This window comes from [Actinomadura] parvosata subsp. kistnae, from assembly GCF_900323885.1.
GTDB lineage: Bacteria > Actinomycetota > Actinomycetes > Streptosporangiales > Streptosporangiaceae > Nonomuraea > Nonomuraea composti.
This window is the reverse complement of record NZ_OOHJ01000018.1, coordinates 4,027,664-4,085,063: the sequence shown is the minus strand read 5'-3', so window position 1 is coordinate 4,085,063 and position 57,400 is coordinate 4,027,664. Positions and strand designations below refer to the sequence as shown.

Annotated in this window: 49 protein-coding genes (2 of these 49 cut by a window edge); 19 read left to right on the top strand and 30 right to left on the bottom strand. The window is 72.1% G+C overall.

Features of this window, described 5'->3' with window-relative positions:
• Positions 1–1,552, top strand: the 3' portion of a protein-coding gene (locus tag KIS93_RS39435) for a phosphatidylglycerol lysyltransferase domain-containing protein (RefSeq protein ID WP_222107725.1). The gene continues 167 nt to the left of window position 1, outside the view; 1,552 of the gene's 1,719 nt are visible here — the last part of the coding sequence; its start codon lies off the left edge, out of view; its stop codon occupies positions 1,550–1,552.
• A 571-nt stretch (positions 1,553–2,123) separates the two neighbouring features.
• On the opposite strand, the gene KIS93_RS39430 is transcribed toward KIS93_RS39435, so the two are convergent.
• Genes KIS93_RS39430 through KIS93_RS39410 form a run of 5 tightly spaced genes read right to left on the bottom strand, consistent with a single transcriptional unit; the run spans position 2,124 to position 6,134 of the window.
• Entirely contained in the window at positions 2,124–3,053 is a 930-nt protein-coding gene (locus KIS93_RS39430; protein WP_080042873.1) for a cation diffusion facilitator family transporter, read from the bottom strand.
• Between the two features lie 51 nt (positions 3,054–3,104).
• Positions 3,105–4,148: an SIS domain-containing protein gene (locus KIS93_RS39425; RefSeq protein WP_335673912.1), complete on the bottom strand. Its 1,044-nt coding sequence runs from the start codon at positions 4,146–4,148 to the stop codon at positions 3,105–3,107.
• 59 nt (positions 4,149–4,207) lie between these two features.
• The gene (locus KIS93_RS39420; protein ID WP_080042874.1) at positions 4,208–4,375 is read right to left on the bottom strand and encodes a Trm112 family protein; all 168 of its coding nucleotides are present in this window, start codon (positions 4,373–4,375) and stop codon (positions 4,208–4,210) included.
• Positions 4,372–5,721, bottom strand: coding sequence for a phosphomannomutase/phosphoglucomutase (locus KIS93_RS39415; RefSeq protein WP_080042875.1), 1,350 nt, complete (start codon positions 5,719–5,721; stop codon positions 4,372–4,374). The genes KIS93_RS39420 and KIS93_RS39415 overlap by 4 nt, the downstream gene beginning before the upstream one ends.
• Before the next feature lie 44 nt (positions 5,722–5,765).
• Entirely contained in the window at positions 5,766–6,134 is a 369-nt protein-coding gene (locus KIS93_RS39410) for a DUF3499 domain-containing protein (RefSeq protein WP_080042876.1), read from the bottom strand.
• A 387-nt stretch (positions 6,135–6,521) separates the two neighbouring features.
• Here KIS93_RS39410 and KIS93_RS39405 point away from each other — a divergent pair, with 387 nt between their 5' ends.
• The 4 genes from KIS93_RS39405 to KIS93_RS39390 all read left to right on the top strand — a co-directional run bounded on the left by KIS93_RS39405 (position 6,522) and on the right by KIS93_RS39390 (position 9,289).
• A complete protein-coding gene (locus KIS93_RS39405) occupies positions 6,522–6,881 on the top strand; it encodes a metallopeptidase family protein (RefSeq protein ID WP_080042877.1) in 360 nt (119 codons plus the stop codon).
• An 80-nt stretch (positions 6,882–6,961) separates the two neighbouring features.
• Entirely contained in the window at positions 6,962–7,345 is a 384-nt protein-coding gene (locus KIS93_RS39400) for a VOC family protein (protein ID WP_080042878.1), read from the top strand.
• Between the two features lie 352 nt (positions 7,346–7,697).
• Complete coding sequence (locus KIS93_RS39395) at positions 7,698–8,603, top strand: class I SAM-dependent methyltransferase (RefSeq protein WP_080042879.1); 906 nt, start codon at positions 7,698–7,700, stop codon at positions 8,601–8,603.
• A gap of 62 nt (positions 8,604–8,665) precedes the next feature.
• The gene (locus KIS93_RS39390; RefSeq protein ID WP_080042880.1) at positions 8,666–9,289 is read left to right on the top strand and encodes a TetR/AcrR family transcriptional regulator; all 624 of its coding nucleotides are present in this window, start codon (positions 8,666–8,668) and stop codon (positions 9,287–9,289) included.
• A gap of 219 nt (positions 9,290–9,508) precedes the next feature.
• Here KIS93_RS39390 and KIS93_RS39385 read toward each other — a convergent pair whose 3' ends face one another.
• From KIS93_RS39385 to KIS93_RS39365, 5 genes are all read right to left on the bottom strand, one after another.
• On the bottom strand, positions 9,509–10,732 hold the full coding sequence (locus KIS93_RS39385; protein ID WP_080047250.1) for a helix-turn-helix domain-containing protein: 1,224 nt from the start codon (positions 10,730–10,732) through the stop codon (positions 9,509–9,511).
• Between the two features lie 272 nt (positions 10,733–11,004).
• Positions 11,005–12,312, bottom strand: coding sequence for a DUF5719 family protein (locus tag KIS93_RS39380; RefSeq protein ID WP_080042881.1), 1,308 nt, complete (start codon positions 12,310–12,312; stop codon positions 11,005–11,007).
• A 34-nt stretch (positions 12,313–12,346) separates the two neighbouring features.
• Positions 12,347–15,760, bottom strand: a complete 3,414-nt coding sequence (locus KIS93_RS67755; RefSeq protein ID WP_268966896.1) for a glycosyltransferase family 2 protein — start codon at positions 15,758–15,760, stop codon at positions 12,347–12,349.
• A gap of 114 nt (positions 15,761–15,874) precedes the next feature.
• Positions 15,875–16,135 (bottom strand): WhiB family transcriptional regulator, encoded by a 261-nt coding sequence (locus KIS93_RS39370; RefSeq protein ID WP_020546325.1) that lies wholly within the window; start codon positions 16,133–16,135, stop codon positions 15,875–15,877.
• Between the two features lie 332 nt (positions 16,136–16,467).
• Positions 16,468–18,495 carry a hypothetical protein gene (locus KIS93_RS39365; protein WP_186404656.1) on the bottom strand — a complete coding sequence of 676 codons (2,028 nt, stop codon included), beginning with the start codon at positions 18,493–18,495 and terminating at the stop codon, positions 16,468–16,470.
• Between the two features lie 181 nt (positions 18,496–18,676).
• Here KIS93_RS39365 and cofD point away from each other — a divergent pair, with 181 nt between their 5' ends.
• The 3 genes from cofD to KIS93_RS39350 all read left to right on the top strand — a co-directional run bounded on the left by cofD (position 18,677) and on the right by KIS93_RS39350 (position 21,737).
• On the top strand, positions 18,677–19,615 hold the full coding sequence (gene cofD / locus KIS93_RS39360; protein ID WP_080042883.1) for a 2-phospho-L-lactate transferase: 939 nt from the start codon (positions 18,677–18,679) through the stop codon (positions 19,613–19,615).
• On the top strand, positions 19,612–20,919 hold the full coding sequence (locus tag KIS93_RS39355) for a coenzyme F420-0:L-glutamate ligase (RefSeq protein WP_080042884.1): 1,308 nt from the start codon (positions 19,612–19,614) through the stop codon (positions 20,917–20,919). Before cofD ends, KIS93_RS39355 begins: the two co-directional genes overlap by 4 nt.
• Positions 20,920–20,999: 80 nt before the next feature.
• A complete protein-coding gene (locus KIS93_RS39350; RefSeq protein WP_080042885.1) occupies positions 21,000–21,737 on the top strand; it encodes a lytic polysaccharide monooxygenase in 738 nt (245 codons plus the stop codon).
• A gap of 91 nt (positions 21,738–21,828) precedes the next feature.
• Here the strand turns inward: KIS93_RS39350 and KIS93_RS39345 are convergent, their stop codons facing one another.
• The 7 genes from KIS93_RS39345 to KIS93_RS39315 form a co-directional block, all read right to left on the bottom strand.
• Positions 21,829–23,577, bottom strand: coding sequence for a substrate-binding and VWA domain-containing protein (locus KIS93_RS39345; RefSeq protein WP_230465583.1), 1,749 nt, complete (start codon positions 23,575–23,577; stop codon positions 21,829–21,831).
• Between the two features lie 84 nt (positions 23,578–23,661).
• A complete protein-coding gene (locus KIS93_RS39340; protein ID WP_080042886.1) occupies positions 23,662–26,208 on the bottom strand; it encodes a bifunctional FO biosynthesis protein CofGH in 2,547 nt (848 codons plus the stop codon).
• Positions 26,209–26,259: 51 nt separating this feature from the next.
• Positions 26,260–26,967, bottom strand: a complete 708-nt coding sequence (locus tag KIS93_RS39335) for a DNA-3-methyladenine glycosylase family protein (protein ID WP_246005409.1) — start codon at positions 26,965–26,967, stop codon at positions 26,260–26,262.
• Positions 26,968–27,204: 237 nt separating this feature from the next.
• Positions 27,205–28,284, bottom strand: a complete 1,080-nt coding sequence (gene manB, locus KIS93_RS39330; RefSeq protein WP_230465584.1) for a mannose-1-phosphate guanylyltransferase — start codon at positions 28,282–28,284, stop codon at positions 27,205–27,207.
• Positions 28,285–28,316: 32 nt separating this feature from the next.
• Positions 28,317–29,432: a glycosyltransferase family 4 protein gene (locus tag KIS93_RS39325; RefSeq protein WP_080042888.1), complete on the bottom strand. Its 1,116-nt coding sequence runs from the start codon at positions 29,430–29,432 to the stop codon at positions 28,317–28,319.
• 94 nt (positions 29,433–29,526) lie between these two features.
• Entirely contained in the window at positions 29,527–30,372 is an 846-nt protein-coding gene (locus KIS93_RS39320) for a lysylphosphatidylglycerol synthase domain-containing protein (protein WP_246005408.1), read from the bottom strand.
• A 47-nt stretch (positions 30,373–30,419) separates the two neighbouring features.
• Positions 30,420–31,247 carry a class I SAM-dependent methyltransferase gene (locus KIS93_RS39315; protein WP_155128544.1) on the bottom strand — a complete coding sequence of 276 codons (828 nt, stop codon included), beginning with the start codon at positions 31,245–31,247 and terminating at the stop codon, positions 30,420–30,422.
• Positions 31,248–31,325: 78 nt separating this feature from the next.
• On the opposite strand from KIS93_RS39315, the gene KIS93_RS39310 reads away from it, so the two are divergent.
• A complete protein-coding gene (locus KIS93_RS39310; RefSeq protein ID WP_080042890.1) occupies positions 31,326–32,285 on the top strand; it encodes a lysylphosphatidylglycerol synthase transmembrane domain-containing protein in 960 nt (319 codons plus the stop codon).
• Here the strand turns inward: KIS93_RS39310 and KIS93_RS39305 are convergent.
• The 4 genes from KIS93_RS39305 to KIS93_RS39290 form a co-directional block, all read right to left on the bottom strand.
• The gene (locus tag KIS93_RS39305) at positions 32,186–33,250 is read right to left on the bottom strand and encodes a glycosyltransferase family 4 protein (RefSeq protein ID WP_080042891.1); all 1,065 of its coding nucleotides are present in this window, start codon (positions 33,248–33,250) and stop codon (positions 32,186–32,188) included. The two genes, KIS93_RS39310 and KIS93_RS39305, sit on opposite strands and share 100 nt — an antisense overlap.
• A gap of 2 nt (positions 33,251–33,252) precedes the next feature.
• Entirely contained in the window at positions 33,253–34,182 is a 930-nt protein-coding gene (locus KIS93_RS39300) for a glycosyltransferase family 2 protein (RefSeq protein ID WP_080042892.1), read from the bottom strand.
• A 72-nt stretch (positions 34,183–34,254) separates the two neighbouring features.
• Positions 34,255–35,085: a hypothetical protein gene (locus tag KIS93_RS39295; RefSeq protein WP_080042893.1), complete on the bottom strand. Its 831-nt coding sequence runs from the start codon at positions 35,083–35,085 to the stop codon at positions 34,255–34,257.
• Positions 35,086–35,106: 21 nt separating this feature from the next.
• Positions 35,107–37,179: a hypothetical protein gene (locus KIS93_RS39290; RefSeq protein WP_080042894.1), complete on the bottom strand. Its 2,073-nt coding sequence runs from the start codon at positions 37,177–37,179 to the stop codon at positions 35,107–35,109.
• 251 nt (positions 37,180–37,430) lie between these two features.
• Between KIS93_RS39290 and KIS93_RS39285 the strand changes: the two genes are divergently transcribed.
• From KIS93_RS39285 to KIS93_RS39265, 5 genes are all read left to right on the top strand, one after another.
• Entirely contained in the window at positions 37,431–38,306 is an 876-nt protein-coding gene (locus tag KIS93_RS39285) for a hypothetical protein (protein ID WP_186404655.1), read from the top strand.
• Entirely contained in the window at positions 38,261–39,013 is a 753-nt protein-coding gene (locus tag KIS93_RS39280) for a hypothetical protein (RefSeq protein ID WP_186404654.1), read from the top strand. The genes KIS93_RS39285 and KIS93_RS39280 overlap by 46 nt, the downstream gene beginning before the upstream one ends.
• 138 nt (positions 39,014–39,151) lie before the next feature.
• On the top strand, positions 39,152–40,795 hold the full coding sequence (locus KIS93_RS39275; RefSeq protein WP_080042895.1) for an LCP family protein: 1,644 nt from the start codon (positions 39,152–39,154) through the stop codon (positions 40,793–40,795).
• 177 nt (positions 40,796–40,972) lie between these two features.
• Positions 40,973–42,205 (top strand): acyltransferase family protein, encoded by a 1,233-nt coding sequence (locus tag KIS93_RS39270; protein WP_080042896.1) that lies wholly within the window; start codon positions 40,973–40,975, stop codon positions 42,203–42,205.
• 56 nt (positions 42,206–42,261) lie between these two features.
• The gene (locus KIS93_RS39265; RefSeq protein WP_080042897.1) at positions 42,262–43,224 is read left to right on the top strand and encodes a glycosyltransferase; all 963 of its coding nucleotides are present in this window, start codon (positions 42,262–42,264) and stop codon (positions 43,222–43,224) included.
• Here the strand turns inward: KIS93_RS39265 and KIS93_RS39260 are convergent.
• Positions 43,221–44,129, bottom strand: coding sequence for a hypothetical protein (locus tag KIS93_RS39260; protein ID WP_155128546.1), 909 nt, complete (start codon positions 44,127–44,129; stop codon positions 43,221–43,223). The two genes, KIS93_RS39265 and KIS93_RS39260, sit on opposite strands and share 4 nt — an antisense overlap.
• On the bottom strand, positions 44,122–44,568 hold the full coding sequence (locus KIS93_RS39255; RefSeq protein ID WP_186404653.1) for an RNA polymerase sigma factor: 447 nt from the start codon (positions 44,566–44,568) through the stop codon (positions 44,122–44,124). The genes KIS93_RS39260 and KIS93_RS39255 overlap by 8 nt, the downstream gene beginning before the upstream one ends.
• Before the next feature lie 106 nt (positions 44,569–44,674).
• On the opposite strand from KIS93_RS39255, the gene KIS93_RS39250 reads away from it, so the two are divergent.
• The gene (locus KIS93_RS39250) at positions 44,675–45,388 is read left to right on the top strand and encodes an acetoacetate decarboxylase family protein (RefSeq protein ID WP_080042900.1); all 714 of its coding nucleotides are present in this window, start codon (positions 44,675–44,677) and stop codon (positions 45,386–45,388) included.
• Positions 45,389–45,394: 6 nt separating this feature from the next.
• Here the strand turns inward: KIS93_RS39250 and KIS93_RS39245 are convergent, their stop codons facing one another.
• The 6 genes from KIS93_RS39245 to KIS93_RS67745 all read right to left on the bottom strand — a co-directional run bounded on the left by KIS93_RS39245 (position 45,395) and on the right by KIS93_RS67745 (position 51,130).
• Positions 45,395–46,279, bottom strand: coding sequence for a glycosyltransferase family 2 protein (locus KIS93_RS39245; protein ID WP_080042901.1), 885 nt, complete (start codon positions 46,277–46,279; stop codon positions 45,395–45,397).
• Positions 46,280–46,465: 186 nt separating this feature from the next.
• Positions 46,466–47,233, bottom strand: coding sequence for a CDP-alcohol phosphatidyltransferase family protein (locus KIS93_RS39240; RefSeq protein ID WP_080042902.1), 768 nt, complete (start codon positions 47,231–47,233; stop codon positions 46,466–46,468).
• Positions 47,211–48,251 (bottom strand): iron-containing alcohol dehydrogenase family protein, encoded by a 1,041-nt coding sequence (locus KIS93_RS39235; RefSeq protein ID WP_168013294.1) that lies wholly within the window; start codon positions 48,249–48,251, stop codon positions 47,211–47,213. The genes KIS93_RS39240 and KIS93_RS39235 overlap by 23 nt, the downstream gene beginning before the upstream one ends.
• Positions 48,252–48,279: 28 nt before the next feature.
• Positions 48,280–49,014, bottom strand: a complete 735-nt coding sequence (locus KIS93_RS39230; RefSeq protein ID WP_080042904.1) for a phosphocholine cytidylyltransferase family protein — start codon at positions 49,012–49,014, stop codon at positions 48,280–48,282.
• A 77-nt stretch (positions 49,015–49,091) separates the two neighbouring features.
• A complete protein-coding gene (locus tag KIS93_RS67750) occupies positions 49,092–49,700 on the bottom strand; it encodes a DUF5941 domain-containing protein (RefSeq protein ID WP_206067962.1) in 609 nt (202 codons plus the stop codon).
• An 11-nt stretch (positions 49,701–49,711) separates the two neighbouring features.
• Positions 49,712–51,130: a CDP-alcohol phosphatidyltransferase family protein gene (locus tag KIS93_RS67745; RefSeq protein WP_155128548.1), complete on the bottom strand. Its 1,419-nt coding sequence runs from the start codon at positions 51,128–51,130 to the stop codon at positions 49,712–49,714.
• 112 nt (positions 51,131–51,242) lie between these two features.
• Between KIS93_RS67745 and KIS93_RS39215 the strand changes: the two genes are divergently transcribed.
• Both KIS93_RS39215 and KIS93_RS39210 read left to right on the top strand, forming a co-directional pair.
• On the top strand, positions 51,243–52,826 hold the full coding sequence (locus KIS93_RS39215; RefSeq protein ID WP_155128550.1) for a bifunctional cytidylyltransferase/SDR family oxidoreductase: 1,584 nt from the start codon (positions 51,243–51,245) through the stop codon (positions 52,824–52,826).
• Positions 52,827–52,852: 26 nt separating this feature from the next.
• Positions 52,853–54,589, top strand: coding sequence for a CDP-glycerol glycerophosphotransferase family protein (locus KIS93_RS39210; protein ID WP_230465586.1), 1,737 nt, complete (start codon positions 52,853–52,855; stop codon positions 54,587–54,589).
• 184 nt (positions 54,590–54,773) lie between these two features.
• Here KIS93_RS39210 and KIS93_RS39205 read toward each other — a convergent pair whose 3' ends face one another.
• Positions 54,774–55,790, bottom strand: coding sequence for a glycosyltransferase family 2 protein (locus tag KIS93_RS39205; RefSeq protein ID WP_080042908.1), 1,017 nt, complete (start codon positions 55,788–55,790; stop codon positions 54,774–54,776).
• An 81-nt stretch (positions 55,791–55,871) separates the two neighbouring features.
• Here KIS93_RS39205 and KIS93_RS39200 point away from each other — a divergent pair, with 81 nt between their 5' ends.
• Together KIS93_RS39200 and KIS93_RS39195 are read left to right on the top strand one after the other, a co-directional pair.
• Complete coding sequence (locus KIS93_RS39200) at positions 55,872–57,323, top strand: LCP family protein (protein ID WP_080042909.1); 1,452 nt, start codon at positions 55,872–55,874, stop codon at positions 57,321–57,323.
• Between the two features lie 34 nt (positions 57,324–57,357).
• Positions 57,358–57,400, top strand: the start of a protein-coding gene (locus KIS93_RS39195; RefSeq protein WP_080042910.1) for an STAS domain-containing protein. The gene runs 305 nt beyond the window's last position; only the first 43 of its 348 coding nucleotides appear in the window; its start codon is at positions 57,358–57,360; the stop codon falls past the right edge of the window.

Genomic DNA, 57,400 nt, shown 5'->3' with positions numbered 1-57,400 from the left:
CGTCGGCATCATGCTGGTGATGATCGCGCACGCGCTGCGCCGCGGGAAGGTCAGGGCCTGGCGGGCCGTCGTGGTGCTGCTGCCGGTCAGCGCCGCCGTCGGGGCGGTGCACCACCACCCCGCCTCCGCCCTGACCGGCCTGCTCCTGCTGGCCGGGCTCGTCGCGGGCCGGCGCGAGTTCACGGCGCTGCCCGACCCGCGCTCGCGCTGGCGCGCCCTGACCAACCTCGCCGTGCTCGGCGCCCTCGACGTGGGGCTCGGCTACCTCATCCTCAGCCTGCGCCCCCGGGCCGTGGCCGGCCATCCCGGCGTGGCCGACCGGCTGGAGCACGTGCTGCTCGGCCTGGCCGGGGTGGAGGGGCCGGTCACGTTCACCAGCGAACGCGTGTCGGACCTCGTCTACTTCTCGCTGCTCGCCCTCGGCACGCTGACCGCCGTCACCACCCTCTACCTCGCGCTGCGCCCCGAACGCCCCAACGCCGTGCTCAGCGCGGACGACGAGCTCCGGTTGCGCGGCCTGCTCGACCGGCACGGCGAACGCGACTCGCTCGGCTACTTCGCGCTGCGCCGCGACAAGAGCGTGCTGTTCTCCCCGTCCGGGAAGGCGGCCATCGCCTACCGGGTCGTGTCCGGCGTCATGCTCGCCAGCGGCGACCCCCTCGGCGACCGCGAGGCGTGGCCGGCCGTGATCAGGGCGTTCATCGCCGAGGCGCGCCGGCACGCCTGGGTGCCGGCCGTCATCGGCTGCGGCGAGACCGCCGGCGAGGTGTGGACCCGCGAGACCGGCATGTCCGCCCTGGAGCTCGGCGACGAGGCCGTGGTCGAGGTCGCCGGCTTCACCCTGGAGGGCCGGGCCATGCGCAACGTCCGCCAGATGGTCAACCGCGTCGAACGGGCCGGCCACACCTGCCGCGTCCGCCGCGTCGCCGACCTCGGCGACGACGAGCGGGTACGCCTCCAGCAGGCCGCCGACGCCTGGCGCGGCACCCAGACCGAACGCGGCTACTCCATGGCGCTCGGCCGCTTCTGCGACCCCGAGGACCCCGCCTGCCTGGTCGTCACGGCCCACCGTTCCGGCGAGCTCGTCGCCCTCCAGCACTACGTGCCGTGGGGCCCCCACGGGATCTCCCTCGACCTCATGCGCCGCGACCGCGCCGCCGACCCCGGCCTGAACGAGCTCCTGATCGTCAAGACCCTCCAGGCCGCGCCCTCCCTGGGCATCACCCAGGTGTCACTCAACTTCGCCATGTTCCGCGCCGCCCTGGCCCGCGGCGAACGCCTCGGCGCCGGGCCGGTGCTGCGGGCCTGGCGCGGGGTGCTGCTGTTCCTGTCCCACTGGTTCCAGATCGAGTCGCTGTACCGCTTCAACGCCAAGTTCCGCCCCATCTGGGAGCCACGCTTCGTCGTCTACCCGAACGCCCGGGACCTTCCCCGCATCGGAGTATCGGCCCTGCAAGCGGAGGCCTTCCTCACCCTGACCCGCCCCCTCCGCCCCCGCCCGGCCTCTCTCCCGCTCCTCCTGCCCCACCGCCGCACCCGCGCTTCCACATGAGGTACGCCCAGCGCCCCAACCGGCTGACCCATCCCCCACGCCCGCCCCCAGGCGCAGCGGCGGCCTCCTCAGCCCACAGGCGACACCGCGCCGAACCCGCAGGCGACGGGTGGGAGCTCCCACGCGACAGCGCGCCGAGCAGGCAGGCGACGGCGCGAGCTCCCAGGCGGCTTCGGGAGCCGGCAGGCGACGCCGCCGAGCCCATCAGCTTTGCCTACCCGGCCGTAGGCGATTCTGCCGAGCCCGCAGCCGGCTGCACGAGCCCTGGGCAGCATCGCGAGCGCACAGGCGGCAGCGCCGAGCACGCAGGCAGCAGCGCCAAGCACGCGAGCAGCTTCGCTCTGCGAGCCTGCGAGCGACCCCGTCGCCCCCACGCGGTCCCGCGAGCGCTCCTGCCCCAGCCTGTGGGCGGCCCCGCGAGCATGTGAGCGGCCCTTGCCCAGCCCGCGGGCGGCCCCGCGAGCGAACGCGCCAGGCCCGCGGGCGGCGGGCACCGCCGCCCACTCTCCCCCAAAAGGACCCCGGCCACCGCGCCCGGGTCACCTTGGCGACGGGGCGGCGGCCCGTACGGTCAGGAAGCGGAGGTGCTCTTGAGCCGGTCCAGGTCCGGCTCCAGGTAGATGACGCGCGCGATCGGCACCGCCTCGCGGATGCGCCGCTCGGCCTCGTCGATGCCGTGGGCCACCTCGGCCGCCGTGTCGTTGTGCTCGACGGCGATCTTGGCGGCCACCAGCAGCTCCTCGGGCCCCAGGTGCAGCGTGCGCATGTGGATGATGCGGGCCACCTCGGGCGCCCCTTCGAGGGCGGCGCGGATCTGGGTCTCGACCTCGGGCGAGGCGCCTTCGCCGACGAGCAGGGACTTCATCTCGACAGCCAGCACGATGGCGATCACGGCCAGCAGCACGCCGATCATCAGGGTGCCGATGCCGTCCCAGACGCCGTCGCCGGTGATCACGGCCATCGTGACGCCGAACAGCGCGAAGATCAGGCCGAGCAGGGCGCCGAGGTCTTCCAGGAGGATGACGGGCAGCTCGGGCGACTTGGAGCGGCGCACGAACGACACCCACGACTGCTTGCCGCGGACGTGGTTCGATTCCTTGATCGCCGTACGGAAAGAGAACGCCTCGGCGATGATCGCGAAGATCAGCACCGCGAAGGCCCAGATGGGCTCTTCGACGGGGTGCCCTTCCTGGATCTTGTGCACGCCCTCGTAGATCGAGAACGCGGCGCCGATCGTGAACAGCACCACGGCCACCACGAAGGCGTAGAAGTAACGCTCGCGCCCGTAGCCGAAGGGGTGTTCCTTGGTGCTGGCCCTGGCGGCCCGCTTGCCGCCGATCAGCAGCAACACCTGGTTGCCCGAGTCGGCGACGGAGTGGATGCCTTCGGCCAGCATCGAGGAGGAGCCGGTGAAGAACGCTGCCACGAATTTGGCCACGGCAATGGACAGGTTCGCAGCCAAGGCCGCAATGATCGCTTTGGTTCCGCCGCTCGCGCTCACCGGTCTGCTCCAGTCATAAAGATCACGTACTTAAAGGCCTGAAAGTGGATCCTATTGGGAAATTCTTGCCTTTACCTCAGTGATCGCTGACACAGGGGTCGGGTCGATGTCATAACCGAGCGCGAGATACGTACTCGCATAGTCGCCGAGCCCGATGAGGCCGGCCATCCGCTCCAGCGGATGCTCCCCCTCGGCCGTCAGCTCGGTGACGGGCACGTCGCGCTCCCGCGCCGCGCGCAGCGACGCCTCGCGCCGCCGCGTCACCTGAGGGTGCTCCTCGACGTCGCGCAGCACGACGAGCTTGAGCGTGCGCCCGGAGGTGTCGGCGAAGATGTCGCGCTCGGCCAGGGGGCCGTCGAGGGCGGCCACCTGGTGGTGGCCGACGTCGGGCAGCTCGCCGTGGAGGGCGGGATACTTGGCGTTCGCACTGAGCTGGCAGGCCAGCCGGTACGCGGCCACGGCCGCCGCGGGCGACGACCCCCAGATCATCGGCACGCTCTCGGCGAGGTCCATCGCCAGCGACTTGCCGGGGTTGATGAACGACTCGCTCGTCGGCCGGCACCGGTGCGCCATGTCCTCCAGCGCGGCGGCCACCCGCTCGAACAGGTCGGCGTCGGCCTGCACCAGCCGCAGCGCCGCCGCCGCCACGATCGGGGGGATGCTCAGCAGCCACAGGTTGGCCCTGGACGGGCCGGTGACCGGCACCGGCACGTAGACGGCCGACGCCTGGGTGGCGATGGCCTCCAGCGGGGAACCGGGGGCGCCGACGCCGAGCAGCGCGCAGCCGCGCCGCACCGCCTGGGTGGCGACGGCCAGCGTCTCCTCGGTGTCGCCCGAGCCGGACACGGCGATGACCAGGTCGGTGGCCCCCACCCAGCCGGGAAGCTGGTAGGAGCGCACGGTCACGATCGGCAGCGGCGCGCCGTTGCCGACGACCGCCGCCAGGATGTCGCCGGCGACGCCGGAGCCGCCCATGCCCGCGACCACGATGGCACGCGGGCGCCCGTGGTCGGCCAGGCGGTCGACGCGGGCCTCGACGGCGTTGCGGTAGCCGGTGCGTACGTGGGCCGCGGAGGCCGCGACGGCCGGGAGCATGCCGCCAGGATCGCCCTCACTGAGGTGACGCTGGTCGTCAAGCCGCTCCGGCTCCCAGGTCACGGCTTCCTGGCCTCATCGACGAGCAGGACGGGAATGTCATCCCGGACGGGGTAGATCAGCCCGCAGCCGGTGCAGACGAGCTCCTCGGCCTCGTTCTCGGCCCGCAGCGGGGCCTTGCACGCCGGGCAGGCGAGGATCTCCAGCAGCCAGTCGTCGATCTTCACTCTGACACCTTTCCCACAATGGCGAGGACTTCGTCCCTGATCGCCGTCATCTTGCTCTCGTCGGCCGCCTCGGCGTTCAGCCTGAGCAGCGGCTCGGTGTTGGAGGGCCGCAGGTTGAACCACCAGCCGTCGCCGCGCACGGTCAGCCCGTCGAGCTCGTCGGGCTCGCCGCGCCCCTCGAACGCCTCCCGCACCCGCCGCAGCGCCTCCGCCTGGTCGGACACCTGGCTGTTGATCTCGCCGGAGGCGTGGTAACGCGAGTAGGCGCCCACGACCTGCGACAGCGGGCGCTCCTGCTCGCCCAGCGCGGCCAGCACGTGCATGGCGGCCAGCAGCCCGGAGTCGGCGAACCAGAAGTCCCTGAAGTAGTAGTGGGCCGAGTGCTCGCCCCCGAACACCGCGCCCGACCTGGCCATCTCGGCCTTGATGAACGAGTGCCCCACCCTCGTGCGCACCGGCACGCCGCCGTGCTCGCGCACGATCTCCGGCACGCCGAGCGACGTGATGAGGTTGTGGATGATCGTGGAGCCGGGGTATTTGGCCAGCTCGCGCGTTGCCACCAGCGCCGTGATCGCCGACGGCGAGACCGACTCGCCCCGCTCGTCGATCACCCAGCAGCGGTCGGCGTCGCCGTCGAAGGCGAGCCCGATGTCGGCGCCGTTGTCGACGACGGCACGCTGGAGGTCGACGAGGTTTTGCGGCTCCAGCGGGTTGGCCTCGTGGTTGGGGAAGGTGCCGTCGAGCTCGAAGTAGAGCGGGGTCAGCTCGATCGGCAGGCCCTCGAACACGGCGGGCACCGTGTGACCGCCCATGCCGTTGCCGGCGTCGACGACCACCTTCAGCGGCCGGATGCCGCGCAGGTCGACCAGGCTACGCAGGTGGTCGGCATAGCCCTTGAGCAGGTCTTTCTCGATCAGCGAGCCGGACGGCGTGGCCGTCACCCCGACGAGCTGCGCCGCCCGGTCGCGGATCTCCGTCAGGCCCGTGTCGCCGCCGATCGGCACCGCGCCCGACCGGCACATCTTCATGCCGTTGTAGCGGGCGGGGTTGTGGCTCGCGGTGAACATCACCCCGGGCAGCCCCAGGCTGCCGCTGGCGTAGTAGAGCAGGTCGGTCGAGCCCAGCCCGGCGTGCACCACGTCGGCGCGGCGCGAGCGGGCGCCCCTGATGAACGCGTCGGCGAGCAGCGGGGACGACTCGCGCATGTCGTGCGCGACCACCACCGACCCGGCCCCGGTCACCTCGACGAACGCCGCCCCCACGGCCTCGGCGGTCGGCTCGTCCAGCTCGTCGGGCACCACCCCGCGAACGTCGTACGCTTTGAAGATCTTGGCGAGGTCGCCCACTCTCCAGCTCCGCCCCTAGGTCGTTTCCGCCGTACGAGACGAGCCTACCGGTCGCGGTGCTGCTGGGCCGATCTCAGAACACGCAGGTGCCCGCGCCGGCTCACCTCCACGCCCTGACCGACCGGCTCACCTCCGCCGGACGACGTGGGACGCGCGGCCTCCCTGACGGCGTTGGCCAGCGCTTCGAGATCGTCGGAGCTGGGCGAGGCGCCGTCCGTCGGCAGCCGCACCACCTCCCAGCCGCGGGGGGCGGTCAGCCGCTCGGCGTGTTCGGCGCACAGGTCATAACAGTGTGGCTCGGCGTACGTCGCCAGAGGGCCGAGAACAGCGGTCGAGTCGGCGTATACGTACGTGAGCGTGAAGACGGCAGGCTGGCTGCAGGCGGTGCGGGAACAGCGGCGGACGGGGCTCACGGAGGGACCGTATCTGGTAAGAGTGCGAGGCGCCACTACCTGAGCGCTCTTAACGAGCGTGTCGCCACAATTCGGACACCTGTCGCAGCGTTTCCACCCACATGCCCCGAACCCTCCTCCGCTCGCCCCGCAACCGCCCTCCCCGGCTTCCCCACCTCGTGACCTGCCCAATCCTCTCCACCGCCGCCATCTTCCCCGCACCGCCCCGGAGATCCCGCCGGGCGAGTTTCGGACACGTACGAGATCTGAAGGCGCAGGCCCGGGCGGTCCCGGGGATCCGGGACGCGGCCCCGTACACTTGCACACGTGACTCACAAGCGCGGTCCCCGACGGCGCGATCGCCACGGCCGCGGTCTTCGCGGCCCGCTCGCCCCCTCCCACGTCCCCATGGCCAAGTCCCGCAGCGAGCGCTTCGACGACCTGGTGCTCGACGCCGTCGACCGCCTCAGGCCGCGCTGGGAGAGGCAGCTCTCGGCGGTGGAGTTCGCGGTGGAGGACGTCCCGCCGCTGAGCGAGCTGGGCGACGGCCCGCGCCTCAACTCCGACCCCATCCCGTTCGGCCGCGCCGACGCCGCCACCGGCCAGAGCCCGGCCTCGATCGTGGTGTACCGCCGGCCGCTGGAGGCCAGGGCGCGCGACAGGGACATGCTGGGGGCGATGGTCCACGACACGGTGGTGGAGCAGGTGGCCACCCTCCTGGGCCTGGCCCCCGAGACGGTCGACCCCGGCTACGACGACCGCCGCTGACCGTCCTCCGTCCGTTCGCGATGAGTTCCTGAACCCGCACGGGTCCACCTCATCGAACGAACGACGACAGGAGGCCCGACATGGGCGAGCGAGTAACCACAGCCATCACCGCCATCAGGACCATCGGCGTCCCGGTCACCGACCAGGATCGCGCGGTCGCGTTCTACGTGGACGTCCTGGGCCTGGACAAGCGCGTGGACGCGCCGGTCGAGCAGCTCGGCGGGCGGTGGATCGAGGTGGCGCCGGCCGGGGCCGCGACCACGATCGCCCTCGTCCCGGCCGGCGCGGACGCGAAGGCCGGCGTCGAGACGGGCATCCGGCTCACGGTGGCGGACGCGGCGGCGCTGCACAAGGAGCTGGCAGAGCGCGGGGTGGCGGTGGGCGAGCTGCTGAACTGGCCGGGCGTGCCGCCGATGTTCAGCCTGCGCGACCCGGACGGCAACGGGCTGGAGATCGTCGAATAGCCATCGGGCGAGCGGCCGGGATCCCGGCCGCTCGCTCTTGTCCGGCCAGAACGTGAGACACCCCACAAGCGGCACTTCCGGCGGGACGACCACGGCGGCGGCGGGGTCGGCGGCCGTACTGGCGGCACAGTTGGTGACCAGAACCGGATCGAACCTCTGCACCGTCTCCAGGACCGCCGCCTTCGACGGATCGACCACGGACTCCCACCCTCCGCCACCACCCTCCTCCTCTCACACAAGGTGACGATCGGCTACTTTCTGTCACCATCACCCTTCCTGGTTGACGCGGGCCCGACTGCGCCCTCACTATGAACGTACGTTCATGAACACACGTTCACGGAGGGACAGCCTCATGGCGACGATCGTCAACACCGCGCAGGCGCAGGCGTGGAACGGCTACGAGGGCGAGCACTGGGCGGCCCACCACGACCGCTACGACGCCGTGAACAGCGGGTTCAACCGGCCCGTGCTCGACGCGGCGCAGCTCGGCGACCACGACCGCGTCCTCGACATCGGCTGCGGCAACGGCCAGCTCACCAGGCTCGCCGGCCGCGCCGCCCGGCACGCCGTAGGGGTGGACCTGTCGGAGCCGATGCTGGCCAGGGCCCGCTCGACCGCCACCGCCGAGGGCCTGCGCAACGTCACCTTCGAACGCGGCGACGTCCAGGTGCACCCGTTCCCGCCGGGCTCGTTCGACGCGGCGGTCAGCAGGTTCGCGGTGATGTTCTTCAGCGACCCGGTCGCCGCCTTCACCAACGTCGCGCGGGCACTGCGGCCCGGCGGGCGGCTCGCGTTCGTGACGATGAAGGACCTGCGCGGGACGGACCTGGGCACGGTCATGGCGGCCCTAGCGCCGCACCTGCCGGGCTGGCAGCCGTCCACCACCCCGAACCCCGCCCCCGACCGACCGTCACCCACCCTGAGCCAGCCGTCACCTGCCCCTGGCCAGCCGTCACCCACCCCCGATCGCTCCGGCCCCCTCTCCCTCTCCGACCCCGACCACATCCGCGACGTGCTCACCCGGGCAGGCTTCAGGAACATCACGGTCACCCACGTCGAAGCCATCGCGAACTGGGGCGAGAATGCCTCCGCCGCGGCCGCGTTCTTCAGCGACTGGGGCCCCGTCCGCCACAACCTCGCCGACGCCGACCCTGCCCCGGCCCGCGCGGCCCTGGAGGCCGCCTTCCGCCCCTTCGAGACCGGCTCCGCCGTCCGCCTGCGCAGCACCGCCTGGCTGGTACGCGCCGACCGCCTTTGAGACGGAGGCGGCCATCGCCTCGGGCCCCACGCCCGCCCCCAGCCGCTAGGTACGGTGTCCTGGTGTCACCCAGAAAAGCCCCGGCACTCCGCGGGACCGACCTCAGCCTGCGGGAACACCTGGTCACCACGGCCGCCCGCCTGATCGCCGAGCGCGGCACCGCCGGCCTGACCGTCCGCGCCATCGCCCGCGAGGCGGACGTCGCCGACGGGGTGCTCTACAACCACTTCGCCGACAAGGAAGAACTCCTGGCCCTCGCCCTGCGCACCCACCTCCGCACGGTGGTCCGCGACATGGGCGACCTCCCGGTCCCCGGCCACGGCACCGTCCGCGACAACCTGCGCACCCACATCGCGTACGGCCTGGCGTTCCACCGCGCGGTCCTGCCCGCGTTCGCCGGCCTGATCGCCCAACCCCGGGTCCTCACCGCGTTCACGGAGCTGAGCGAGCCCGGCGAGGACTGGCGCGACCGGCTCCACGCCTACTTGCGGGCGGAGGCCGAGCTGGGCCGCCTCGCCCCGGACGCCCGGATCGAGGCGGCCACGGCGATGATCGTCGGCGTCTGCCACGAGACGATCCTCACGGGCCTCCTGCACAACACCTCCGCCCACCAGGACTTCACGGACGAGTTCGTCGACGACCTGGCCGACACCGTTCTGGAAGGGATCGGCTTGTCGCGGACCTGACCCCGAGGTCGGTCGCACTCGCATGAAGAGGCGCGGGCCGGAACGGCAGGAATCCGGCCCGCGCCCGAGCGGACGGCGGGGAGACGGCACCGGGCCGCCCGCATGCGGCGTGGCATCGTGGCGCAGGTGGATGCGCCACGCTGTTTCGCCACGCTCGCCACCGGAGAACCTAGGGCGCCGTGAGTGATGAGACGGACACAAACTGTGTCCCTTGTTCGGTCAGACGGTCAGCCCGATCTCATCCGCCAGATCCCGCGCCTGCGTACGCAGATGGGACGGCCCCGATTCCGCTAGTTCCAGAGCCATCCGCCTGGCGAAGCCGTTGTACATGACCGTTTCCGGCGCGGCTTGTTGCGCCAGTTGCAGCGCGCCCAGCACAGCCGGCTGATCACGACGCAGGTGATGAGCACGGGCCACCTCGATGAGGTGACGGCCTCGCCTGGGCCGCGACGGGATGGGCACGCTTTCGGCGTTGCCCGCCTGCCGGGCCGACTCCCCGCCCTGGCGCAGCTCGACCGCCACGGTCACCGCATGCGCTTTCATGATCACCCGGGAGAACGACGTCCACGGCTGGTAGTAGTCACCTGGGAGCCGGTCGGCGACGCGGCCGGCCTCGTCCCAGTGCATCCAAGCCTCACCCGCGTCACCCGCCCGGGCAGCCGTGAACCCCAGCTCGAACGTGAGCGCACCCCACATCGCCAGCAGATCCACGCCTCCCTCGCTCAGGTGCGGCTCCAGGGCGGCCATCGCCTGCTCGTTGATGCTGCGAGCAGCGGTGTAGTCGCCGCTCTCCCGGTGTGCCTGGACGAGGAACCACACCGCGCACGACAACGCCAGCGGATCGCCCGACTCCTGGGCGGCCGTCAACGCGCGGTCTGCCACCCTCCACACCAGCTCCTGCGCGGGCTGGTAGGCGACGTACATCTGAGTGAGGCCGTAGGTCTGCGCCAGCAACGCGTTGGCGCGCCGCCTCTCGTCGCCCTGACGCAGGTGCACCGCGAGCTGAGCGTCCCGCAGCAGGTCGGGCAGGAGCCGCGCGAGGGCGGTGCGGTGGTCCGGGGACGTGTGACGGGTACGCCATGCCGCGTCGAGCCGCCCCCGCAGGACGCTCAACGGCTGAACGGTTCCCTGCGGGATGCCGACGGCGAGCGGGGTGGCGTTGATCGCGTCGCGGACGGAGGCGAGCGCGGCATGACCGGGGCCGCCGAACATGCGCACAGGGACGGAGCGGGAACCCGTGAGCTCCGAAAGATCCCTGACCTGAAGGGCTTCGGCCAGCAGCAGGAGGATCGACAGCCGGGGCTGCGACTGGAGCCGGCCCGATTCGACGCCCTTCATCCAGGACACCGACTTGCCGACGAGCCCGGCCAGGACCTCCTGGCTCATGCCTCGCCGGAGACGGAGCATTCGTATCCGCTGGCCGACCGTGGGGGGCGGCGGCATCGGGTCGTCAGTCACAGGGCAAGCACCTCCCGGGCGCCTCGGTAAGCATCAGCTTACGTCGGCTGGTTCCTTCTTGATGGGGCTGTTCCGGTGACGGGGTTGCGTCCGGGGAGCGCGAGGGGCTGGCAAGCCTCTCGCCGGGGGTGTGGGGGCTTGCCCCCACAGGGCGCTGCCCGAGCCCCTTCGCGCGTAGCGCGGCTTAGTGGGAGGACCTTGCAGTTCCCCCGGGAGCCCCGCCGGAGCCCCCGGGTGCCCCTGGGAGTCGCCGGGGTTCAGGGGACGACCACGTTGTAGGTGTCGGTCATGGGTGGGAGGAGGGTGAACAGGCGGGCTGGGGCCAGAGGTTGCATCGTCAGGAGGACGCCTGTTCTCCTGCGTTCCTCCACCAACCTGCCGCCGTAGACCTCGCCCGATACCGGGGTGACCACCACCGCGAAGTCGCCCCGCGCCTTCAGTGGCACCGCCTTCGTGCGGCCGGCCGGGATGTCCACGTCGTACGGGGTGCTGGCGGCGCCCTTGCCCGGTACCACCTGGACGCGGACCTTGCCGGGCTGGGTGCCGAGGGCGGTGAGGAGGAGGTGGGAGCCGGTCGTGTTGCGGGCCACGGCGCTGCCCAGCGCCAGGGACGGGGTGCCGGGGGTGAAGGCGACGTCCGGGCGGTCGCCGGTGCCGGTGGCGATCAGGCCGGCGACGATCGGGGTCTGTGAGGTGAGGACGAGGGCGGCGGCGGAGCCGGCCACGCCGGTGGTGACGTCGAGGGCGGTCACGCTGCCCGCCGGCACGTCCAGGGTCTCCCTGCCCTTCATCGCGTACTCGGCGTCCTTGCTGACGGCCTTGATCTGGACGACGGTGTCGGCCTCGCCGGGGGTCGCGACGAGGAGCCGGCGCAGGCCGCCGCCTCCGGGGATGCCGGGGACGACGACGCGGGTGGCGGGCGGGGCGGCGGCGGGGAGCCAGTCCACGCCGCCCGTCTCCAGGGTGGCCCTGGCGGCGACGGCGACGCGGCCGAACGTGGTGGTGACGCTGACGGCCATGATGTCGGCCGACGGGGCGAGGGTCTTGAGGTCGATCTCCCGGTGCTCGCCCGGTGCGAGCTCCAGGCCGAGGCCGGCGTCGCTGGAGATCCTGCCCTCCGCCGCGTACACCTGCACGTCCGCCAGCGCGGGCGCCTTGTCGGCGTTGGTGAGGTGGAGGCGGACGTCGGCGTTGGCGGGGCCGGGGCCGACCAGCCACGTCTCGGGGGCAGGCTCGGTGCAGCGGACCCCGGCCAGGCCGCGCCCGGCGCCGGCGGTGGCGCGCGTGAGGTAGCCGGCCTCCAGGCCGCCGGGGCCCTTGGTCACGTACGGCTTGCCGTTCTCCATGGTCTCGCCGTTGAGGGTGCCCGGCAGGTACACGTTGACCTGCTCCCCCTTCGTCCCCGGGCAGACGGCGGTGACCGATTCGACGGGGACCTTGCGCGGGCCCGGCGGCTGGGCCGGGGTGACGGCCGGTCTGGTGGCGTACGCGATGCCGTACATGGCCGCCAGGGACACGACGACCAGCACCAGCAGGCCGAACCGGTTGTCGATGGACCTCTTCATTCCGAACCCGCCCCTCCCCTGCTCGGCGCCCGCATCACGCACCCGCCGGCGCGACGGCGGGCGACTCGGCGGGCTCGGGAGGCTGGCGGCGGCCCGGCGAGGCGAGCAGGGCGACCACGAGCAGCAGCGCGCCCTGCGCCCACAACCACACGGCGTGCAGGACGCTCACTGGCTGGGCCGGGACGCGGGTGACCTGCTCGGCCAGGCGCCACAGGCCGCCGCCCGTGTCCGACAGGCTCATGCGTTCGAGTGACGGCTGGGAGTCGAGGGTCTTGGCCAGCTCGGGCGAGACGGGGGGCGCGACGGCGACCATCGCGATGCCCTGCGCGGCCAGCGTGGCCGCGTCCCCGCCGCGCCCGCCGACCAGGCCCTGCACGGCCGCGGTGACGCGCTCGCGGGCCTCGGACGCGACCGGCAGCTCCGCCTCGCCGATCAGCGGGGTGCGCCCGTGCAGGACGGTGAAGCCCGATCCCTTGATCACCAGCGTGCGTTCCCCCTGCGTCGTACGGGCGGCGGCGAGCGCCGGCATGACGTCCCGCGCATCGCCCACGAGCGGCCCGCGCACACCGCTGACCACCCAGTAGCCGGCCGCCAGCAGCGGCGTGCTGAACGCCACCGCCACCATCACCGTCGCGCCCAGCCGCCGCAGCCCACCCCCGGCACGCAGCTCGGCGAGCCGGTGCGCGGTCAGGCCGACCAGCACCACCAGCCCCGTCCCCGCGAACGCCAGCGGCACCCCCGGCCACACCTTCGCCCCCTCGACCGTGACCCGGCTGACCAGGACGGCCGCCAGCATCCCGTACAGGGCCACGCCCCAGCCGATCGCGACGATCACGCGTTGCCGGCGCATGAGCAGCGCGGCCAGCGCCGCCGCCACCAGGCCCGCCGTCACCCAGAACGGGGGCAGCCCCGGGCCGCCCGGGCTGAGGGCCAGCAGGCTTTCCGGGGGGAGGGACGGGTTCACGAGGGACGGGTCGTGCAGGCCGGCCTCCAGGAGGAACCGTCCGGGGTCCGTGACGAGGGTGGCCGTCCAGGGGAGCAGAAGGACGGGGGGTACGGCGAGGGCGATCAGGATGGAGACCAGGGCCTCGCGGTTGCTCGCCCGGACGCCTGGATGGTCGGCACGGCCCCGGCCGCGCCTGCCGCCCGCCCGTTCGTGACCATCGCCGGCGCCGGTCCGTCCCCGCCTGCCGCCCGCCCGCTCGCGGCCCTCGCCGGTCCGGCCGCGTCTGCCTGCCGCACGTTCAGGACGATCACCGGCCCGGCCGTGCCTGCCCGTGCCGGCACTCACGCCACCGGCGGCCTCAAAGGCGGTGGCTGGGGCGGCGCCGGCGGTAAAGGCGGTGGCCGCGCCCTGGGCGGTGGTGGGGGCGGCGTCTGGGTCGAAGGCGGCACTTGGGGCGAAGGCCGTACCTGCGAGGAAGGCGGCGCCTGGGGCAGCGGCGGTGGCGGGGCCCATGGCGGCGCCTGGAGTGAAGGCGGCGCTCGGGGTGAAGGCCGTGGCCGAGGCGGTGGCGGTGCCTGGGGCAGCGGCGATCCCCGGCGCGGTGGCAGCCGTGAAGGCGGTGGCGGTGCCCGGGGCGAAGGCGGTGGCGGGGCCGGGGGTGAAGGCGGGGGCTGGGGTGGCGGTGTCGGCCAGGTGGTCGTGGGTGTCGGGGTCGTTGTGGGTGTCGGGGTCGCGTCCGTTCGCGAGGAGCCGGCCGAGCCCCACCGCCCCCAGCACCCCCACCCCCGCCACCAGCGGATACACCAGCGGCACGAACGCCATCCCGACAGCCAGCCACAACCCCAGAGCCCAGGCGGCGCGCCGGGCCCGGCGCCGGTCGGGCGTGAGCAGGACGATGCCGAGCAGCCAGGCGTAGACGGGCAGGAGCGCGAACACCACGGCGGTTCCGAGCCGCCCGCCGGAGATGGCGCCGGTGGCGACGGGCAGCAGCGCGTACGTGCCGGCGGCCCAGGCGCGGGCGGGCACGGACGGGATGAGGTGCCGGGTGGCGAGGTAGGCGGTGGCGCCGGCCAGGGGCACGGAGCCGAGCAGCAGCACGGACACGGCCAGCCACGTCTTGCCGAGGGCGAGGGTGGAGAGCGCGGCGAGCACGGCGACGTAGGGCGGCGTGGGGGCGGTGGAGCCGAGGCCGACGTCGTGGAAGCCTTCGAGGTAGAACGCCCACAGGTCGGCGGCGCCGCCGGTCACGGGCACGAGTGCGCCGCCGCCGAGCCGTTCGCCGCCGAGCAGTGACCGCTCGGCGACCATCGAGACGGCGGTCAGCGCGAGCATGAGGATGACGCCGGGCCGGCCGATGAAGCGCTGGAACGCGCCGGTGTCGGTGGGCGGGGCGGCGTCCTGGTCGTCGGCGTGGGAGGCGTGGGCGACGTGGTGGTGGTGCTGGCCGGCGGCGTCCACGGGGGCTTCGCCGGCGAGGAAGCTCTGCACCATGTCGGTGAGCCGCCGGTAGGCCGCACCCCGAGGGGTCATAAGCCGCTTTATGCGGATATATCCCTTCTTGCGGCCGTAGCTGCGGGCCCGCCGCGCCCGCAGCAGCCTGAACGGGTGCGCCAGCACCGACGCCATGGCCACGACCTCGTCCAGCGCGTTCGCGGGCTGCTTGCTGACGATGAACAGCAACGTACGGAAGAACGAGCCGAGCACGTTCCGCAGCAGCGCCCAGACCATCGCCCCGAACGGCAGGTTCGCCATCACCACGAAGATCGCGTTGCGCCGGTCGAGGCGGCGCGGATGATCGCCGCTGACCGTGATGCGCCGCCGCCTGCGGGCCGCCGCCTCGGCGTGCCAGGCCACGGCGGAGGTCACGTTCAGGACCTTGTGGCCGGCGTTGCGCACCCGCCAGCACAGGTCGAGGTCGTCGCGGAACAGCGGCAGGAACGGGTCGAGCCCGCCCACCTGCTCCCACACGTCCCGCCTGATCAGCATCCCGGCCGTGGACACCGACAGGACGTCCCGCGTCCCGTCGTGCTGCCCCTGGTCGAACTCGCGCGGCTCCAGCCCCGTGTCCCTGCGCCCCGTGCGTCCGACGGTGACGCCGATCTCCAGCAGCCGCCTGCGGTCGATCCAGTCGAGCAGCTTGGGCCCGAGCACGGCGGCCTTGGGGTCCTGCTCGGCCGCGTCCAGCAGCATCTCCAGCGCGCGCCGGTCGGGGGCGCAGTCGTCGTGGAGCAGCCAGATCCATTCGCCGGCCCCGGAGGGCGGCATCCGGTCGAGCGCCTTGGCGACCGACTCGCCGAAGCTGTGGGAGCGCGGCAGGGAGATCAGGTTGCCGGGGCCGAGCGTCTGTCCGAGCAGTTCGGCCGAGCCGTCCCTGCTGCCGTTGTCGACGCCCGCCACACGGTCCGGCCTGCGGCTCTGGTGGATCAGGGCACGCAGGGTCTCCCCGAGCCAGCGCGCGCCGTCGTGGGCGACGACGATCGCGGTGACGTAGGGACGGGACATGGCTGGGTGACTCCTGGGGGGAAGATCAGGCGGCCCCACCATACATGCGCAAGCCGTTCAGGAGATGCGAAAAGGGTCACACGGCGCTCCGCGTGACCCCTTCCCCCCTTATCACTAAACCGCCTGGCGCTTGATCCGTCTGCGCTCCCGCTCGGACAGCCCACCCCAGATGCCGAACCGCTCATCGTGCTCAAGTGCGTATTCCAGGCACTCGGCACGGACCTCGCACGATCGGCAGACCTTCTTGGCCTCTCGGGTGGAGCCGCCCTTCTCCGGGAAGAACGCCTCCGGATCAGTCTGCGCGCACAAGGCACGCTCCTGCCAGCCGAGTTCTTCAGCGTCAAGCTGATCCTGTGCGATGACCGGATCGGTCACTGCACACCTCCCTGCCGCCCGCCCGCAATGGAGCCCCCCATGGACGCCTTCCTTATTACCCACCCACGGGAAGGCGTAACAACATGGTTGTAATTACACGCGTGTGCTGCACGTGGCGTCAAGCGGCATGCAGCTATCCGGGGAAAGACCAGATCTCGCCCCGGTGTGCTCGGCATGTGATGTTCGCACCCGGGCCGACGCCTTACGGGCAGGGCATCGGCCAGGCTCGTTCAACGCTGTCAGCGGTCGGAACCGTACCAGGGCGGGAAAGACGCCCGCCCGTGGCCCACCTTCTCTCTAGCCGTTCATTGCCGGTCCGTTACCTGCGTGGCTCATTGGGGGTGTATATGGCGGTCGGGTCGATCGGGTCGTCCCCGGGGCGGCGCTGGTCGGTGCCGTAGCCGCCGCCGAACGTGGCCGGGTCGATCCGCATCGTCGACTCGCCGTTCTGCGGGTCCGGCCAGCCCTGCTGCTGGGGCTGCTGCTGCGGGGCCTGGTGGGTGGGCTGGTACTGGCCCTGCTGGGGCTCGTACCCGCCGTGCTGCGGGCCCGCGTGCTGGGGTCCCGCGTGCTGCGGGCCGGCATGTGGGGCGCGGCCTGCGGGGGTGCGGCATGCGGGGGTGCGGCGTGCGTGGGCCCTGGTGCGGGGGTGCCGCGTGCTGGGGCTGCTGGGGGTGGCCGAACGGGTCGTCGTACGGCCTGCCCTGCTGGCCGCCATAGTCGGGGACGCGCAGCTCCGGCTGGGTGCCGACGTTCGACTGGTACGTCTCCGCCTGCTGGTAGGCGTCCAGGAGCTGCTGCGAGCGCGGGTCCACCGGCGGGTCGGGCTCCTGGTACGCGGGCGGCGTCGCGAACTCGTGGCCCGAGTAGCCCGTGAACGGCTGGCCACCCTGCGCCGGCGGCTGCTCGAACGGCGCCTGCGGCTGCTCGAACGGGGTCTGCGGCTGGTCGAAGCCGCCCTGCGGCTGGTCGAACGCGCTCTGGCCGAAGTACGGCTGCTGCTGCCCGAACTGCTGGGGCTGGGGCTGGGGCTGCTCGGCCTGGGGCGGGTACTGCACGTTCGGCGTCGTGTCGCCCGACGGGTACGCCTGGTCGGCCGCCGCGTACGGGCTCGGCTGGTGCTCCGCCGGCGTGGGGAAGGGGTCGTTCGCGGGGGGCGCGTACGGGTTCGGGCTGGCCTGGCCGTACAGGTTCGGCTGGCTGTCGGCGGGGACGTACGGGGCCGGGGTGTACTCGCCGGCCGGCGGGGTGCTGTACTCCTGCACGGGCGGCGGCACCGGGGTGGAGGGCGCCGTGTCGGCGGGCACGTACTGGCCGAAGCCGTCGGCGTTGTAGGGCTCGGGCTGCTGCTGGTCGGAGGGGGCGGCCGGCAGCGCGCCCCTGATCTGCGGCTGCGGCGAGTAGGAGGCCGCGGCCTGGGGCTCGGGGGCCTGCTCCGGCTGCCCGCCGAAGCCGGGCTGCTGGCCGTAGCCGGGGGTGGAGGGCGGCTGCTGGCCGTAACCAGGCGTGGAGGGGGGCTGCTGGCCGTAGGCGGGGGCGGAAGGGGGCTGCTGGCCGTAGCCGGGCTGCTGGCCGGACATCGGCTGAGGGCCGTAGCCGGGCTGGGGCTGCTGGCCCGGCTGGGGCTGGGGCTGCTGGCCGGACGGGGGCTGCGGCGCGTAGCCGGGCGCCGCCTGCGAGTCCTGCTGGCCGGAAGGCGACTGCTGGCCGGAGGGCTGCTGGCCGTACGCGGCCGGCTCCTGCTGCCCGCCGAAACCGGGCTGCGGCTGCTGACCATAACCGGCCTGCGGGTCCTGGGCGCCGGCGAAACCGGGCTGGGGCTGGCCGTAGCCGGGCTGGGGCTGCCCCTGGGGGTTCTGGGCGTTGTACTGCTGCTGGTCGAAGAACCCGGGCTGGGGCCCGAACTGGCCGTGGTACACCTGCGCGGCCGGCCGCTCGGGCAACACCTGCGGCAGCAGGTAGACCAGCGCGACGGCGGTCAGCGCGAGCGTGGGCACGCCGAGCAGCACGTACTCGACGGTGGCGCGGGCGCCGCCGCCGGCGAACAGCCCGGCCAGGAGCGCCAGCATGCCGAACACGGCCGCGAGCAGCAGCCCGACCGCGGCCCCGTACGTGATGGGCTTGGCCTTGGGCGACGGCGAGCCGACCTTGGTGACCAGCAACACGGCGCCGAGCAGGAGTGCCGTCACGACGGGGTTGGTCAGGCTGGAGAAGTTCGAGACGGCGCGCTCGGTGAAGGACGAGGTGCCGGACGAGCCGATCAGGATGTGCCCGATCGCCAGCACGACGTTCAGCAACCCGGCGACGAGCATGATCCAGGCGGCCGGCTCCTTGAGCCGGGCGACGTCAAATTTGCTCACAACTACCCCCATCAGACCCTTTAGCCCGAAGGGAGTTTGCCACATCACTGACTCACCCGCCGGGAGTCCCACGAACCTCTTTCTCAGCAAATCGCCCCATACCTGCCAGGACACCGCTGACAAAAGGTGGAAAACCGGTCCCGCGACGGGCTTGTCAGAGCCCGATGGAAGACTGGGCCGCATGCACATCGTGTCTCTCGCCGGCGGCATCGGCGGCGCCCGCTTCCTCCGGGGCCTGCGCGCCGCCGCGCCCGACGCCTCGATCACCGTCATCGGCAACACCGGTGACGACATCACCCTGTACGGCCTGCGGGTCTGCCCCGACCTCGACACCGTGATGTACACGCTGGGCAACGGCATCGACGAGGAGCAGGGCTGGGGCCGGGCCAAGGAGACCCACGTCGTCAAGGAGGAGCTGGCGGCGTACGGCGTCGAGCCGCAGTGGTTCGGGCTCGGCGACCGCGACTTCGCCACCCACATCGTCCGCTCGCAGATGCTGGAGGCCGGCTACCCGCTCTCGCAGATCACGCAGGCGCTCTGCGCGCGCTGGCAGCCGGGCGTGCGGCTGCTGCCGATGAGCGACGACCGCTGCGAGACCCACGTCGTCATCGAGGACGAGCGTGGCAAGCGCGCGATCCACTTCCAGGAGTGGTGGGTACGCCTGCGCGCCTCCGTGCCCGCCCAGTCGTTCGCCCTGGTCGGGGTCGACACCGCCAAGCCGGCCCCGGGCGTGCTGGAGGCCATCGAGCAGGCCGACGTGGTGATCCTGCCGCCGTCCAACCCGGTGGTGAGCATCGGCACGATCCTCCAGGTGCCGGGCATCCGCGCGGCGTTGCTGCCCAAGACCGTGGTGGGCGTCTCCCCGATCATCGGCGGCGCGCCGGTGCGGGGCATGGCCGACGCGTGCCTGACCGCGATCGGGGTGGAGACGACCGCGCAGGCGGTGCTGGAGCTGTACGGGTCCGAGCTGATCGACGGCTGGCTGGTCGCGGAGGAGGACTCCGGGGTGGCGCTCGACGGCGTGCGCGTGCTGGCCCGCCCGATCCTCATGCACGACGCCGAGGCGGCGGCCGACATCGCCCGCACCGCCCTCGACCTGGCCCAGGAGCTGCGCAAATGAGCGAGCGGAACGACACCGGCGATCTTCCCGTGAGCAGGGTGGCCAAGGTGGAAGTGATCCCCGTGACCGGCCTCGGCGAGGTGCGGCAGGGCGACGACATCGCGGCGCTGCTGTCCGGCGCCGACCTGCGTGACGGCGACATCGTGGTCGTCACGTCCAAGATCGTCAGCAAGGCGGAGGGCCGGGTGCGCCGGGCACCCGACCGTACGGCGGCGATCGAGGAGGAGACCGAGCGCGTGGTCGCCAGGCGCGGCGACACCGTGATCGCCCAGACCAGGCACGGCTTCGTCATGGCGGCGGCGGGTGTCGACGCCTCCAACACCGAGCCGGGCACCGTGCTGCTCCTCCCGGAGGATTCCGACGCCTCGGCGCGCGCCATCAGGGCGAAGCTGGGCAGGCGGGTCGGGGTGATCGTGTCCGACACGTTCGGGCGGCCGTGGCGCAACGGCCTGACCGACGTGGCGATCGGCGCGGCCGGCGTGCTGCCGCTCGACGACTACCGCGGCGCCTCCGACTCCTACGGCAACGAGCTCAACGTCACGGTCACGGCCCTGGCCGACGAGATCGCGAGCGCGGCGGAGCTGGTCAAGGGCAAGCTGGCGGGGGTGCCGGTGGCGATCGTGCGCGGGCTGGCGCACCTGGTGACCGACGACGACGGGCCGGGCGTCCGGCCGCTGGTGCGCCCCGCCGACCACGACCTGTTCCGGTTCGGGTCGCGGGACGTCGTCTTCGCCCGCCGGACGATCAGGGAGTTCTCCGAGCAGCCGGTCGATCCCGAGGCGGTGCGCCGGGCGGTCGCGGCGGGCATCGCGGCGCCGGCGCCGCACCACACGACGCCGTGGCGGTTCGTGCTGGTGGAGTCGGCGCAGACCAGGACGAAGCTGCTCGACGCCATGCGGGAGGCGTGGATCGCCGACCTGCGCGGCGACGGGTTCTCGGAGCAGTCGATCGCCAAGCGGGTCAGGCGGGGCGACGTGCTGCGCAACGCGCCCTACCTGGTGGTGCCGTGCCTGGTGATGGAGGGCTCCCACACCTACCGCGACGATCGGCGCAACGCCTCGGAGCGGGAGATGTTCATCGTGGCGACCGGCGCCGGGGTGGAGAACTTCCTGATCCAGCTCGCGGTGGAGGGGCTGGGCTCGGCGTGGGTGTCGTCCACGATGTTCTGCCGGCCGGTCGTGCGCGAGGTGCTCGATCTGCCGGAGTCGTGGGATCCGATGGGGTGCGTGGCCGTGGGGCACGCCGCCGCGCCGCCGCGCGACCGGGCGCCGCGCGACCCGGCGGACTTCATCGTGACGCGCTGACGGGCGGTCAATCGGCCGTTTACCGTTAGGAAACTTTCCTTTACATTGGGGCCATCCCCCCATGTGAAGGAGCCACTTCAATGAGAAGGACCCTCACGTTAGTCGCCGTGGTGGTGATCGCGGTCGCCACCACGGTGTTCAACACCAGCCCGGCCTTCGCCCACGGGTACGTCCTGACGCCGCCCTCCCGCCAGGCCAACTGCGCCCAGGGCAAGGTCTCCGGCTGCGGCAACATCATCTACGAGCCGCAGAGCGTCGAAGGCCCGAAGGGGCTGCGTAGCTGTCACGCGAACCTCAGCCAGTTCGCGCAGCTCAGCGACGACAACAAGCCGTGGCCCGTCGCCTCCGTGGGCAGGTCGGTGACGTTCACCTGGACGTTCACCGCCCGGCACGCCACGCTGAACTACGAGTACTACATCGGCAACACGCGGGTCGCCGTCTTCGACGGCCACGGCCAGCAGCCGCCCGCGACGATCTCGCACACGGTCGACTTCTCCGGCTACTCGGGCCGCCAGAAGGTCCTGGCCATCTGGAACATCTCCGACACGACGAACGCGTTCTACTCCTGCGTCGACCTGAACATCGGCGGCGGTGGCGGCAACCCGACCCCGACCCCCACCCCGACCGTCACGCCCACCCCCACGCCGACGCCGACCCCGACGCCGACCACGCCCTCGGGCACGTGGAAGGCCGGCACGGCCTACGCCGTGGGCAACACCGTCACCTACAACGGCGCCACGTACCGGTGCCTCCAGGCGCACACCGCCCTCGCGGGCTGGGAGCCGCCGAACGTGCCCGCCCTCTGGGCCCGCGTGTAGCACCGGGGGCCGGCCGCCGTACGCACGGCGGCCGGCCCTCCCCCAAGGGCAGGGGCACGGACCATGAGGATGACCCCGCGGCCCTTGGCCGTCAGGCCGTCGGCTTGCAGGTCGGGTGGCACAGGCGGCGGGCCAGGGCGGCGAGGAACACGTCGATGATCTCCCCGGGCTCCTCGGCCTCGTGCAGGGACCCGTTGGTGGCGGCCGTGATCCGGGACAGGCCGGCCCGGTCCACCCCCTTGCCGAACGCGATCACGATGATCTGCACGGGCCGGTCCGGGTTCCACTCCTGGCGCAGCCGGTCGAGGAGCTGCGTCAGGTTCGTGCCCTTGCCGTCGTCCCGCCCGGCCGTGATCACCAGGAGCGCGTTGTTCATCTCCTCCCGGTAGTCGCTGGTCATGGTGCGGAACCCGCTGAGTATCGCGTCGTAGAGCGAGCTGTCGCGTCCGGGATGGGCGGTGATGGTGGCGGTGAGCTGGTCGAGGCGGCTGCGGCGGATGACCTGCCCGGTCTCCGGCTCGTTGATGGGGCCGAGGCCGACGTGCTGCCGGTAGCCCTTGATGCCGCCCACCTTGTCGGCGAACTCCCACAGCCCCATGTGGGTGGAGTCGGGGAAGAGTCGCAGCCCGATCTTGGCCGCGTCGAGGGCCACGCTGACCCGGGTGCGGCCGTTGAGCGGCTCGGCCATGTGCTTGGAGGTGTCGGCCAGCACGAGGATGTTGGTGGGCGGAGCGAGCCGGCTCCACGCGCGCAGCGCCTCGTCGATGTCCTGCGGCGAGACCGACGACCTGGTCTTCGGGGCGGTGGAGGGGAGCTGCGGGCCGGGGGAGATCGGGCCCTGTGTGCCGTCGCCGGAGCGGAAGCCGGCCCGCCGGACGATCTCCTGGGCCTGCGCGCCCTTCAGCCAGTCGGCGAAGACGGTGGACGCCTCGGCCACGTCGGGGTCGGCGGCGGTGACGACGTACGGGTAGTCGAGGTTGATCGTGCCCTCGCGCGGGTGCAGGGCCACGACCGGGTCGGCGGAGGGGCGCAGGTTGTGCTGCCACACCGACTGCTCGGGCACGATGACGACGGGACGCTGCCAGAACGTGTGGTCGTCCACGGCCGCCAGCATGCTGCGGTAGTCGGGCGCCGACCCGGCCTGCGCCCAGCGGACGAACGCGGTCAGCGCCTTGTCGGCGTCGGGCCCGGTGCCGACGACGTCCCTGGCGGCGGCCACGGTGGCGATGCCCGCGCCGGCCAGGGAGGGGTCCGGCACGCGGACGACGTCGGGCTCGTCGGCGGTGGGCGTCAGCCGGCCGCGCACGGTCGAGGGGAAGACCATCCGCCAGTTCATCTCGGTCTTCCCCACGGAGAAGCGCTGCGCCAGCGACGCCCGGGTGGCGAACACCAGCGGCGAGGTCGCCACCACGCTCTCCCCCGCCGGCAGCGAGCTGGCGCCCTGCTGGCGGGCCAGCCTGATCCAGGCGGAGGAGTCGGCGATCCAGCCGTCGGGCCGCTCGGCCAGCACGCCGGCCCGGTCGCCGATCAGCGTCCGTAAGACCGTGGCCGGCGGCTGCTCGGTCACCTGGACCAGCACGCACCGGCCGCCCACGGCCGTCTTCGTCCCGTTGAACCGGTCGGCCGCCCGCATGACGGCCGGGGCGACGTCCACCGCGGCGGCCACGTCGACCAGGAGGGGCTCGCGGGTGCTGCACAGCACCCCGCCGCCGCCGAAGATCACGACGAGGCCGGCCGCGACGATGGCCACGGCCGTGAGCCCTGCCAGCATGCCGCGCTGGAACGCCTTCCTGCGGCGCTGCTCGGGGGACAGCGCGGCGCGGTGCCGACCCAACCGCACGGTGAAGACCTCTCTCCCGGGGGAGTGATGATTCTCCCAGCGCCTCACAGGGCGAGCGCAAGCCCTTGTTAGAACACGTTACAACTAGGCGAGGGGCAACACCCTCCTGACGCTCTGGCAGACGCCGTCACTGGCCGCCGAGGCGGCCAGCCGCTCCTCGGACGGCACGCCGTACTCGGTGGTGCGCTGCCGGACCGGCCTGCCGGTGACCTCGACCATCGCGCGCAGCTCGCTGATCGTCTTGTACGAGCCGTTCTCCGACCCGGCCATCCGGCTGATCGTCTCCTCCATCAGCGTGCCGCCGAGGTCGTTGACCCCGCCCTGGAGCACCTGGCGGCACAGGTCGTCCTGGAGCTTGACCCACGAGCACTGGATGTTGCCGATGGCGCCGTGCAGCAGGATCCGGGCCAGGGCGTGCACCGCGCGGTTCTCCTGCGCGGTCGGGCCCGGCCTGGCCACGCCCGCCAGGTAGATCGGGGCGCTGGTGTGCACGAAAGGCAGCAGCACGAACTCGGAGAAACCCCCGGTCTCCTCCTGCAGCCCCCTGATCAGCTTGATGTGCCTGACCCAGTGCAGGTGGTTGTCCACGTGCCCGTACATCATGGTCGAGGTGGTGGGGATGCCGACCCGGTGCGCCGTGGTGATCACCTCGATCCACTCCTTGGCCGGCAGCTTGCCCTTGGTCAGCACCCAGCGCACGTCGTCGTCGAGGATCTCGGCCGCCGTGCCCGGCAGCGAGTCCACGCCCGCCTCCTTGGCGGCCTCCAGCCAGTCGCGGATCGACAGGTTCGTCCGGGAGGCGCCGTTGATGACCTCCATCGGGGAGAACGCGTGCACGTGCATGCCCGGCGTGCGTGCCTTCACCGCCCTGGCGATGTCGAAGTAGGCGGTGCCGGGCAGGTCGGGGTGGATGCCGCCCTGCATGCACACCTCGGTCGCGCCGGCCGCCCACGCCTCCTCGGCCCGGTCGGCGACCTGCTCGACGCTCAGCGTGTACGCGTCGGCGTCCGTCCTGCGCTGGGCGAAGGCGCAGAAGCGGCAGCCGGTGTAGCAGACGTTGGTGAAGTTGATGTTCCGGTTGACCACGTAGGTGACGTCGTCGCCCACGGCTTCCTTGCGCAGCGCGTCGGCGATCGCGGCCAGCTCGTCCAGCGCCTCCCCCTCGGCCCCGAGCAGGGCGACGGCCTCGGCGTCCGTCAGGCCGGCCGGATCGGCCTCGGCCCGCCTGAGCGCCTGGCGCACGTCGCTGGGGGTGGTGGCGGCGACGGTGCCGAGGCGCTCGCGCAGGGCGTCCCAGTCGCCGTAGACGTGGTCGAAGTCGTCGCGCCGGTCGTTCGTGCGGCCCGTGGTGTCGACCTCGACGTGCAGGTCCACCCGCCCGGACGCGGCGAAACCGCCGTCGGGCTCCTGCCAGGGCCGGCCCTCTAGCACGGCGTCCTCGCGGGCCAGGCCCGTCTCCGGGTCGGCCAGGGCGGAGACGTGCGCGATCAGGCGCGGGTCGAGCCAGGGCTCCCCGGCCAGCACGTACTCGGGGTAGATCGTCAGCCGCTCCCTGAGCCGGAACCCGGCCTCGCCGGTACGGGCGGCCAGGTCGTCGATCTGCGGCCACGGCCGCTCGGGGTTGACGTGGTCGGGGGTGAGCGGCGACACGCCGCCCCAGTCGTCGATGCCGGCCCTGATCATCAGCTCGTACTCGGAGTCCACCAGGTTGGGCGGCGCCTGGAGGCGGACGCGGGGGCCGAGCACCAGGCGGGCCACCGCGATCGTGGCGGCCAGCTCCTGGAGGTCGGCGTCCGGCAGGCCGCGCATGGCGGTGTCGGGCTTGGCGCGGAAGTTCTGCACGATGACTTCCTGGATGCCGCCGTACTCCCTGGCCACCTTGCGGATGGCGAAGATCGACTCGGCGCGGTCCTCGACGGTCTCGCCGATGCCGATGAGGATGCCCGTGGTGAACGGCACGTTCGTGCGGCCGGCGTCCTCCAGCACGCGCAGCCGCACGGCCGGGTCCTTGTCGGGCGAGCCGTAGTGCGGCTGCCCCTTCTCCTCGAACAGCCGCCGCGACGTCGTCTCCAGCATCATCCCCATGGACGGCGCGACGGGCTTGAGCCGCTGGAAGTCCCGCCAGCTCAGCACCCCCGGGTTGAGGTGCGGCAGCAACCCGGTCTCCTCCAGCACCCTGATCGCCATCGCCCGCACGTAGGACAACGTGTCGTCATAGCCGTGCGCGTCCAGCCACTCCCTGGCCTGGTGCCAGCGGTCCTCCGGCCGGTCCCCCAGCGTGAACAGCGCCTCCTTGCACCCCATGGCCGCCCCCTGCCGGGCGATCTCCAGCACCTCGTCGGGGCTCAGGAACGGCGCGGGCAGCTTGTGCGGCGCCGTCGCGAACGTGCAATAACCACACCGGTCCCGGCACAGCCGGGTCAACGGGATGAACACTTTCCTGCTGTAGGTGATGATCCCCTCGCGCCCGGCGGCCCGCAGACCGGCGTCGCGCACGCGGGAGGCGTGGTCGAGGAGCGTGTCGAGGTGCCCGTCCCTGGCGTGCAGGAGCACGGTCGCCTCGGTCACGTCGAGCGTCTTGCCGTCCCTGGCACGGGCGAGGGCGCGGCGGAGCGCGGAGTCAGAACTCATAGAGGCACAGTACGACGGGCTGAGTTCAGCGTACGCACCCAGGGCCCGCGATCAGAACGACCGATAGTCGCGTACGGACATCCTGGGCCCCCTGGCCGGCGGGCGCAGGCCGCTGAGCCACACCAGCACCGTGGCCCGGTGCCGGTGCCCCGCGTACGGCTCCAGCAGCCGCAGCATCCCGGGATCGTCGGTCTTCTCCCCCGTCAGCGCGTAGCCGACCAGCTTGGCCAGGTGGAAGTCGCCGACGCTGACCGCGTCGGGGTCGCCGAACGCCCGCTGGCGCACCTCCGCCGACGTCCACACGCCGATCCCGGGCAGCGCGCGCAGCAGCCGGTCGAGCTCCTGCGTGGTGGCGGCGGCCTCCAGCTTGGCGGCGTGCCAGGCGGCGGTGGCGATCGTCCGGGCGCGCACCGCCTCGGCCCCCGACCGGTGCCAGTGCCAGGACGGGATCTGCCGCCACACCTCGGGCTCGGGCACCACCCGCATGCCCTCGGGCGCGGGCCCCGGCGCGGGCTCGCCGTAGCGGCCGAGCAGCCACCGCCAGGCCCGCCACGCCTCCTGCCCGACCACCTTCTGCTCCAGCACGGCCGGTACGAGGGCCTCCATCACCCGCCCCGTACGCCCGATGCGCAGGGCGCCAGGATGCCGCCTGGCGGCCTCGGCCAGCACCTCGTGCCTGACCGTGAACCCGGACAGGTCGTCGTCGGCGCCGAGCAGCGCGGGCAGCGTCTCCAGCGCCCATCCGGCGCCCGGCCCCACGCCTGCCCGTGCACGGTGCCCGCCTTGACGCTGACCCTGAGCGTGCAGGGGCCGTCGGGGGATCGGGAGGTGCGCCACACGGCTCCGTCGGGGGTGCGCCGCCAGGTGGGGTCGCCGCCGCCGCGCTTGTGCGGCTGCAGGGCCAGCCCCACGTCGAGCGGCCCGCCGGGCACCCACCTGCGCTCCATCACGCGTCCAGTCTGCCCCCGCCGCGCGGGTGAGCGGGACGTCAGGCGGTCAGACGTCGCTGGAGTAGCGCAGCGCGCGCTCGGGCAGCTCGATGCCCGGCCAGATGCGCACGCCGTTCTGCAGCTCGTTGCCCGGCCCCACGATGGCGCCGTCGCCGATGACCGCGTCGCGCACCACCGTGCCGGCGCAGACCCGCGCCCCCTGGCCGACCACGGAGTCGGTCACCACGGCGCCGGTCTCCACGACGCAGTCGTCGCTCAGCACGGAGCCCACCACGGTGGCGCCCGCCTCGACGACGGCCCGCGCGCCGACGGCCGTGCCGCCCTGGACCTTCGCCTCGGGCGAGATCACGGCCCCTTCGAGCCGCAGGAACTCGCCCGTGGGCCCGGGCAGCGCGGGCGAGGCCAGGCGGCCGAGCACCAGGTCGCGCGAGCCCTGCACGTAGGCGGTGGGCGTGCCGACGTCGAGCCAGTAGGTGCGGTCGGCGTAGCCCAGCACGAGCTCGCCGGACTCGATCAGCCCGGGGAACGTCTCGCGCTCGACCGAGACGACCTCGTCGCGCGGGATCGAGTCGATCACGGACCGGGTGAAGACGTAGCAGCCGGCGTTGATCCGGTTCGTCACCGGGTTGGGGGTCTTCTCCAGGAACGCCGTCACCCGCCCCGCCTCGTCGGTCGGCACGCAGCCGAACCGGGAGGGATCCTCGACCTCCGTCAAATGGAGCGTTACAGCGGCCCGCCGGTCGCGGTGCAGGCGCACCTGCTCGCCTATGTCGTGACCGGAGAGGATGTCGCCGTTGAGTATCAGGACGGGGTCGTCGGGCCCGGCCGACAGCGCCTCGGCGGCGTTGCGGATCGCGCCGCCGGTGCCCAGCGGCGTCTCCTCCGTCATGTACTCGAGCGAGAGCCCGAACGCGGCCCCGTCACCGAAGGCAGGCTCGAACATGGCCGCCTTGTAGGAGGTGGCGAACACGATCCGGCGCACCCCGAAAGAACGGGCGCGCGCCAGCTGGTGGGCCAGGAACGGCACCCCGGCGGTCTGCAGCAGCGGCTTGGGCGTGCCCAGTGTCAGCGGACGCAGGCGCGTGCCCTGCCCCCCGACCAGGAGGATCGCCTCGAGGTCTGGCAAAGAGCTCTCCATCACTCCGTGAGGTTACCGAACTATTCGATTGCGCGTTGATAGGAGCTGAGATGCGCCTCCGCGGAGGCGTCCCATGTGAACTCGCGAGCTCTGGCCAGCCCGGCTTCCTGAAGCTGCTTCCTGCGCTCGGCCGAGGCCAGCAGCCGCCCCAGCTCGGCGGCGATGCTGTCGGCGTCCGGCTCAGTGTAGGCCACGGCGTCGCCGCCCACCTCGGGCAGCGAGGTGCGGTGGGTGGTCAGCACCGGGGCGCCGCAGGCCATGGCCTCCAGCACCGGCAGCCCGAACCCCTCGCCGCGCGAGGGGAAGGCCACCACCAGCGCCCCGCCCAGGAACCCGGGCAGGTCGGGCGCGCGCAGGTAGCCGGGCCTGATGACCCGCACGGTGGCCTCGACCTCGCGGCAGGCGGCGTCCACGTCGTCCTCGTGCACGCCGCCGCCGAGCACCAGCGCCGGCGGCTTGTCGAGCCGCTTCACGGCGGCGGCGAAGCCGCGGATGAGGTTGGGGACGTTCTTGCGCGGGTCGAGCGCGCCCAGGAAGGCGACGTACGGCTGGCCGTGCAGCCCGCAGCGCATGGCGGCGCGGCGGATCTCCTCCTCGCTCGGCGGGTGGAACTGCGCCAGGTCGACGCCGTGGTAGGCGACGTCGATGCGGGTGGGGTCGGCGGACAGCACGCGGACCAGCTCGTCTCGCGTCGCCTTGGACGGCACGATCACGCGCTTGGCGTGGCGTACGGCGGTGCGGGTGGCCGAGCGGAAGAACGCGGCGCGCGGGCTGTGCTGGTCGGGCTCGGTGAACCAGGTGGCGTCGTGCACGGTCACGACGGTCGGCACGCCCGAGCTGAGCGGGATGGAGTAGTAGGGGGCGTGGATGACGTCGGCGCCGGCCTGGCGGGCGAGCAGCGGGAGCCCTGTCTGCTCCCACGCCAGCCTGGCGGCTCTGTTGGTGATGCCGACGGGCCCTGGAAGGATCTGGGCCGACGGCGCGAGGCGCCGGTATCTCTCGGCTTCGGCGCGCTGGCAGACCACTGACAGCTCCGCACCGGCCCGATCGAGCGCGGCCACGAGCCCGTCCACATATCTGATCAACGCGCCGCGGTCTGCGGGGACCGCCGCCGCATCGACGAGCACTCGAGGCATTACGAAGATCTTCTCCCCTCAAGATCAACGTGGGACCGGGCGTCCCCCTCTGAAGTTCAGCTTATGACCAGCCTCCCCTAAATCGTGGGCCAAATCACACGGAGTCGCGACGCGCCGCGATTCCGGCCAAGCCCGCACAGATCAGATCCCCGAGAATGATGACAATGCGGGACGAAAGGGCCACCGCGATGGCGGCACCGGAGTCGAGATGGGGCGCCAGCACCGCCACCATGGCGGCCTCCCTGACCCCCGCGCCCGCCGGGATCACGAACGTCAGGATGCCCAGGCACCACGACAGCGCGAAGGCCCCGACGGCGAAGATCAGGCCGCCCTGCGGGGCGACGAAGTACAGGTGCATGCCGTAGGCGATCCAGCCGGCCAGCGCCCAGCCGAGCGCGGTCAGCATGCCGCGCCTGGTCAGCGGGCGTTCGAGCGGCTCGCGCTTGAGCCGGCGCAGGACCTGGCCGATGACCGCGTTGATGACCTTGGGCTCCAGCAGGACGAGCAGCAGCGGGACGAACAGCAGCAGCCAGCCGTAGCGGTCCCAGCCCAGCGTGACCAGCGTCACCAGCAGGCCGGTGGCGAGCTGGATCGGCATCATCAGGAAGAACGCCGCCGCGCTGCGCGAGCGCGGCACGCCGAGGTCGCGGCCCATCTCCATCTGGGCCAGCACCGGCCAGACGGCGCCCGGGATGTACTTGCCGAGCTGGCCCACGAAGAACACCTTGGCCGCCGGGCGCGCGGGCAGCGGCGAGCCCAGGTCGGCCAGCAGGGTGCGCCAGGTCAGCATGGCCCCGAGCAGCGCGGCGACCACCGCGACCAGCGAGCCGGCCAGCACCCCCCACGACAGCCGGGCGAACCCGGCCACCACCGCGTCCCACTCCCTGGCCACCGCCCAGGCGCCGAAGCCGAGCGCGACGGACAGAAAGCCGTACCTCACCAACCGGCGAGCCAGGGAACGGCGCGGCACCGGCTCCACGGGCGCCTTCACCACGGGCGCACCCGCTCGGGCGGCTGCGGCAGCCGCGGCCCCACCGGCCGGCGCGGCGTCTTGGTGGCCACCCACAGGTACGTCGGGACGACCGGCAGCAGCAGCCTCAGCACCTCGCGCGGCATCCGCGACAGCACCGTGCGCACCACCTTCCCCAGCGCCCCGGGGAACAGCTCGCCCCCCGCGAACCTGGTGGGCGTGGCCAGCACGGGAAGCGTGTAGTCCCACACGTGGAAGGCCCGCAACATCCTGCGCAGCCCCCGCCGCGTCCTGAACCGCTCGTAGTAGTGGTCGGCCCGCCCGAACGCGCGCACGTAGCGGTCGGCCAGCGCCGGCGGCAGGTACGACAGGAACGGCAGCTTGTAGTGCGGCTCCATCACCCCGAGCCGGTTGCCCAGCCCCAGGTAGAGCACCCCGTCGTCGGACAGCACGCGGCGCATCTCGGCCACCACCGCGTCGGGGTCGACCACGTGCTCGTAGATGTGGTTGAACACCAGCACGTCGATCGAGCCGTCGGGGAACGGCAGCGCCGTGCCGTCGCCGCAGACGAACGCCACCCGCTCGCCGAACCGGTCGGCCGCCTTGCGCAGCCCCGGCACGTCGATGTCGATGCCCAGCGTGTGCTTGGCCCCGGCCTGCGCGAGCTCGTCGGCGATGAACCCGGCCGAGCAGCCGACGTCGCCGACGGTCAGCCCGGCGAGCGGCCCGTGGAAGTGCTCCAGCACCGCGATGATCTTCGCCGCCTTCCGCCTGCGCTTCGCCTCGTCGAGCATGGCGGACTGGAACTCCGAGTATTCGAGCTGCGCGACCCGTTGCTTCACCACGGTTCCCCACCGTACCGACCTCCGGGCCCCCGCGACGCCTTCTGGATTTACCCGGGAGGGCACGCGTAACCTGAGCCAATGCTCCGCCGCCTGCTGCGCATCGTCCTGGCCCTGGTCGCGCTCGGCTTCCTGGGTTACGGGCTGGCCGCCAACTGGCACGACACCACCACCGCGCTGGCGGCGATGTCGCCGTGGGCGGTGCTCGGCTCGTTCGCGGCGGTGCTGATCGGCCAGTTCTGCATGCTGCTGGCCTGGCGGGAGATCCTGGCGGGGCTCGGCACGCGGGTGCCGGTGCGGATCGCCGGGCGGATCATGTTCGTGGGGCAGCTCGGCAAGTACATCCCGGGCGCGGTGTGGGCGTACGCGGCGATGATGGAGCTCGGGCGCGACCACGGCAGCCCGCCGCGGCGCACGTTCGCGACGATCTCGCTGGGGCTGGTGATCAACCTCGGGGTCGCGATCTCGATCGCCGCCGCCACGCTGGGCACGCTGGATGCGGTCCGGCAGACCTGGTACATCGTGCTGCTCGTCCCGGTGATCATCGTGTGCCTGCACCCCAAGGTGCTCACCTGGGGCCTCAACCTGGCGCTGCGCGTCGCGCGCAGGGAGCCGCTGGAGAGCGTGCTGCCCGGCCGCACGGTGCTGGTCGCCGTGGCGTGGACGGCGCTCGGCTGGCTCGTGTACGGCGTGCACATCTGGCTCGTCGCCGGCCACCCCAGCCTGTACGTGGTCGCGACCGGCGCCTACGCCTTCGCCTGGGCCACCGGCATCCTCACCGTGGTCGTGCCGGCCGGGGTCGGCGTCCGGGAGGGCGCGCTCGTGCTCGTGCTCGGCCCGATCGTCGGCACGCCCGCCGCGCTCGCCGTGGCGATCGTGTCGCGGCTGGCGTTCACGCTGGCCGACGCGGCGGCCGCGGGCATCGCGTTCGTGCTCGGCCGTCAGGCGCCGAGCAGCGCCGTCGCGTACGCCGACCAGAACGGCTCGGGATCGACCGCCTTGACCCCCGACCGCAACCTCTCCGGCTCGCCCGAGGCGTAGAACCGCTCGATCGCCGCCCGCAGCGCCCCGGCGTCGCCCGGCTCGACCAGCAGCCCGTCGACGCCGTCGGTGACGTGGTCGGCCAGCGCGCCGACGCGGGTGGCGATCACGGGCACGCCGTGCTCGTGCGCGAGCCACACGTTCTGGCTGGCCGTGGCGTGGCGGTAGGGCAGCACGAGCGCGTCGGCCGCGGCGAACAGCTTCGGCACGTCCTCGGCCGCGACGTACCCGGGCCGCAGCTCCACCCGGTCGCCGAGGCCCAGCTCGGCGATCAGCGCCTTCGTCTCGTCGAGCCCGCCCCAGAACTCGCCGGCCACCGTCAGCGCGATGCCCTCGGGCAACGCGCGCAGCAGCAGGTCCAGGCCCTTGTACGGGCGCACGATGCCGAAGAACAGCAGCCGGCGGTGCACCACCTCGGCGGGCTTCTCGCCGGAGGTCGAGGGCAGGTGCGGCGGCAGCCCGGCAACGCTGACCGGCTTGGCCGTGAGCCCCCTGGCCAGCGCGGCCTGCGGCTCGGAGTGGGCGAGCACGCCGTCCACCCGCTTGAGCAGCGCCTTCATCAGCGGCTCGTCGTAGGGCTTGCGCTCGTGCGGCAGCACGTTGTGGCACAGCGCGACGGTGCGCGTCTTCCGCCCGATCCCGTACAGGATGCCCAGGTAGGCGGGGACCTGCACCGGGCTCAGCACCGCGAGCACCACCAGGTCGGCCGACCGCAGCCGCCGCCCGGCCGCCACCCACCCGTCCGGCCGCCGCCAGTCGAGCCGCCGCACCGTTCTGGGGTAGGGCGTGCCCTCGGGCGCGGAGATCGTCTGCTGACCGGGGTAGAGGAACGACGGGTACTGGGCCCGCCACGACTCGATCACCACGTCGTGGCCGAGCGCCGCCAGCCGGTGCGCCAGCTCGGTCGTGTGCTGCGCCCCGCCGCCCTTGTACGGATACGTCGGGCCGACGATCGCGATCCGCACCGTCACTCTCCCCGCGAGCGCACGATCAGGTCGGCCAGCAGCGCCACCGACCCGATCAGCAACCCCGACAGGAAGATCATGACGGTGTTGGCCGGGAAGTAGAACGGGTGCTGGATCATGTCCCAGACGCCCTTCACGAACCCGATGGCGACCAGCCACAACGCGGGCGGCATGAGCACCTTGAGCGGGTTGAAGTACATGATCATCCGCAGCACCTGGAGGATGTAGCGGTAGGCGTCGGAGACGAAGCTGAACTTCGACTTGCCGGCCCGCTTCGCGTACTCCGTCGGCAGGTAGTAGATGTCGTGCTGGTTCATCAGGAACGACAGCGTGATCGTCGTGACGCACGAGAACCCGGGAGGCAGCAGCCGCAGGTACGGCCGGGCCACCGACTTGCGGAAGGCCCGCAGGCCGGAGTTGAGGTCGGGGATCTTCTGCCCGGCCAGCATCTCGGCCACCTTGCGGATCACCCACTTGGCCGGCACGCGCAGCAGCTTGTGCGAGCCCTCCTCGCTGGTGCGCGCCCCCACCACCTGGTCGATCGTGGAGTCCTTCTCCAGGATCTGCACCAGCTCGGGGATGCGCTCGTTGGCGTAGGACATGTCGGCGTCGGTCCACACCACGATCTCGCCCCTGGCCTCCTGCGTGCCGATGCGCCGCACGGTGCCGGAGCCGCCGTTGCGGTGGAAGGCGCGGATGCGCAGGTGCGGGTAGTGGGGCGCGGCCTCCTGCAGCTTGGCGAGCGTCGCGTCGGTGGAGCAGTCGTCGACGGCGACCAGCTCGTAGGTGTAGCCGCTCGAGTCCATCGCCTTGGTGATGCGCTCCACCTCGTCGATGACGTGATCCTGCTCGTTGTAGCAGGGCAGGACGATCGTGACGTACGGCGCTTCTTCCACGGCAGTTCCACTCTTGGGGGTCTCAAGCGTGCTCACGGGGGTCGAGGGTACTCTGCCCAGCCGGACGGCGAGTCCACATCGGGCCAGCGGGAGCTCCCGATTCAGGGATCATTTCACCAGTCTGGCCCATGCCACGCCGGGCTGCCGGACCACGGCCTGAGCGATCGCCCGCGCCTTCGCCGGATCGTCGAGCCGGGCGTACAACGTCTCGGAGAACTGGCCGAGCGTGAACCGCAGGTGCGGCTGCCGGTGCCGGGCCAGCCGCAGCGCGAACGGCCGGTCCTCCAGGAACACCTCCTCCACGCCGTCCTGCTCGCGCAGCAGGGCGAAGACCGCGTCCCGCTGGGCCCGCGTCGCGTAGCTCGTGCCGCACGTCCCGGAGGAGGCCAGCCGGGGCGCGCACAGCGCGACGGCCACCTGCGCCTTGCCCGCCCAGAAGTCGGGCCAGGTCAGGAAGATCCGGCCGATGCCCGGCCGCCCGGCGAGGCGGCGCTGGACGGCCTCCAGGTCGGCCGGGCCGCGCAGGCCCGCGCGCAGGTGCGGCGGGTAGGCCAGGCTCCGGTACCGCGCCTCCTCAGGGGACTGCGGCTCGCGCGTGACGATCGCGTCGTACAGCCGCCGCCTGGCTTCGTCGCCCGTGACCAGCGTGACGGAGGTCAGCTCGGGCACCTTCCGCGCCTCGGCCACCGCCTGCTCGGGCGTGCCCGGCTCGCAGGACTCGCCGGAGTCCGGGCACAGGGTGATCTGCACGCCGTCCGCCTGTGGGAACGGCGCGTCAGGAGGCGGGGACGGCTCCGGCGGGCGCCCGAGCAGGTACCCGCCGCCCGCCAGCGCGGCCGCCACCCCCGCGAGGATCACCAGTGGCCACCGGCGCGCCGCCGCCCGCGTGCTCCACCGCGGCTGCCTGTCGCTTCCGAACGACACCTCGTCGTAGGACATGCGGCAACCATCGCAAACCGGTCAGGCGATGGCCATCCAGACGTTCATCCGCAGGGACCACGTGCCGTTCGGGGCCTCGGTGAGCGAGCGCTCGTCCTGGCGCGTGACCAGCTCCAGGATCTGCGCCGGCGCCCCGAAGGGCGACACCTGCCCCGCCTCGGCGCCCAGCACCACCGGCACCCGGCCCGCCGCCCGCACCCGCTCGGCCAGCCGCCGCACCTCCGCCTCGGGCGCGAGATCCCCGCGCGGGCGGGCCACCTGCGCCGCCGGTCTGCCGCACATCCCCCGGACGACCTGCACGAACCGGTCACCCGTGACCCGCTCCACCGTCAGCACCGACGCGTCGGCCGGCAGCCGCGCGCACATCGCCGCGACCGCCGCCGCCTCCCCACGCTCGACCGGCGTGAACGCGGTGCCGATCGACGTCACGGCCGACGGCACCAGCACCAGCGCCACGGCCAGCGCCATGCCCCACTTCAGCACCTTGGGCCCGTGCCGGTCCGCGAGCCGGCGCAGCCGGGCCAGACCGTACGCGGCCAGCAGGATCATCCCCGGGATCACGATGGGGACCAGGCGGCGGGCCGCCCACGGATGGTCGGGGGTGATCTCGGGCCGCAGCAGCGTCGTGACCGTCGTCCAGCCGATCACCGCGAGCGGCAGCAGCCACTCGAACGACGAGCCGCCACGCAGCAGCCGGCGCACCAGCAGCGCCGCGGCGATCGTGGCCAGCAGGACGGCCGGGGCGCCGACGTACCAGGTCACCCAGTGCAGCGAGTTCTCGAAGTAGAGCCGCGTGCCGTCCACGGGCAGGCCGTTGGCGCGCTGGATCTGCTGGATCATCTCGAACGTGCGGCGGTCGTCCTCGTTCGTGGGGACCCGGGTCACGGTCTGCACCCACGGGCGCGCGTACAGAGCCGCCATCAGCAGCACCACGAGCACCGCGCCCGTCCGCGGCGCCCACCTCGGCAGGCGGAGCCGGGCGAGCGCGGGCGCGCAGGCCGTCCCGGCGGCGGTCAGCACCAGGACGGCGGCGCAGACCAGCAGCAGCGGCTTCACCGAGCCGGACAGGTAGGACAGGTAGGGACGGGCCAGCACGTACGCCGCCAGCATCCCCAGCCCGGCCCCGGCCAGCAGCCCCAGCAGCAGCGGCGGCCCCAGCGCGCCTTCCGGCCGGCGGAAGCGCCGCATGGCGATCAGCAGCCCCGCGAACGCCAGCACCGGCAGCACGTCCCGCAGCCCGTCCACCCTGACCAGCACGGCCAGCCCGAACACCAGCCCGGCCAGCGCCGCCCTGGTCCGCTCCCCCCGTGCCAGGGCGTCGTGGGCCAGCGCCAGGCCGCCGAACAGCAGGATCAGCGACGGGATCTCGCTGAACGTGGTGCGCGAGGTGTAGAGGATCGGCTGGCTCACGGCGAACGCCGTCGCCGCCACCAGCGTCCACCGCGGCCCCGCCAGCCGCGCCACCACCCCGGCCACCGTGAGCACGGCCAGCGCGCCCAGCACGGCCGGCACCACGTACGGCCCGCCCAGCCAGTGGCCGATCGCGAACAGCATCGGCGACCCCGGCATGAACTGCGGCACCACCCCGCCGTCCACGTCGAAGAAGCCGACGCTCTTGAACACCAGCGCGGGGTCCGGGCCGCCGAACGCCCCGGCCTGGACGTCGATGGGCAGCCCGCCGTGGGCGGCGATCCAGGCGGCGTACTGGGTGTAGGTGGCGGGGTCACGCCGGACGGCGACCTGCTCGCTGTGCATGATCGCGTTGAACACGCCAGAGGCCACGGCCACCCCGGCGACGCCCCCGACCTGCCACCAGCCGCCGCTGATCGGCTTCGCGCCGTCAGCCTGCTTCGCGTCGTCGGCCTGCTTCGCGTCGTCGGCCTGCTTCGCGCCCGGCTTCGTGCCGTCGCCGAGGCGGCGCGCGCCCGCCCAGCACAGCAGCGCCGCCAGCGGCACTCCGGCCAGCGTGGCGGGCAGCGGGGCGAACCGGCCGAGCAGCAGCAGCGGCAGGCCCGCCAGCAACCAGCCCGCGACGGCCAGCGCGGGCAGCACGGACAGCGTGGCGAGCACCCAGCCGGGTCGATCGAGTTCCATCGGAACGGGAGCGTATCCAACCCCGGGCCCACGAGAGCGCGGGGCGGCCCTGGGCGGCGGCGCGGGCGCGGGTCCGCCGTGGTGTCGCGGGACGGGTTGTTCGTGGCGGCGCGGGATGCGGGCCTGTCGTGGCGGCGCGGGGCGGGTTGTTCGTGGCGGCGCGGGATGCGGGGCTGTCGTGGCGGCGCGGCGGGCTTCGGAACGCCGGTAGCGTACGGACGGACGCTGCCGGACGAGCGGGAGGACATGCGGTGAGGCCGGAGGCTCGCGACGGGGAGCCCGCGAAGACCGGCCGCGGCCGGCGGCGCCTGCCCGGAAGCCCGCGCGAGTTCGCGCGCCGGCACGGCTGGTTCCTGGCCGTCCTGGCCGTGGGCGCCGCGCTGCGGGCCCTGGCGATGCTCGGCTACCGCCCCGCCCTGTGGTTCCCCGACTCCTACACCTACATCGTCACCGTCTTCAAGCCCCGCCCCGACCTGGTGCGCCCGGCCGGCTACTCGATGTTCCTCAAGCTGCTGGAGCCCCTGCACGCGTTCGGCGCGGTCACGGCGGCGCAGCACCTGCTGGGGCTGGCCACCGGGGTGCTGGTCTACCGGGCGGCGAGGAGGGTGGCGGGGAGGGCTCCGAGGTGGGCGGCGACGCTGGCCACGGTGCCGGTGCTGCTGGACGCGTACCAGATCGAGCTGGAGCACCTGCTCGTCTCGGACACGCTGTTCATGTTCCTGGTCGTGGCCGCCGTCGCGCTGTGCGCGACGCGCCGGACGGCGACGGTCGCCGGGATCGGCCTGCTGCTGGCCGCCGCCACGCTGACCAGGACGGTCGGCCAGCCGCTGATCGTGGTGCTGGCGGCCTGGTTCGTGCTGCGCGGCTGGATCGGGCCGTCCAGCGGGGGGATCGGGCCGGGCGACGGGGGGATCAGGCGGGGCGGCGGGAGGAGGCGGCCGGTGGGGCGTGGCTGCGGCCGGTCGCCGTGCTGCTGGCCGCCGCGCTGGTGCCGATCGTCGCGTACGGCGCCTGGTTCTACGTCACCTACCAGCGCGTCGGCCTGGTCGGGGCGAACGGCGCCTTCCTGTACGCCCGGACGATGGCGTTCGCCGACTGCGCCAGGATGGACCCGCCGCCCGACGTGAAGGTGCTGTGCGATCCGCGCCCGCCGGAGCGGCGGCCGCCCTCGCAGGAGTACATCTGGGCCAAGGACGCGCCGCTGGTGCTGCTGCCGGGCATCACGTTCTCGAAGGAGAACGACGACCTGGCGGCCAGGTTCGCGATGCTGGCGATCACCGCGCAGCCGCTCGACTACGCCGCCTCGGTGCTGGAGGAGCTGGGCCGCTCGTTCAGGTGGGACCGGCCGATCTATCCCGACGCCGAGATCTACGGCTATTACCAGTTTCCGGTGACCGAGCCGGGGCCACCTGGGCGCTATCCCGCGCAGGTCGGCGCCGAGTATGCCAAGCTCTACGAGCAGGGTGCGATCGGCACGGAGATCGTGGAGCCCTTCGCCGGGTGGTTGCGGGCCTACCAGAGCATGGTGCGCCTGCCCGGCCCGGTGCTCCTGGCGATCTTGCTGGTGCCACCGGTGGCGGCGATCGCCCGCAGGCGTAAGGGAAGGCGCCTGGCGGCGGGGCCGGCCTGGCTGGTGCCCTGGTCGGTGGCCGTTGTGCTGCTGATCACACCGGCCGCGGCCGCCGAGTTCGACTACCGGTACGTGTTGCCGGCCGTGCCCCTGGCCTGTCTGGCGGCGGCGCAGAGCATCAGGCCTGAGCTGCTGCGACAGTCCGGTGGCGATTCGAGGGCGAAAGAGTTTGGCGATGATATTCCACCCAATGTCCGGCTCTGAGTATGCTTTGCCGCGGAAACATCACGTCCGGGTCACGACCATTCCCCATGATCATGGCTCGGTGCACGCCGTACGTGACCTAGTCTCGTGGCGCGGAGCGATCAATCCGGCGGCGCAAGGAGTAGGGCTAGGGGGCGTATGAGTGACTACAGGGGCGTACCGGTAGTCGATCCCGTGCAGGACCGCCGGACGGCCGTCACACAACCCGGCAGCAGGATGGCCCGCCGCCAGGCGGCCGCCGCACCGCCGCCCGACGACCGGCCCGCGCGCGGGCACCGCTCCGGCGGAGGTAACGGCGAGAAGACGAAGATGCGCGTGCTGGCCTGGGTCAGCGTCGGCCTGACCGGCGTCATGGTCGCCGGCACGCTGACCGCCTACGCCGCCTTCCGCGACAGCCTCGGCAACATCAACCAGAAGAGCGTCAAGGAAGACATCATCAACCCGCGGCCCCCGGCGACCGGCGCGCTCAACGTGCTGCTCGTCGGCTCCGACACGCGGGCGGGCGCGGGCAACGCTAAGTACGGGCAGGCGCTGGCCCGCCAGGCCGACGCGGGCGGCAAGCGCACCGACACGATCATCCTCATGCACATCTCCCCCAACCGGGACAAGGCGCAGCTCATCAGCTTCCCGCGCGACTCGCTGGTGCAGATCCCCAAGTGCAAGAACGAGACCACCAAGCAGGAGATGCCCGCCCGCCGGGACATGATCAACTCGGCGTACAACTCCGGCGGCATCGCGTGCACGATCTCGACCATCGAGACCCTCACCGGCATCCGCATCAACCACTTCGTCGAGGTGAACTTCAGCGGATTCAAGAACATCGTCGACGCCCTCGGCGGCATCGAGATCTGCCTGAAGACGGCCGTCAACGACAAGGCGTCCAAGCTGGTGCTGCCGGCCGGCAAGAGCCGCCTCGACGGCGAGAAGGCGCTCGGCTACGTGCGCCTGCGCCACTACGGCGACGGCAGCGACATCCAGCGCATCAAGCGCCAGCAGATCTTCCTGAGCAAGGTCGTGGCCAAGGCCACCAGCACCGAGCTGCTCACCGACGTGGGCCGGCTGCGCGAGTTCGTCGCGGCGGCGGGCAAGTCGGTCACGATGGACCCCGAGCTGGCCAACGACACCGAGGAGCTCATCAACATCGCGATGAGCGCCAAGGAGATGACGGCCAACGGCGTCAAGTTCATCACCGTGCCATGGGGGCCGGCCCCCGACGACCCCAACCGGGTGGTCTGGAAGGAGCCGGACGCCACCGAGCTGTTCAAGGCGATCAGGACCGACACCGAGGTCGCGACCCCGGAGCCGACCGCGAACAACCAGCCCAAGGCCGCGGCGGTCAAGCCGCAGCAGGTGCGCGTCCAGGTGCTCAACGGCACCAAGACCTTCGGCAAGGCCCGCGAGGTGGCCGACCAGCTCGCCAAGGAGGGCTACAACGTCGTCAGCCTGGGCAACTACGCGCCGCCCGGCGGGGCGAGCCTGGCCAAGAGCGAGATCCACTACACCAAGACCGACACGGCCTCCGCGCACGCCGTGAAGCTCGGCGGAGCGGTGCTGCCCAAGCCGCAGGCCGCCTCGGGCAAGGTGCGGGCCACCAACGTGCAGCCGTACACGCCCGCGGCGGGCACCACCACCGCCACCACGGCGGGGGCCGCCGTGAAGGGCACGCCGGTCATCCAGCTCGTGGTGGGCGAGGACTTCGACTCGGTCAAGGTCACCGAGCTGCCCGACAGCGTCAAGAACAACTCCATCACCGCTTCGGAGCAGAAGAACGTGTGCACCTGAGGCTCCAAATCTCCTGTGGAACCGGGCGTTTCGCGGCTCTGCGAGAGACAGGACCCGCGAGGGCGGGATAGTCTGTTGCGGGTTGGCGACGCAGCGCGACACGAAGCCGCAAGGGTTTTCCCGATCCTGTTGTCGTCGTGATTCCCCGGCCCCGAGCGAAGCTGAGCGACTCCTTCTGTGTCTGACACCAGGTTCTCCCCACCGGCCACGCCCCAGCGCAGCCCCGAGGAGCAGGGGCCCGCCAACACCGGGGCCCGCTGGCCGTTGCCGGAGGAGGCGTTCTGGAGCGAGTCCACCGATCCCCACGGCATCGCGCCGGGCGAGCGCACCGCGCCGCAGGCGGCGATCGCCGAGGGGCCGGACTCCGGTGAGGGGCGTCAGGAGCAGCCGCAGCCCGCGGCCGAGCCGGCCAAGCGCAAGCGCGACCCGTTCCTCGACAACGTCAAGTTCATCCTGATCGCGCTGGTGCCGATCGGGCACTCGCTGGTGCCCACCCTGGCCGCCGACTCGGCGCGGGCGGCCTACATCTTCATCTACGTCTTCCACATGCCGCTGTTCGTGGTGATCAGCGGCTACCTGTCCAGAAACTTCTGGAACTCCAACGCGAAGACCAACAAGCTGGTCGACACGTTCCTCGTCCCGTACGTGATCGTCGAGGTGGGTTACGCCGCGCTCCGCACCGCCCTCGGGCAGAAGTGGAGCCTGACCATCATCGATCCGGCGTGGCTCAACTGGTACCTGCTGGCGCTGCTGTTCTGGCGGTTGTCCACACCGGTGTGGAAGCGGATGAAGTATCCCGTGCCGGTGGCGATCGCGATCTACCTGTTCGCCGGGTTCTCGCAGATCTCGGGCGACTTCAGCATGGACCGGTTCTTCGGCCTGCTGCCGTTCTTCGTGATCGGCCTGGTGCTCCAGCCGGAGCACTTCGAGCTGCTCAACCGGCGCTGGATCAAGATCGTGTCGGGGTTCGTCCTGCTCGGCGCGGCGGCGGTGGCGGTCTTCCTCGCGTCGAGGGGCGCCAAGCTGGGCCCGTTCTACTACAAGAACAGCTACCAGGACCTCGACCTGTCCTGGTACATGGGGCTCGGCCTGCGCGTCGGGCTGCTGGTGTGCGCGCTGGCCATGTGCCTGGCCGTGCTGGCGCTGGTGCCCAGGAAGGAGACCTGGTACACCGACCTCGGCACCCGCACCCTCTACTGCTACCTGCTGCACGGCATCCCGGTGCTGATCGCCAAGGAGATGGGCTGGCTGTCGGTCCCGTGGCTGTACGGGCCGCTGGGCGTGCTGGCGATCAGCGCGAGCTGCTTCGCCCTGGCCATCATCCTGTGCCTGCCCGAGACCCGCACCGTCTTCAAGTGGGTGCTGGAGCCCCGCCTGACCTGGCTCTATCGGCGCCCCTCACGAAGTTAAGCGGCCGTTCCCTCCGCATTAACGCCTTTGACCTGGTAAGCGCTCAGCATCGACACATGCGCGCATGTGTCGCCACCACCGTCCACCATCCCGAGGACGCCCGGATCATGCACCGGCAGATCCGGGCGCTGCTCGACGCGGGCCACGAGGTGACCTACGTCGCGCCCTTCACCTATTTCAACGTGACCCCCGCCATGGGCCTGACCGCGATCGACGTGGCCCGCCACGCCTCCTACGGCCGGGCGCGAAGCGCGCTCAGGCGCGGCGTGCGCGACGCGGACCTGCTGATCGTGCACGACCACCGGCTGCTGCGGGCGCTGCCGTACCGGCGGCCTCCGGTCGTCTGGGACGTGCGGGAGCAGGTCACCCCCAAGCAACTCGCCCGCGCCGAAAGGCGCCACCGGGTGATCACGCCGGCCGTGGTCCCCGAAGCGACCCTGGTGTCGCCCAGCCCTCCCCCTCCTGGCGACACCAGGGTCGTGCACATCGGCCGCCTGTCGGCCGAGCGCGGCGTGAGCGAGCTGATCGGGCTGGCCGAGCGGCTGGTCCCGCACGGCATCCGGCTCGACCTCATCGGCGCCGCCGCCCGCGACGTGCGCCCCCTGCTGCGGGACGCGCAGCGGGTGGGCCTGCTCGACTGGTTCGGGTACGTCCCCAACCGGCACGCCCTGCGCATGGCCGAGGGGGCGCTGGCCGGGCTGTCCCTGGCCGACGACACGGTCCGCACCCCACCCACCAAGATCATGGACTACATGGGCAGGGGCCTGCCGGTGATCACGACGCCGCAGGGCGCCTCGCTGGTCGAGGGCGTCGGGTGCGGGCTCGTCGTGCCGCTGGACGTGGACGCGGTGCTGAACGCCGTCCTGGACCTGAAGGAGGACCCGGCGCGGCGGCTGAAGCTGGGCGAGGCGGGGCACGCGCAGGCGCGGCTGCGCCACCACTGGCCCGACCACGCCGAGGCTTTCGTCCGCCGCGCCGAGTCGTGGGCGGGCGTGACCCGGCACGCCCTGGCCGTCTAGGGACGGTCGAGGTCGAAGGTGACGTCGGCCAGGCGGACCGTGCGCACGCGCGGGTCCTCGATGAGCTCGCGTAGCTTCTCGACCGAGGCGAGCTGGTCCACGTAGGCGTAGGCCAGGCCCTCCGCGGCCGCCTTGCGCAGGCGGGCCAGGGACAGGTCGAAGCTGCGCAGGTTCGCGCCGTCGTGCTCGCGCAACAGGCGGACCCAGGCCCGGAAGCTGTCCAGCCCGACCCCGCACCCCTGCTTCCCCTCGGCGAGCCCGCCACGGTTCCAGGTGATGTCGCCCCAGGTGATGGGCAGCGAGCTCGTCCTGCGCTCGTAGACCACCTTGTCGGCGCACGTCTTGTTCCGGCTGAGGAATTCCTTCAGCTCTGCCTCCTTGAGCGGCGTGGCGAACTCCACCACGGCCAGCGCGTTGAGCCCGGCGGGCAGCCTCGCCAGCACCTTGCGCACCTGGTCCTTGGGCGCCTGCGTGCCACCGACGTCGAACAGCGAGATGGAGAGCCTGGTGGCGGCGGTGCTGCCCAGGGGCAGGCGGCCCACGCGCCCGAAGAAGTCCTGGCTGATGGTGTAGGTGTCGCCTCCATCCGGCCAGAAGCCGCCGACGGCCCGCAGCGGGGATGCGGTCACTTGGAACGACATCGACAACGGCGTGGTCTCGCAGCAGTCGCCCACGCTCACGTTGTAGGCCGGGTTGTAGAGCTTGAAGGCGGTGCCGAGCACGTCCATCATGCGCTGTTCCCGGTCACCGCGCTGCTGGACGAGGGACGAGCCGATCGTGGCCACGAGCGCGAGCGCCAGCAGCACCGCCAGCACGTTGGCGGTCGTCCTGAGCAGGCCACGGCGGACGGCCTTCCTGGTCAGTTTCGGGTCGAAGTCCGGCATTTCCGGAAAATCATCAGTCATGGGGGACTCCATAGATCTCGGCGAACGCGTTCCTGGCCCGCCAGAGGGCCGTCTTGATCGAGTTGTGCTTCCTGCCGGTCATCGCGGCCACCTCCACCAGCGAGAAGCCCTCGAAGTAGACCAGCGCCAGCAGCCGGCGATGCCGCTCCGGCAGCCGCCCCAGGGCGTCGCGCACCTCCAGCGAGTCCACGTGGAAGGCCGGCGCGCCCAGCTCGTCCGGCTCGGGCAGCGGCAGCTCGCGCCGCGCCCGGCGCACGTGGTCGATGAGGACGTTGCGCGCGATCGTGAGCAGCCACGCGGCCGGGTTCTCCCCGCGCCAGCCCAGCAGCGCCCTGGTCGCCTTGACGAACGTCTCCTGGGCCAGGTCCTCGGCGAGGTGGGGATCACGCGTCCGGCGCAGGAGGAACCCGCACACGAGCGCCCAGTGCTCGCGGTACAAGTCCTCGATGATGGTGCCCCCCGTGGTCTGTCCGTTGTCACATCACACGTAGACGGCACCGGGGCGGGAATGGTCACACGCCTTCATGGTTGATGTACTTGGAGTCATGGCATCGCATCAGATCCAGGGCCGGACGGTGGGCATGCCCGTACGAGTGAGGGACGCCGAGGTGTGCAGTGCCCTCTACCCGGTGCGTGCCGACGCCGCCCGGGCGGTGATCGCGTACTCAGGGCTCGACGTGGCCGAGGTGCTGCCCGGCAAGGCCGTCTGCGCACTGCTGTTCGTCGACTACCGCGACGGCGACCTCGACACCTACCACGAGTTCGGCATGGCCTTCCTCGTGCGGCCGCCGGGCGCCTCCGGCTCGATGGGGCCGGGCGAGCTGCGGCAGGCCGGGGTGTTCGTGCACTGGCTGCCGGTGGACCAGCAGTTCACGCTGGAGGCCGGGCGCACGCTGTGGGGGTTCCCGAAGGAGCTGGCCGACATCGAGCTGCGGCTGTCGTCGCCGTACAAGAGGTGCATCCTGCGCAAGGACGGGCGGCTCGTGCTCGACATGCTGATCAAACCGGGGCTGCCCGTGCCCGCCGGGGCCGCCATGGCGCCGCTCGACGCCTACACGCACCGCGACGGCATCACCCGGCGTATCCCCTGGACCGTGCGGTCGAAGGGCGCCAGGGTGCGGCCCAGCGGGGCGCTGATCCGCCTGGGCAACCATCCCATCGCCAAGGAGCTGAGCGAGCTGGGGCTGCCCAAGCGGGCGATGTTCAGCACGACGATCTCGCACGCCGAAATGAGCTTCGGCGAGGCCACCGAGGTGTAGAGACGCCTACACGATGGGCGGGCGGCCGAGCTTGACCATCCGCCAGGCCGTGCTCCACGCCATGGGGCGGCGCTCGCCCGCCGGCGTGCGCAACCCCTCGAAGAAGCCCGAGAACCACGCCTTGAGCGCCCCCGACGCACCCCGCTCCCGGATCACCGTCAGCACGACCCAGTTGGTGAGGTAGAGGAACGCCAGCGGCCACGGCAGGTTGCGCCGCGCCAGCCACACCCGGTTGCGGGCATTGAGCCGGTGGAACTCGGCGTGCCTGGTGGGCGGCACCTGCGGGTGGTACATCACCGTCTCGGCGTCGTACTCGATGCGGTAGCCCTCGCCGAGCAGCCGCCAGGCCAGGTCGGTCTCCTCGTGCGCGTAGAAGAAGCGCTCGGGCAGGCCGCCCACCTGGAGGAAGGCCGAGCGCCTGATCGCCGAGGCCCCGCCCAGGAACGTGGTGACCGGGGAGGAACGCTGCGGGTCTCCGGCGCGCAGGCGCGGGACGTGCCGCCGCTGGCTGCCGCTGCCGTCAGGGTCCATGATCCGGAACGAGATCACGGCCAGGTCGGGCTCGGTGGCGAAGCGGTCGCGTACGTGCGAGACGACCTTCGGGTTGGCGTACCAGCCGTCGTCGTCGAGGAACAGCACGACGTCTCCCGAGCACTCCTCGACGCCCCGGTTACGGCCGGCGGGGATGCCCGTGTTCTGGTCGAGCCGGATCGATTTCACGACCGCGGCCGACCCCTCGGGTGGCGTCGCCGACACCTCGGGCACGTCGGCACCGTTGCCTACGATCACCACCTCGACGTCGCCGTCGACCTGGTTGAGCGCGGACTCGACCGCCCGGTTCAGCTCCGCGACCCGGTTGCCCATGGTGAGGATGACGCACGAGATCTTCAACGAATCACTGTCCTGACGCGTTGAGAGCACGAGCGGAGCATTCTTTCATGATCACCGAGTCTGCTGGTCTGCATGGTCTGGGAATGGTGAAGCTAAGCGTATCGGAACCGACGATGAACCCCCACCGAACGGCGGAGGTCCGATCAATACGACGGACGGGAAGCCCTTGTGGTTCCAGGCCCGGCATCAAGCTAGTCGCCTCGACGCCATGATGCTGATCAGATGCAGCACGGTCTGCAGCGCCGCGGCCACCAGGCAGGCCACGACGAGCACCCGCGTGGCCGTCGGGGCGCCGATGACCAGGTCGGTCACCGCCGTCACCACGGCCAGCATGGACAGCTCGATCGGCTGCACGATCCGGTGGAACTTCGTGGCGGCCAGCACCCGCCGCCCCAGCCCCAGCAGCCCGGAGCGGAACTGCACGGCCGCCGCCTCGCTCGCGGCCCCCAGCCCGCCCTTGGCCCTGGCCACCTCCACCAGGTCGCTCTCGGCCTTGATGAGGATGGCGCCGAGCGCGGCGGCGAAGCCGCACACGGTGTACCAGTCGGGCAGCACCTCCGAGGCCCGCCAGCCCAGCCCGGCCAGCACCGCCGCCTCCGCGAAGTACGCGCCGACCCGGTCGAGGTAGACGCCGGCCAGCGAGGTCTTGCCCGTCCAGCGGGCCAGCTCGCCGTCGGAGCAATCGAGCAGCAGGTAGACCTGGATCAGCAGGGCGGCCAGCACGGCCGCCCACAGCCCCGGCAGCGCCAGCACGAAGCCGGCCGCGACCCCCGCCACGGTCATCACCCAGGTGAGCTGGTTGGGCGTGACGGAGGTCTTGGCGAACATCCAGGTGACGTAGATCGACAGGCGGCGCATGTAGAGCACGCCCGCCCAGTGCTCGCCGTTCCTGCGCTCCAGGTGGCCGGGTGGCTGCGCCACCTGGCGCAGCTCAGCTACCGAAGGCCCGGACATAGTCCCCCACCCGCTCGCGGATCTCGGTGTCCTGCATGCGCAGGTGCTCCAGGATCGTGTAACGGCCGGGACGGGTGGCCGGGGCCAGCGCGACGACCTCGGCGAACTGCTCGGCGCTCAGCCCGATGTCGCCGGGGACGACCGGCAGCTCGTGCCGGCGCAGGCAGTCGACGACCTGTTTGACGCGGGCGTCGTCCTGCCGCAGGAAGAAGCAGAAGGCGGCGCCGATGCCGGCGAGCTCGCCGTGGTTGGAGGTGCCGGGGAAGAGCTGATCCACGGCATGAAGGATCTCATGATCTCCACCGCTCGCGGGCCGGGACGAGCCCGCCACCACCATCGACATGCCCGACAGGATCAGCGACTCGGCCAGCACCGTCAGGAACGCGTCGGACTCGATCGAGTCGGTGCGCCCGATGAGCGCCTCCGCCGCCGTGCGGGACATCGAGCAGGCCAGCCCGTCGATCGGCTCGCCGCGCTCGACGTTGCCGAGCTGCCAGTCCTCGATGGCCGACAGGTTGCTCACCACGTCGCCCACGCCCGCCCGCACCAGCGACTCCGGCGCGTTGTGCACGAAGTCGAGGTCGACCAGGATCGCCAGCGGCATCGGCACGCCGAACGAGCCCTTGCCGCCCTCATAGACGAGGGAGGCGGTGGGCGAGCAGATGCCGTCGTGGGAGAGGTTGGTGGCCACCGCCACCATGGGGATGCCCGCCAGCGACGCGGCGTACTTGGTGACGTCGATCGTCTTGCCGCCGCCCACGCCCACGACCACCTCGTAGGCCGCCTTGCGCAGGTCGGCGCCGAGCGAGACGGCCGCGTCGACCGACCCGTCGGCCACCCTGAACACCTCGGCCTCACCCAGCGTGGGCGCGATGAGGCTCTCGATGTGGTCGCCCTGGCCCATGCCGACGGCCACCGCGACCCTGCCGGAGGTCGCCACGCGGCTGTCGGCCAGCAGGGCGCCGAGCTGGGCGACCGCGCCGCGCCTGACGTCCATGGTCAGCGGCGCCGGCAACATCCTCGCTAGAAGCGGCATCCGCGCCCCCTCAGTAGTGAACGGCTATGGCGCGGGCCTTGGCCAGGTCGTCGTGGTTGTCCACCTCGACCCAGTCGACCTCGCCGATGGGGGCGGCGTGGATGACCTCGCCGCGGTCGACCATCTCCTGGTAACCGTCCTCGTAGTAGAGCTGCGGGTCACGCTCGAACGTGGCCTTGAGCGCGTCGGCCAGCCGGTCGGCCGCGCCCGGCCTGATGAGCGTGGCGCCGATGTACTCGCCGTACGCCTCGGCCGGGTCCATCAGCTTCGTGATGCGGCGCAGCGAGCCCTCCGGCGAGAGCGTGACCTTCATCTCCTCGTCGGCCAGCCGCTTGACGTTGTCGACGGCGAGCAGGATGTCGCTGGTCTCGGGGGCGGCCAGCAGCGTCTTCTCGATCGAGACGGGGTGCACGGTGTCGCCGTTGACCAGGAGCGCGCCCTGGGCGAAGTAGTCGCGCGCGCACCACAGGGAGTAGGCGTTGTTCCACTCCTCCGCCTTGTCGTTGTGCACGAGGGTGAGCTTGACGCCGTGCCGCTCCTCCAGGGCGTCCTTACGCTCGTGTACGGCCTGCGCCGCGTACCCGACGACGACCACGACGTCCCGCAGGCCCACCTCGGCGAGATTGCGCAGCGAGATGTCCATGATCGTGGTCTCGCCGTCAACCGGCACGAGCGCCTTGGGCAGCGTGTCGGTGTACGGCCGCAGGCGTCGTCCGGCTCCAGCGGCCAGAACCATTCCCAGCAACGTGCACTCCTCAGTCGAGCATGACTCCGATGGCCCAAAGAGTATTCGTCTTTGGCCCCCGTGCGGGTAATCCGGCGTTAGTCTTGCGTTCCCATATCGGTCGCTTCCACCCCGGATCGGGGCGCGGCGAGCCAGCACGTCAGGCTCTCCCAGCCGAACAGCGCCCACAGGTAGATCGCGAGCAGCGCGTAGCCACCGGTCAGCCAGCCCGACAGCGCGACCAGGGAGACCACCATCATCCGCCCGTCCCAGCCGAGCCCCAGGGTGGGCAGCCACGCGGGCGGGTAGACGCGCTGGCGCAACCGGTAGACCAGATCGTAATGGTGGAACCCCAGGGCGCCGAGCAACGCGAAGATCAGCAGCGGGTGCACCTCGTGGGCGAACCCGCACGCCGCGATGAACGTGTACTCGATGAGCCGCAGGATCGGCGGCACGATCCAGTCGAACCTGCCGTCGTGCGGATGCGTGCTGCCCGGCCCGGCCAGCAGCAGCGTCACCGCCGGCGCGAACACCGCCAGCCCGTCGGTGCCCGCCACGCCCAGCATCAGCAGCACGCCCGTGACGAACGTGCCGGCCAGCACCGGCGGCAGCGGCGGGAGCTGCCCGGCCACGAGCAGCCCCATGGCGCGCGAGAGCGGCCCGTCGTCGCGGTAGGCCACGACCGTGCTGCCGGGAACGGGGGTCATGTGGACCGAAATCACCTCGCGGACCTCGCTATCCGTCCGATGAGCTGGTAGAGCGCCGCCACGCCGCCCCAGCAGAGCAGCGCCACGAACGTGACGCGGGCGTCCCAGAGCGCCGCCGTGACGGCGATCAGCGCCATCCGCTCCCCGATCGGCAGCACGATGATCTTCTTCAGGTAGCGGGCGACCGTGTCGCGTTCGAGCCGCCGCGCGAGCTTCAGCACACCGCCCGGGGCGCGGCGGACGTCCTGCGACTCCAGCAGCGAGCGCGCGGGCCTGCCCCACATGGCGCCGACCCGGGCCGCGTCGGTGACGGCGCCCGCGTACGTGAAGTCGATCGCGTGCCGGACGACCTGCAGCACCATCGCGGCCACCGCCAGGTACCAGATGTCGGGCGCGGCGGAGCCGAAGGCCAGGCCGACGTAGACGGCGTACTCCTTGAGCCGGTCGGACATGCCGTCGGCCCACGCCCCCAGCGGCGAGAACGTCCGCGTGTAGCGGGCGAGCTGCCCGTCGAGGCAGTCGAGCGCGAACGACAGGTAGAGCAGCCCCGCCCCCGCCAGCCGCCCCGCCTCGCTGCCCGCCGAGAACCAGACGGCCGCCAGCAGCGCCAGCCCCGCCGAGACGCCGGTGACGGTGTTGGGGCTGAGCTTGAGCCGCACGCTGGGCCTGATCAGGTGGCGGGTCCAGGAGGAGACGAAGAACGTGGCGAAGAAGCCGTCGTCCTCCTTCACGGAGGCGTCGAGCCGCACCCTGGCCTCGTCCACCTCGGCCAGCCTGGCCAGGGCGGCGTCGGCGGCGTTCTGGCCGGTCACCCGGTCGGCGCGGAGCCGCCCGATGCTCGCCGCCCGCACCCTCACCCCCGACCTGACCAGCCCGACCAGCAGCAGGTCCACCGCCTCGACGGGGGTGACGGGGCCGAGCTTGCCCGCGTCGGCCAGCTCCGCCAGCTCCTCCGCGACGTCGGCCAGCGACGCCAGGTCGGCCTCCCCTGTCTGCAGCACGCCCATGAACGTGGCGTTCGACTCGGGGACGAGATGGAACGAGCTGCCCGCCGCCACGACCGCGCCGCCCTCCACCCGCACCGGCGGGCGCAGCGGGCCCTCGCTCGCGTCGTGCGAGATCAGCGCGGCCGTGCCGTGCGCCGGATGCTCCAGCAGCATCGCCAGCGCCTCCGTGTGGATCACCAGGTCGGCGGTCAGCACCGCCACGGCGCCCGCCGTGGTGCGCGCGATCTTCGCGACCCCGCGCAGGTCCGCCGCCAGACCGCCCGCTGCGGTCATCACCTGGACCTCGCGCACGGGCAGCGTGGCGAGCTGGTCTCCGAGCCGGTCGAGCAGCGTGCCGTCGCCGGTGAGCAACCTGCACGCGGGAGTCGTGGCGAGCAGCAGGACCGAGGTGGTCGCGCTTTCGCGGATCAATGAGTCGGGCAAAGCTCAGGTCTCCTCCCGGTCGGGGTGGAGCACGTGGTCTCGGGGGGTGCGTAGACACAGCGTAGCGACAGGTCAACGCGATATCACGGAACAGCACCGTTACGCTGCCGGTATGGATTCACGGCTGCGGTCGGTAGGAGTGCTCCTCGCGGGCGGGGTGGGACAACGGGTCGGGCTCGGCACGCCCAAGCAGCTCATCGAGGTCGCGGGCCGGACGATCATCGAGCATTCGCTCGCGGTGTTCGAGGCCGCGCCCGAGATCGACGAGATCGTGGTGCTCATGACCCCCGGCTACGCCGACCGGGTGCGCGAGATCGTCGCCCGGGGCGGGTACCGCAAGGTCAGCAAGGTCGTGGACGGCGGCTCCAGCCGTACCGAGAGCACGTGGCGGGCGCTGGCGGCGCTCGGCGCCGACGAGTGCAACGTGCTCCTGCACGACGCCGTACGCCCGCTCCTGGAGCCCCGGATCATCACGGAGTGTGTCAGGGCGCTGGAGACCCACGAGGCCGTCAACGTGGCGATCCCGAGCTCCGACACGGTCCTCGTCGCCACCCCCGAAGGCGCCATCGGCGAAGTGCTCGACCGCTCCCGGCTGCGGCGCAGCCAGACGCCGCAGTGCTTCCGGCTGTCGGTGATCCGGCGGGCGTACGAGCTGGCCATGGCCGACCCCGGCTTCGCCGGCCGGCCCGCCACCGACGACTGCGGGGTGGTGCTGCGATACCTGCCCGAGGTGCCGATCCACCTGGTGGCGGGCAGCGAACGCAACATCAAGGTCACCCACCCCGCCGACCTGCACATCGCCGACCTCCTCTTCCGCCTCCCGCCACCTGTGCCCGCGGGCGACCGGACCGCCCTCGCCGGCCAGGTGATCGTCATCCTCGCCCCCGGCCCCCAACCCGCAGACCTCCCGCCCGCCACCGCCCCCACCCCTCGATCCGGGGACCTCGCCCCCGACACCACCCCCACCCCTCGATCCGGGGACCTCGCCCCCGACACCACCCCCACCCCTCGATCCGGGGACCTCACACGCGACACCGCCCCCATCCCTCGCGCCAGGGACCTCGCGCCCAACACTGCCCCCACCCCTCGGGCCGGGGACCTCGCGCCTGACGTACCCCCTTCTTCCCCTGAAGGACCTCAGCCGAAGTACGGCGGGACGGTAGGGGGCGGTGGGCCGGTGGTGGAGGCGGCCGCCCATGCCGCCACCGTGGTCGCGGCGGAGGCGGCCGCCCATGGCGCCACCGTGCACGTGCTGACCAGGGACGACGGGGTGCGGGTCGAGGACTTCGACTCCGTCGCCAAGGCGCTCGACGACGTGGGCGGCGCCGATCACGTGGTGCTGGTGGCAGGCCGGGGCCACTCCGGCGACCTGTCCGGGGCGAGCGGCGAGACCGTGGCCGACGCGGTGGCGGCCGGGCACCTGGGTGCGCTGAACGTGGCCCGGGCCGCCCGCCCCCACCTGCGCCGCAGCCTCCTGCTGCACGTCCCGCCGGGCTCCGGCGCGCTGCACGAGTCGGGCGCGGCGGCGGTCGCCGGGCTCACCCGCGCGCTGGCCCGCGAGTGGGCCGCCGACGGCATCAGGGTCAACTGCGTCAATACCGGCGCCTCTCCGCACCTGGTCGCGCAGACCTCGCTGGACATCCTCATCTCCGACCTATCAGGGCAAGTCATAGACGCCCGCGTGGACGGCGCTTGACCTGAGCCTTGTTACGGTGCGATCACATGAGGAGACTCATCGTGATCGCGGCGCTGCTCGCCTGCTACCCGGCGCTGCTGGTGGCGGCCCTGTGGCCGGCGCCGGTGCTGTTCGGCGTGGTGGCGGCGGCCTCGTACCTCGTCGAGTACGCGGCCCCGCGCGCCGGACGCCCGCTGCCCGAGCTGCTCGGCAAGGTGCACCTCGGGATCACGCTGCGCTTCGCGGCCCGGGAGACGATGGCGTTGCTCCTGGTCGCGCGCACGGCGGGGGCCGAGCTGCCGTGGTTCGCGGCGCTGGCGGCGGGCATGCTGGCCGTCCACGCGGTGCGCGCCCTGCACACGGGGCTGGCGCTGCGGCTGCGCCAGATGCTCAGCAGGATGCCGGTGACCACCCGCAACCTCGACGTCTCCGCGCTGCGCATCCCGAGGATGCCGCCGCGGCTGCTGCGTGACCCGCGCAGCGTGCCGTTCCTGTACGCGGACGCGCTGCCGGTTCTCGGGGCCGTTCTCGGCGCCGTCCCCGCCACCGCCGGCGCCGCGCTCGCACTGGTGGCGGGCCTGGCGGGGGCGCTCGCGCTCATCCCGTACGTGCGCCGCGCCGCACCGCTCACCGACCGCGCCCGCGTGCTGGAGGTCGTCGGCGAGCAGGTCGAGAAGTACCGCCCCGAGGTGATCCTCTACTTCTCGGGCGCCACCGCCGCCGCCTACCAGGCCAGGATGTGGCTGCCCACCCTCGAACGCATCTCCCGCCGCGCCATCGTCGTGCTCCGCGAGCGCGGCATGGCCCGGCACCTGGAGTCCACGACGCTGCCGATGGTGTGCATCCCGTCGTCGGCCGACCTGATGAGCTTCCGCGCGCTGGCCGGGGCCAAGCTGTGCCTGTACGTGGCCAACGTCGGCAGGAACGTCCACATGCTGCGCATCCCGACCCTGCGCAGCGCGTTCCTCAACCACGGCGACAGCGACAAGGAGGCGTCGTTCAACCCGTTCTCCCGCGTGTACGACGAGGTGTGGGTGGCGGGGCCGGCCGGCCGCGACCGCTACCGGCGGGCCAAGGTGGGCGTCAGGGACGAGAACATCCACGAGGTCGGGCGGCCCCAGCTCCAGGGCATCAAAACGGAGGGTCCCGGGCACCCGTACCGGACCGTCCTGTACGCGCCCACCTGGGAGGGCTGGAACGACGACCTGTTCCACACCTCGCTCATCACCATGGGCCCGCGCATCGTCCGCGCCCTCCTCGACCACCAGCCGCCGCTGCGCGTCATCTACAAGCCGCACCCGCTGACCGGGCACCGCGACAAGAGCGCCACCCGCGCCCACCGCAAGATCGTCGCCATGATCGAGGCGGCCGAGCTGGCCAAGTCGAAGGCGCGCCACCCCTCACGCACCGGCGACACCGCCCCGCACATCAGGCACCTCGTCGTCACCGGGCCCGAGCCGCACCTGTACGACTGCTTCAACGAGTGCGACCTGCTCATCAGCGACATCTCCAGCGTGGTGGCCGACTTCCTGGCCAGCGAGAAACCGTACGCGGTGACGAACGTGGCCGGACTGCCCGAGCGGGCCTTCCACGAGCGGTACCCGAGCACGGAGGCGGGGGTGCTGCTGGGCGCGGACCTGTCGGGATTGGCGGAGTTCCTGGACGGGGAGGACACGCTGGCCAGGGCCCGCGTGAAGCTCAGGAGCTACCTGCTGGGCCCGGAGTACCCGGACGCCCTGACCCGCTTCAACGCGGCCGTGGAACGCGTCTTCTCCGGCCACTGACCCCGCCGGGTCGTTACCTCCCCCGCACACAGCGGCCCCCACCGCCCACCCGGCTCCCACCGCGCACAGCCGTACGCGGCGGCTCCCGCCACGCACTGCGGCTTCCGGCGCGTGCTGCGCTTTCCTCCCCAAAAAGGACCCCGCCGTAGTACGGCGGGGTGCGGGGGGACGGACGGAAGGGGGGTCAGCGGGGTGGGCGGGCCAGTTTCTTGGGGCTGGTGAGGAAGCCCCACCCCCACGAGCAGTGCATGGTGGCGTACACCAGCGGCAACCGCAGCTTCGCACTCAGGGGCAGCCCGCCGCCGGTCAGCGCCGACCCGGCGACGATGGCCAGGACGTACCCGCCGGGCACGATCAGCGCCCACGGGAAGAACGGCGAGACGACGAGCCCGAGCAGCATGGCGAGCACGGCGGCGGGAGGGGCGAGGTAGCGCAGGTTGATGGTGCCCTCGTGGGTGCGCGCGACCACCCGCCGCCACCGCCCGTAGTGGAAGTACTGCTTGGCCAGCGCTTTCACGTTGGGCCGGGGCCGGTAGGAGACCCGCATGCGGGGCTGGAACCACACGAGCCCGCCCGTCTGGCGGATGCGGTGGTTCATCTCCCAGTCTTGGGCGCGCTGGAAGTGCTCGTCGTAGCCGCCGACGCGGTCGAGCGCGGAGCGGCGGAAGACGCCGAGGTAGACGGTGTCGGCGGGGCCGGGCGTGCCGCCCACGTGGAACGCGGCGGCGCCGACGCCGATCTTGGACGTCATGGCGCAGGCGACGGCCTGCTCGAAGGGCGTGACGCCTTCGGCCGCCATGATGCCGCCCACGTTGTCGGCACCGGTCTCGGCCAGCGTCTCGACGGCCACGCGCAGGTAGTCGGGGGGCAGCATGGCGTGCCCGTCGACTCTGGCGATGATGCCGTTGCGGGAGGCGGCGATGGCCGCGTTGAGCGCGTTGGGGGTGCGGCCCGTCGGGTTGGGCACCACCGTCACCCGGCGGTCGGCCGCCGCGATGGCGTCGGCGACCTCCTGGGTGCGGTCCTGGGACGGACCCACGGCGAGAACGACCTCGATCTCACCGGGGTAGCTCTGGGCGAGGACCATCTCGACGGCCTCGCGGAGGTGCCGTTCCTCGTTGAGGACCGGCATGACGACGGAGATGGGGGGCCAGCCGCGCGTCTGCGCGGGCGCGTGCGGCGAGTCGGGGAACTGCTTCATGGCGGGGCTCACGCTACTGTACGACCGTGGGAGGAGGGCAATCGAAAGGCCGATCCTCCGGGGTGACAAAAGGGAGACGGTATGCGCGACCCGGACGAGGAGGACGGCGGTGTGCTCGTGGGCGGAGACGCCTACGGCGGCGTCAAGCTGACGACACCCGTCCGCACTCGCAGGCCGCCGCGCAGGAGTGCCAAGGCCCGCCGCCGCAACGTCCTGGTCGCCGGTTTCCTGTCCACGGGCGTGCTGCTCGCCACGGGCGTGGTGTGGGCGACCCCGCGCCAGATCGGCACGGTCGACGCCGGCGTGACGGCCCCCGCCTCGACGGGCGCCGAGAACATCCTGCTGGTCGGCGTCGACAAGCGCGACGACCTCACCCGCCAGCAGCAGAACCGGCTCAAGCTGGGCCGTGAGAGCGGCCAGCGCACCGACACGATGATGGTCATCCACCTGTCGGAGGACCACAGCAAGGTCACGGTGGTGAGCCTGCCGCGCGACACGTGGACGACGATCCCGGGCAAGGGCGAGCACAAGATCAACTCTGCTTATCAGTTCGGCGGGCCGAAGCTGGCCAAGCAGACCGTCGAGGCGGCCACCGGGCTTGAGATCAACCGCTACATCGAGGTCAACATCCTGGGCTTCATCGACGTCGTCGACTCCCTCGGCGGGGTCACCGTCTGCACGCCCGTACCGATCAACGACACCAAGATCGCGCTCAGCCTGCCGGCCGGCACCCACCAGCTCGACGGCGTGCGGGCGCTCGGCTACGCGCGCACCCGCGCGACCGCCCGCTCCGACCTCGACCGCATCGACCGGCAGCAGCAGGTCATCTCGGCCCTGCTCAACCGGGCGCTGAGCGCCGACACGCTGGCGAACCCGGCCAAGCTGGCCTCGTTCATCCAGTCGACGCTGAGCACGGTGAAGGTCGACCCCGACGACGGGCTGCTCGGGCTGGCCACGCAGATGCGGGACGTGTCGCTGTCGGACGTGAAGTTCGCCGAGGTGCCGCTGGCCGACGTCGACTTCAAGGCGCCCACGGGCGAGTCGGCGGTGTTGTGGGACAAGCAGGCGGCCCGCGACCTGTTCGCCAGGATCGACGCGGACCAGGACCTCACCAAGCCCACGCCGTCCGCCTCGGCCTCCGCTTCCGCCTCCCCCAAGCCGTCGGCGGTCACCCCCGACCAGATCACACTCGAGGTCAAGAACGGCACGCTGATCACCGGCCTGGCCGCCCGCATGAAGGACGACCTGGTCGCCTACGGGTTCAAGGTGCCCGGCAAGCCCGGCAACACCTCGAAGAAGGACTACAAGCAGACGTTCGTCCGTTACGGCGAGGGTTTCGAGGCGCAGGCGAAAGTGGTCGCCGCCGCCATTCCGGGGGCGGAGCTGCGCAAGGTGGAGCTCGACGGGATCGAGCTGATTCTGGGCAGCGACCAGCTGAAAGTCCAGCAACAGAAGTCAACGGGGACCCCAACTGCTCGGCCGAGCGTTACACCAACCACCAAAACGGCAATGGAGAACATATGTAAGAAATAGGCATAATTATCTAGGCGTCGGGCAGGTGAGGCCCATGGTGGTCAGACACTGGCGGGAGGAGCCCTGTACGGTTCTGC

Bases quoted from the DNA above. Each gene is read 5' to 3' on its own strand.
- KIS93_RS39425 (WP_335673912.1), bottom strand. From the start codon at position 4,148: ATGCTCCCGGCCGTCGCGGCCTCCGCGGCCCACGTACGCACCGGCTAC.
- KIS93_RS67755 (WP_268966896.1), bottom strand. From the start codon at position 15,760: ATGTCCCGTCCCTACGTCACCGCGATCGTCGTCGCCCACGACGGCGCG.
- KIS93_RS39295 (WP_080042893.1), bottom strand. From the start codon at position 35,085: ATGTCCTACGACGAGGTGTCGTTCGGAAGCGACAGGCAGCCGCGGTGG.
- KIS93_RS39325 (WP_080042888.1), bottom strand. From the start codon at position 29,432: ATGCCTCGAGTGCTCGTCGATGCGGCGGCGGTCCCCGCAGACCGCGGC.
- KIS93_RS39250 (WP_080042900.1), top strand. From the start codon at position 44,675: ATGGCATCGCATCAGATCCAGGGCCGGACGGTGGGCATGCCCGTACGA.
- KIS93_RS39340 (WP_080042886.1), bottom strand. From the start codon at position 26,208: ATGAGTTCTGACTCCGCGCTCCGCCGCGCCCTCGCCCGTGCCAGGGAC.
- KIS93_RS39235 (WP_168013294.1), bottom strand. From the start codon at position 48,251: ATGTTGCCGGCGCCGCTGACCATGGACGTCAGGCGCGGCGCGGTCGCC.
- KIS93_RS39215 (WP_155128550.1), top strand. From the start codon at position 51,243: ATGGATTCACGGCTGCGGTCGGTAGGAGTGCTCCTCGCGGGCGGGGTG.
- KIS93_RS39205 (WP_080042908.1), bottom strand. From the start codon at position 55,790: ATGAAGCAGTTCCCCGACTCGCCGCACGCGCCCGCGCAGACGCGCGGC.
- KIS93_RS39385 (WP_080047250.1), bottom strand. From the start codon at position 10,732: ATGCCGCCGCCCCCCACGGTCGGCCAGCGGATACGAATGCTCCGTCTC.
- KIS93_RS39240 (WP_080042902.1), bottom strand. From the start codon at position 47,233: ATGTCCGGGCCTTCGGTAGCTGAGCTGCGCCAGGTGGCGCAGCCACCC.
- KIS93_RS39290 (WP_080042894.1), bottom strand. From the start codon at position 37,179: ATGGAACTCGATCGACCCGGCTGGGTGCTCGCCACGCTGTCCGTGCTG.
- KIS93_RS39200 (WP_080042909.1), top strand. From the start codon at position 55,872: ATGCGCGACCCGGACGAGGAGGACGGCGGTGTGCTCGTGGGCGGAGAC.
- KIS93_RS39395 (WP_080042879.1), top strand. From the start codon at position 7,698: ATGGCGACGATCGTCAACACCGCGCAGGCGCAGGCGTGGAACGGCTAC.
- KIS93_RS39275 (WP_080042895.1), top strand. From the start codon at position 39,152: ATGAGTGACTACAGGGGCGTACCGGTAGTCGATCCCGTGCAGGACCGC.
- KIS93_RS39310 (WP_080042890.1), top strand. From the start codon at position 31,326: ATGCTCCGCCGCCTGCTGCGCATCGTCCTGGCCCTGGTCGCGCTCGGC.
- KIS93_RS39210 (WP_230465586.1), top strand. From the start codon at position 52,853: ATGAGGAGACTCATCGTGATCGCGGCGCTGCTCGCCTGCTACCCGGCG.
- cofD (WP_080042883.1), top strand. From the start codon at position 18,677: ATGCACATCGTGTCTCTCGCCGGCGGCATCGGCGGCGCCCGCTTCCTC.
- KIS93_RS39380 (WP_080042881.1), bottom strand. From the start codon at position 12,312: ATGAAGAGGTCCATCGACAACCGGTTCGGCCTGCTGGTGCTGGTCGTC.
- KIS93_RS67750 (WP_206067962.1), bottom strand. From the start codon at position 49,700: ATGACCCCCGTTCCCGGCAGCACGGTCGTGGCCTACCGCGACGACGGG.
- KIS93_RS39280 (WP_186404654.1), top strand. From the start codon at position 38,261: ATGGCGTTCGCCGACTGCGCCAGGATGGACCCGCCGCCCGACGTGAAG.
- KIS93_RS39260 (WP_155128546.1), bottom strand. From the start codon at position 44,129: ATGACTGATGATTTTCCGGAAATGCCGGACTTCGACCCGAAACTGACC.
- KIS93_RS39350 (WP_080042885.1), top strand. From the start codon at position 21,000: ATGAGAAGGACCCTCACGTTAGTCGCCGTGGTGGTGATCGCGGTCGCC.
- KIS93_RS39405 (WP_080042877.1), top strand. From the start codon at position 6,522: ATGGCCAAGTCCCGCAGCGAGCGCTTCGACGACCTGGTGCTCGACGCC.
- KIS93_RS39265 (WP_080042897.1), top strand. From the start codon at position 42,262: ATGCGCGCATGTGTCGCCACCACCGTCCACCATCCCGAGGACGCCCGG.
- KIS93_RS39400 (WP_080042878.1), top strand. From the start codon at position 6,962: ATGGGCGAGCGAGTAACCACAGCCATCACCGCCATCAGGACCATCGGC.
- KIS93_RS39355 (WP_080042884.1), top strand. From the start codon at position 19,612: ATGAGCGAGCGGAACGACACCGGCGATCTTCCCGTGAGCAGGGTGGCC.